The 56,980-nt window shown below is 70.7% G+C and carries 47 protein-coding genes and 3 pseudogenes; 22 read left to right on the forward strand and 28 right to left on the reverse strand.

Annotated elements, in window-relative coordinates:
• Positions 1 to 64: 64 nt before the first annotated feature.
• From EF387_RS49920 to EF387_RS02105, 5 genes and pseudogenes are all read right to left on the reverse strand, one after another.
• Positions 65 to 196: a helix-turn-helix domain-containing protein gene (locus tag EF387_RS49920; RefSeq protein WP_420802512.1), complete on the reverse strand. Its 132-nt coding sequence runs from the start codon at positions 194 to 196 to the stop codon at positions 65 to 67.
• Positions 197 to 451: 255 nt separating this feature from the next.
• Positions 452 to 577 (reverse strand): annotated as a pseudogene (locus tag EF387_RS02090) (mycothiol-dependent nitroreductase Rv2466c family protein); the annotation flags it as partial.
• Between the two features lie 55 nt (positions 578 to 632).
• Positions 633 to 1,223 (reverse strand): TIGR03086 family metal-binding protein, encoded by a 591-nt coding sequence (locus EF387_RS02095; RefSeq protein ID WP_128374740.1) that lies wholly within the window; start codon positions 1,221 to 1,223, stop codon positions 633 to 635.
• A gap of 25 nt (positions 1,224 to 1,248) precedes the next feature.
• A pseudogene (locus EF387_RS02100) lies at positions 1,249 to 1,473 on the reverse strand (ketopantoate reductase family protein); the annotation flags it as partial.
• 59 nt (positions 1,474 to 1,532) lie between these two features.
• On the reverse strand, positions 1,533 to 2,078 hold the full coding sequence (locus EF387_RS02105) for a DUF1697 domain-containing protein (protein WP_128374741.1): 546 nt from the start codon (positions 2,076 to 2,078) through the stop codon (positions 1,533 to 1,535).
• 237 nt (positions 2,079 to 2,315) lie between these two features.
• On the opposite strand from EF387_RS02105, the gene EF387_RS02110 reads away from it, so the two are divergent.
• The gene (locus EF387_RS02110; RefSeq protein WP_128374742.1) at positions 2,316 to 4,586 is read left to right on the forward strand and encodes an MMPL family transporter; all 2,271 of its coding nucleotides are present in this window, start codon (positions 2,316 to 2,318) and stop codon (positions 4,584 to 4,586) included.
• A 74-nt stretch (positions 4,587 to 4,660) separates the two neighbouring features.
• On the opposite strand, the gene mgt is transcribed toward EF387_RS02110, so the two are convergent.
• From mgt to EF387_RS02125, 3 genes are all read right to left on the reverse strand, one after another.
• Positions 4,661 to 5,845 (reverse strand): macrolide-inactivating glycosyltransferase, encoded by a 1,185-nt coding sequence (gene mgt, locus EF387_RS02115; protein WP_128374743.1) that lies wholly within the window; start codon positions 5,843 to 5,845, stop codon positions 4,661 to 4,663.
• 317 nt (positions 5,846 to 6,162) lie between these two features.
• The gene (erm, locus tag EF387_RS02120) at positions 6,163 to 6,939 is read right to left on the reverse strand and encodes an ErmE/ErmH/ErmO/ErmR family 23S rRNA (adenine(2058)-N(6))-methyltransferase (RefSeq protein ID WP_128374744.1); all 777 of its coding nucleotides are present in this window, start codon (positions 6,937 to 6,939) and stop codon (positions 6,163 to 6,165) included.
• 360 nt (positions 6,940 to 7,299) lie between these two features.
• Positions 7,300 to 7,776, reverse strand: coding sequence for a VOC family protein (locus EF387_RS02125; RefSeq protein ID WP_128374745.1), 477 nt, complete (start codon positions 7,774 to 7,776; stop codon positions 7,300 to 7,302).
• A 141-nt stretch (positions 7,777 to 7,917) separates the two neighbouring features.
• Here EF387_RS02125 and EF387_RS02130 point away from each other — a divergent pair, with 141 nt between their 5' ends.
• Entirely contained in the window at positions 7,918 to 8,784 is an 867-nt protein-coding gene (locus tag EF387_RS02130) for a phosphotransferase enzyme family protein (RefSeq protein WP_128374746.1), read from the forward strand.
• A gap of 58 nt (positions 8,785 to 8,842) precedes the next feature.
• On the opposite strand, the gene EF387_RS02135 is transcribed toward EF387_RS02130, so the two are convergent.
• Positions 8,843 to 9,211 carry a bleomycin resistance protein gene (locus EF387_RS02135; RefSeq protein ID WP_128374747.1) on the reverse strand — a complete coding sequence of 123 codons (369 nt, stop codon included), beginning with the start codon at positions 9,209 to 9,211 and terminating at the stop codon, positions 8,843 to 8,845.
• A 261-nt stretch (positions 9,212 to 9,472) separates the two neighbouring features.
• Here EF387_RS02135 and EF387_RS02140 point away from each other — a divergent pair, with 261 nt between their 5' ends.
• Positions 9,473 to 9,799 (forward strand): peptidoglycan-binding domain-containing protein, encoded by a 327-nt coding sequence (locus tag EF387_RS02140; protein WP_162467070.1) that lies wholly within the window; start codon positions 9,473 to 9,475, stop codon positions 9,797 to 9,799.
• A gap of 49 nt (positions 9,800 to 9,848) precedes the next feature.
• Here EF387_RS02140 and EF387_RS02145 read toward each other — a convergent pair whose 3' ends face one another.
• The 6 genes from EF387_RS02145 to EF387_RS02170 all read right to left on the reverse strand — a co-directional run bounded on the left by EF387_RS02145 (position 9,849) and on the right by EF387_RS02170 (position 15,399).
• Positions 9,849 to 10,358: a diadenosine tetraphosphate hydrolase gene (locus tag EF387_RS02145; RefSeq protein WP_128374749.1), complete on the reverse strand. Its 510-nt coding sequence runs from the start codon at positions 10,356 to 10,358 to the stop codon at positions 9,849 to 9,851.
• A gap of 76 nt (positions 10,359 to 10,434) precedes the next feature.
• Positions 10,435 to 11,151 carry an exonuclease domain-containing protein gene (locus EF387_RS02150; RefSeq protein WP_128374750.1) on the reverse strand — a complete coding sequence of 239 codons (717 nt, stop codon included), beginning with the start codon at positions 11,149 to 11,151 and terminating at the stop codon, positions 10,435 to 10,437.
• The gene (locus EF387_RS49925) at positions 11,148 to 11,321 is read right to left on the reverse strand and encodes a hypothetical protein (RefSeq protein ID WP_420802513.1); all 174 of its coding nucleotides are present in this window, start codon (positions 11,319 to 11,321) and stop codon (positions 11,148 to 11,150) included. The genes EF387_RS02150 and EF387_RS49925 overlap by 4 nt, the downstream gene beginning before the upstream one ends.
• A gap of 182 nt (positions 11,322 to 11,503) precedes the next feature.
• Positions 11,504 to 12,742: an SAV2148 family HEPN domain-containing protein gene (locus tag EF387_RS02160; protein WP_128374975.1), complete on the reverse strand. Its 1,239-nt coding sequence runs from the start codon at positions 12,740 to 12,742 to the stop codon at positions 11,504 to 11,506.
• A gap of 102 nt (positions 12,743 to 12,844) precedes the next feature.
• A complete protein-coding gene (locus tag EF387_RS02165) occupies positions 12,845 to 14,173 on the reverse strand; it encodes a copper amine oxidase (RefSeq protein ID WP_128374751.1) in 1,329 nt (442 codons plus the stop codon).
• 407 nt (positions 14,174 to 14,580) lie between these two features.
• Entirely contained in the window at positions 14,581 to 15,399 is an 819-nt protein-coding gene (locus EF387_RS02170; RefSeq protein ID WP_128374752.1) for a Tat pathway signal sequence domain protein, read from the reverse strand.
• A gap of 186 nt (positions 15,400 to 15,585) precedes the next feature.
• Between EF387_RS02170 and glgX the strand changes: the two genes are divergently transcribed.
• From glgX to EF387_RS02185, 3 genes are all read left to right on the forward strand, one after another.
• Positions 15,586 to 17,742 carry a glycogen debranching protein GlgX gene (gene glgX / locus EF387_RS02175; protein WP_128374753.1) on the forward strand — a complete coding sequence of 719 codons (2,157 nt, stop codon included), beginning with the start codon at positions 15,586 to 15,588 and terminating at the stop codon, positions 17,740 to 17,742.
• A gap of 619 nt (positions 17,743 to 18,361) precedes the next feature.
• The gene (gene treY / locus EF387_RS02180) at positions 18,362 to 20,683 is read left to right on the forward strand and encodes a malto-oligosyltrehalose synthase (RefSeq protein WP_128374754.1); all 2,322 of its coding nucleotides are present in this window, start codon (positions 18,362 to 18,364) and stop codon (positions 20,681 to 20,683) included.
• A 218-nt stretch (positions 20,684 to 20,901) separates the two neighbouring features.
• Positions 20,902 to 22,152, forward strand: a complete 1,251-nt coding sequence (locus EF387_RS02185; protein ID WP_128374755.1) for a M14 family zinc carboxypeptidase — start codon at positions 20,902 to 20,904, stop codon at positions 22,150 to 22,152.
• Positions 22,153 to 22,891: 739 nt separating this feature from the next.
• Here EF387_RS02185 and EF387_RS02190 read toward each other — a convergent pair.
• The 3 genes from EF387_RS02190 to EF387_RS02200 form a co-directional block, all read right to left on the reverse strand.
• Positions 22,892 to 23,338, reverse strand: coding sequence for an SSI family serine proteinase inhibitor (locus EF387_RS02190; RefSeq protein WP_128374756.1), 447 nt, complete (start codon positions 23,336 to 23,338; stop codon positions 22,892 to 22,894).
• A gap of 41 nt (positions 23,339 to 23,379) precedes the next feature.
• Entirely contained in the window at positions 23,380 to 24,702 is a 1,323-nt protein-coding gene (locus tag EF387_RS02195; RefSeq protein ID WP_128374757.1) for a M14 family zinc carboxypeptidase, read from the reverse strand.
• A gap of 214 nt (positions 24,703 to 24,916) precedes the next feature.
• Positions 24,917 to 25,474: a DUF1707 and FHA domain-containing protein gene (locus EF387_RS02200; RefSeq protein WP_128374758.1), complete on the reverse strand. Its 558-nt coding sequence runs from the start codon at positions 25,472 to 25,474 to the stop codon at positions 24,917 to 24,919.
• Between the two features lie 226 nt (positions 25,475 to 25,700).
• Between EF387_RS02200 and treZ the strand changes: the two genes are divergently transcribed.
• Positions 25,701 to 27,446: a malto-oligosyltrehalose trehalohydrolase gene (gene treZ, locus EF387_RS02205; RefSeq protein ID WP_128374759.1), complete on the forward strand. Its 1,746-nt coding sequence runs from the start codon at positions 25,701 to 25,703 to the stop codon at positions 27,444 to 27,446.
• 333 nt (positions 27,447 to 27,779) lie between these two features.
• On the opposite strand, the gene EF387_RS02210 is transcribed toward treZ, so the two are convergent.
• The 4 genes from EF387_RS02210 to mdlC all read right to left on the reverse strand — a co-directional run bounded on the left by EF387_RS02210 (position 27,780) and on the right by mdlC (position 34,574).
• Complete coding sequence (locus EF387_RS02210; RefSeq protein WP_128374760.1) at positions 27,780 to 28,697, reverse strand: phosphotransferase family protein; 918 nt, start codon at positions 28,695 to 28,697, stop codon at positions 27,780 to 27,782.
• 46 nt (positions 28,698 to 28,743) lie between these two features.
• Entirely contained in the window at positions 28,744 to 29,871 is a 1,128-nt protein-coding gene (locus tag EF387_RS02215) for an aminopeptidase P family protein (RefSeq protein WP_128374761.1), read from the reverse strand.
• 534 nt (positions 29,872 to 30,405) lie between these two features.
• Positions 30,406 to 32,661 (reverse strand): germacradienol/geosmin synthase Cyc2, encoded by a 2,256-nt coding sequence (gene cyc2 / locus EF387_RS02220; protein WP_238431296.1) that lies wholly within the window; start codon positions 32,659 to 32,661, stop codon positions 30,406 to 30,408.
• 308 nt (positions 32,662 to 32,969) lie between these two features.
• Positions 32,970 to 34,574 (reverse strand): benzoylformate decarboxylase, encoded by a 1,605-nt coding sequence (gene mdlC, locus EF387_RS02225; protein WP_128374762.1) that lies wholly within the window; start codon positions 34,572 to 34,574, stop codon positions 32,970 to 32,972.
• A 401-nt stretch (positions 34,575 to 34,975) separates the two neighbouring features.
• Between mdlC and EF387_RS02230 the strand changes: the two genes are divergently transcribed.
• Genes EF387_RS02230 through EF387_RS02240 form a run of 3 tightly spaced genes read left to right on the forward strand, consistent with a single transcriptional unit; the run spans position 34,976 to position 38,071 of the window.
• Positions 34,976 to 35,746 carry an alpha/beta fold hydrolase gene (locus EF387_RS02230; RefSeq protein ID WP_128374763.1) on the forward strand — a complete coding sequence of 257 codons (771 nt, stop codon included), beginning with the start codon at positions 34,976 to 34,978 and terminating at the stop codon, positions 35,744 to 35,746.
• Positions 35,743 to 37,080, forward strand: coding sequence for a cytochrome P450 (locus tag EF387_RS02235; protein WP_238431297.1), 1,338 nt, complete (start codon positions 35,743 to 35,745; stop codon positions 37,078 to 37,080). Before EF387_RS02230 ends, EF387_RS02235 begins: the two co-directional genes overlap by 4 nt.
• Before the next feature lie 55 nt (positions 37,081 to 37,135).
• Positions 37,136 to 38,071 carry a lytic polysaccharide monooxygenase auxiliary activity family 9 protein gene (locus EF387_RS02240; protein ID WP_128374764.1) on the forward strand — a complete coding sequence of 312 codons (936 nt, stop codon included), beginning with the start codon at positions 37,136 to 37,138 and terminating at the stop codon, positions 38,069 to 38,071.
• A 206-nt stretch (positions 38,072 to 38,277) separates the two neighbouring features.
• On the opposite strand, the gene EF387_RS02245 is transcribed toward EF387_RS02240, so the two are convergent.
• Both EF387_RS02245 and EF387_RS02250 read right to left on the reverse strand, forming a co-directional pair.
• Positions 38,278 to 40,104, reverse strand: coding sequence for a S8 family peptidase (locus tag EF387_RS02245; protein ID WP_128374765.1), 1,827 nt, complete (start codon positions 40,102 to 40,104; stop codon positions 38,278 to 38,280).
• A gap of 362 nt (positions 40,105 to 40,466) precedes the next feature.
• Complete coding sequence (locus EF387_RS02250; RefSeq protein WP_128374766.1) at positions 40,467 to 41,129, reverse strand: Tat pathway signal sequence domain protein; 663 nt, start codon at positions 41,127 to 41,129, stop codon at positions 40,467 to 40,469.
• A 606-nt stretch (positions 41,130 to 41,735) separates the two neighbouring features.
• On the opposite strand from EF387_RS02250, the gene EF387_RS02255 reads away from it, so the two are divergent.
• On the forward strand, positions 41,736 to 42,419 hold the full coding sequence (locus EF387_RS02255; protein WP_128374767.1) for a DUF6230 family protein: 684 nt from the start codon (positions 41,736 to 41,738) through the stop codon (positions 42,417 to 42,419).
• A complete protein-coding gene (locus EF387_RS02260) occupies positions 42,419 to 42,898 on the forward strand; it encodes a DUF6114 domain-containing protein (protein ID WP_238431298.1) in 480 nt (159 codons plus the stop codon). Before EF387_RS02255 ends, EF387_RS02260 begins: the two co-directional genes overlap by 1 nt.
• A 239-nt stretch (positions 42,899 to 43,137) precedes the next feature.
• Here the strand turns inward: EF387_RS02260 and EF387_RS02265 are convergent, their stop codons facing one another.
• Positions 43,138 to 43,521 (reverse strand): hypothetical protein, encoded by a 384-nt coding sequence (locus tag EF387_RS02265; RefSeq protein ID WP_202918131.1) that lies wholly within the window; start codon positions 43,519 to 43,521, stop codon positions 43,138 to 43,140.
• Positions 43,522 to 43,700: 179 nt separating this feature from the next.
• Between EF387_RS02265 and EF387_RS02270 the strand changes: the two genes are divergently transcribed.
• On the forward strand, positions 43,701 to 44,945 hold the full coding sequence (locus tag EF387_RS02270) for a cytochrome P450 family protein (protein WP_128374768.1): 1,245 nt from the start codon (positions 43,701 to 43,703) through the stop codon (positions 44,943 to 44,945).
• Here the strand turns inward: EF387_RS02270 and EF387_RS02275 are convergent.
• Positions 44,902 to 46,025 (reverse strand): annotated as a pseudogene (locus EF387_RS02275) (cytochrome P450 family protein); the annotation flags it as partial. The gene EF387_RS02270 and the pseudogene EF387_RS02275 sit on opposite strands and share 44 nt — an antisense overlap.
• A gap of 24 nt (positions 46,026 to 46,049) precedes the next feature.
• Positions 46,050 to 46,385, reverse strand: a complete 336-nt coding sequence (locus EF387_RS02280) for a roadblock/LC7 domain-containing protein (RefSeq protein ID WP_420802518.1) — start codon at positions 46,383 to 46,385, stop codon at positions 46,050 to 46,052.
• Between the two features lie 420 nt (positions 46,386 to 46,805).
• Between EF387_RS02280 and EF387_RS02290 the strand changes: the two genes are divergently transcribed.
• Complete coding sequence (locus EF387_RS02290; protein WP_274388916.1) at positions 46,806 to 47,381, forward strand: AraC-like ligand-binding domain-containing protein; 576 nt, start codon at positions 46,806 to 46,808, stop codon at positions 47,379 to 47,381.
• Positions 47,382 to 47,404: 23 nt separating this feature from the next.
• Positions 47,405 to 47,557 (forward strand): AraC family transcriptional regulator, encoded by a 153-nt coding sequence (locus tag EF387_RS49350; protein ID WP_274388917.1) that lies wholly within the window; start codon positions 47,405 to 47,407, stop codon positions 47,555 to 47,557.
• A gap of 367 nt (positions 47,558 to 47,924) precedes the next feature.
• On the opposite strand, the gene EF387_RS02295 is transcribed toward EF387_RS49350, so the two are convergent.
• A complete protein-coding gene (locus EF387_RS02295) occupies positions 47,925 to 50,012 on the reverse strand; it encodes a helix-turn-helix domain-containing protein (protein ID WP_238431300.1) in 2,088 nt (695 codons plus the stop codon).
• A 685-nt stretch (positions 50,013 to 50,697) separates the two neighbouring features.
• Between EF387_RS02295 and EF387_RS02300 the strand changes: the two genes are divergently transcribed.
• From EF387_RS02300 to EF387_RS02330, 7 genes are all read left to right on the forward strand, one after another.
• The gene (locus EF387_RS02300) at positions 50,698 to 51,891 is read left to right on the forward strand and encodes an ATP-binding protein (protein ID WP_128374770.1); all 1,194 of its coding nucleotides are present in this window, start codon (positions 50,698 to 50,700) and stop codon (positions 51,889 to 51,891) included.
• A complete protein-coding gene (locus EF387_RS02305) occupies positions 51,888 to 52,289 on the forward strand; it encodes a roadblock/LC7 domain-containing protein (protein WP_128374771.1) in 402 nt (133 codons plus the stop codon). The genes EF387_RS02300 and EF387_RS02305 overlap by 4 nt, the downstream gene beginning before the upstream one ends.
• Positions 52,286 to 52,660, forward strand: coding sequence for a DUF742 domain-containing protein (locus EF387_RS02310; RefSeq protein WP_128374772.1), 375 nt, complete (start codon positions 52,286 to 52,288; stop codon positions 52,658 to 52,660). The genes EF387_RS02305 and EF387_RS02310 overlap by 4 nt, the downstream gene beginning before the upstream one ends.
• Entirely contained in the window at positions 52,635 to 53,225 is a 591-nt protein-coding gene (locus tag EF387_RS02315; protein WP_128374773.1) for a GTP-binding protein, read from the forward strand. The genes EF387_RS02310 and EF387_RS02315 overlap by 26 nt, the downstream gene beginning before the upstream one ends.
• A 58-nt stretch (positions 53,226 to 53,283) precedes the next feature.
• Positions 53,284 to 54,639 carry a cytochrome P450 gene (locus EF387_RS02320; protein WP_238431301.1) on the forward strand — a complete coding sequence of 452 codons (1,356 nt, stop codon included), beginning with the start codon at positions 53,284 to 53,286 and terminating at the stop codon, positions 54,637 to 54,639.
• Positions 54,640 to 54,851: 212 nt separating this feature from the next.
• A complete protein-coding gene (locus EF387_RS02325) occupies positions 54,852 to 56,117 on the forward strand; it encodes a cytochrome P450 (protein WP_238431302.1) in 1,266 nt (421 codons plus the stop codon).
• Positions 56,114 to 56,929: an enoyl-CoA hydratase/isomerase family protein gene (locus EF387_RS02330; RefSeq protein WP_128374774.1), complete on the forward strand. Its 816-nt coding sequence runs from the start codon at positions 56,114 to 56,116 to the stop codon at positions 56,927 to 56,929. Before EF387_RS02325 ends, EF387_RS02330 begins: the two co-directional genes overlap by 4 nt.
• Positions 56,930 to 56,980 lie beyond the last annotated feature (51 nt).

Consider the following 56,980-nt stretch of genomic DNA (forward strand, 5'->3'; position numbering starts at 1 on the left):
CCGTTACCGGCGACGCACGCGGACCTGGGGACTGACCTTGGACACCGGCCAGAGAGCTGCCCTCTCATATCTCTGCGGAGCAGCCCCACTTAAACGGTGCGACTTCGCGTCGCACCCACACGTACCGTGCGTGCGCGCAGTGCAGCAGCATCTGCTGTTCCTGCTCGCCCGTGGGGTACATCCGAAACCGTGCCATGGCGCGAACCTAGACCACACCTTCCCCGACCGCGCACACCATCGACCACCATCACCCGCGCGAGTGACCACGCCCGCCCGGCAGCGGCCACCGCCCCAGGCCCCTCAACCCCGTCACCACCACCTGTCTGTGGCCACCTCTGCATCACGGCGTCGACGCCGAATCGCCCTGACGGCGATTCGGCTTCCCCTGCCCCACTCCGCGGGAGCGGGCATTCACCCCGGCCCTGAACGACCGGGCACCCTGCCCGAAAGCAAGGTGGAAGTCGAGGTCGAGCGGCCGTTCCCGTTCGACTTCCAGGAGCCAGCGTGAGGTGATCCAGGCGAAGGGGCAGGCGGGGTCGAAGTAGAAGTCGACGCGGGTCGGGTTCTGCGATGTCATGCCCCGGACGGTAGTCGGGGAATGGCACAGTGACCTGGTCCACTTCCTCCACCGATCAGTGGGCCAATTTGGGTTTGCGCCCGCTCAGTGCCAGCGCCCGAGTGAACACCCCCGCGTCGTCGGCGACCGGCACCGGATCGGCGAAACCGTCGTACTGCCGATAGAGATCCCCGTGTTTCTCCACGACGTGGAGGATCAGCCGGGCGGCCTCCTCGGAGATCTCGTAGTGCTGACCGGTGGCCACGGCCACGTCCCAGCCGTGGACCGCCATCTCCTTGATGACCATCGAGGCCAGCTCGTCGGCGGGCAGTGTCCCCTGGCCCAGGTCGACCTCGCCCTCCCACACATCGGGTTTCTCCCAGGCGGCGACCGCCCTCCGCAGCTGCTCGGCGTACGCCTCGGCCCAGCCCGGCTCGGCCGTGAAGTCACGCCCCGTCAGTTCCTCCGGGAGCGGCTTGCGCAGTGCCCGGTGCTCCAGGCCGTGCGAGGTGTAGAGCACCCAGTGGTTGACCAGGGTGCGGACGTCCCAGCCCGTGCAGTGGGAGGGCTCGGTGAGCTGCTCCGCGCGGACACCGTGGGCCACCCGTGCGGCCTCGGCCGCGCATTCGACCATGAGGGGGTGCAGGTTCTCGTAGGAAAGGTCCATGCGCAGCACGCTAGTCAGGCGCCGCTCAGTCCTCTTGAACAAACGCGACAGCCGCGACGGAGGCCTCGTCGGCGAGCCGTGTCAGCTGGGCGATCGGCATCGAGCCCGCCTCCCGCCGCTCCCGGGCGTATTGGTTGGCGAGCCGTTGCAGCAGATCGTTCAGGGGCGTGGGCACACCGTGCATCCGGCCCAGCAGCGAGATCTCGCCGTTGAGGTCCCCGCTCCTCGTCGAGGACACTGTGCCATTGCCGTCCAACTCCCCGGCACCTCCCGCGAGTTATTGATAGCCGACCGGCGGCGAGGAACGCGTCAGCCCTCGGTCATCTCCACCAGCTTGACCACGGTGTTCCAGTTCCGTGTGGTGGCGACGAGGCCCTTGAGGAGACGGGGACGGGACAGCGCCTCGGCCAGTTTCGAGCGACCGAGGCCGTCGGGTGCGTAGAGGTAGAGTGCGCGGTCGCCGAGGCGGAACTCCTCGGGGAGGTAGGCGTCCGGGTCGACCTCGGCGAAGCGCTCGGAGCCGACCGGCGCGGAGAAGTACGTGACATGCACCTGCTTGGCCTCGAGTTCGGCGGCCGGGAACGGGCAGGCCTCCATCACGGCCCGGAGGTACGCGTGCTCGCGCACCAGCACATCGCAGGTGAACCCGAACTCTGTCTCGATGGCCCGGGTCAGCTCGGCGGCGAGCGAGTCCTCGTCGCCGTGGTCCGCGGTGAACACGGCCTGGCCGCTCTGCAGGTAGGTGCGCACGTCGCCGTGGCCGAGCCCCTGGATGAGGGTGCGCAGCCCGGCCATGGGGAGCTTTCTGCTGCCACCCACGTTGACCCCGCGCAGCAGCGCCGCATACATCGTCATGCCCCCACGATAAGTCGGTGATCACGGCCTGTCCCCCGAGCCGCATCCCCGAGACCACCACATCCGTGTAAGGGGCCACGGTCCTCCTTGATGCCGATGCCGTCCGGTCCGAAGGGAGGAGGGCTCCGTCGGGCGGTTCACCGGGCAGCACGATGAGCTGCGCTTATCCGGCCCATACCTTCGTTACGAAAGGTGACGGCAGGGGGTCGGCACCGTAGTCGTAGGGGGCAGCCCGTCATGGGGAACGGAGAGACAACGCGGGTCCGGGGCATCGCGGCCCGGGCCGGCGGATGGAGCGCCCGGCATCGGTGGGCCGCCGTCGGCATCTGGATGCTGTTCGTCGTCCTGGCGATGGGGCTCGGTTCGGCGGCGGGACGGGTGGACGTCGACGAGAGCGCCGAGCTCAAGGGCGAGACCCGCACCGCCGCCCGGATCATCAAGGACGCGGGGATCGAGGAGCCCGCCAGTGAGACCGTCCTGATCCAGGCCAAGGGCGACGGCGCCAAGGCCACGGACCCCGAGTTCCGTGCCGCGGTCGACGCGGTGATCAAGGCGGTCGGCGCCACCGGCCGGGTTTCGGACGTGACCTCGCCCTACGACACCGACACGATCTCCAAGGACGGCCGCAGCGCGCTCGTCCAGTTCGACGTGCGCGGTGACTCAAAGACCGCGGGCGAGCGGATCGAGCCCGTGCTGAAGGCCGTCGACGGCGTCCAGAAGGACCACTCGCAGCTGCGGATCGAGGAGATCGGCGGCGCCAGCATGATGAAGACGTTCGACGACGCCTTCGGCAAGGACTTCCAGCGGGCCGAGTACTCGGCGGTGCCGGTGGCCTTCGGCATCCTGCTGATCGCGTTCGGCGCGCTGGTGGCCGCGCTGGTGCCGGTGGCTCTCGCGATCACCGCGATCGTGGCGACGGTGGGTCTGATGGGCCTCGTCAGCCATGTGATGCCCATGGGCGACACCGCCAACTCCGTGATGCTGCTGGTCGGTCTGGCGGTCGGGGTGGACTACTGCCTGTTCTATCTGCGGCGGGAACGCGAGGAGCGGGCGGCCGGACGGGACGCGGGTGCCGCGCTGCGCATCGCCGCCGCGACGAGCGGCCGCGCGATCATCGTCTCCGGTGTCACGGTGTGCGTGGCGATGGCCGGCATGCTCTTCACCGGGCTCGCGACCTTCCAGAGCATGGGTCTGGCCTCGCTGATCGTGGTGGCGGTCGCCATGGTCGGTTCGGTGACGGTACTGCCCGCGCTGCTGTCGCTGCTCGGCGAGCGGGTGGAGAAGGGACGCGTCCCGTTCCTGCACCCGGACAAGCGGCGCAAGAACGGCGGCCGGGGAGGCAACGGGGAGAGCCGGTTCTGGACGGCCGTCCTGCGGGGTGTGCTCGCCAAGCCGGCCCTGTCGGTCGTGGTCGCGGCCGGTGCGCTGCTCGCCGTCGCGGCACCCGCGGTGGGCATGAAGACGGAAAACCTCAGCCTGGACCAGGAGTTCGGGGACTCGCTGCCGATCGTGCAGACGTACAACCGTGTCAACGAGGCCTTCCCCGGCGGCTCCGAGCCGGCCGAGGTGGTCGTGAAGGCCAAGGACATCGGCGCGCCGGAGGTGAAGTCCGCGCTGGCCGACTTCCGGGAGCGGGCGGTGAGTTCGGGCGCCTCGCGGGGCCCGGTCGAGATCAAGGTGCACGACGCCCAGAACCTCGCCTTCGTCTACGTACCGCTGGTCGGCGGCTCCGACCAGGACAAGGCGGGCGCGAGCCTGGAGAAGCTGCGTGACGAGGTGCGTCCGGCGACGCTCGGCAAGGTCGACGGGCTGCAGGCGCCGATCACCGGACAGATCGCGGGCGGGCACGACTTCAACAAGCAGCTGGTGGGCTCGGTGGCCCCGGTCTTCGCCTTCGTCGTGGTCTTCGCCTTCCTGCTGATGCTGCTGTCGTTCCGCTCGCTGACCATCGCGGTCACCTCGATCGTGCTCAACCTGCTCTCGGTGGGCGCGGCCTACGGCATCCTGGTCGCCGTGTTCCAGCACGGCTGGGGCGCGTCGCTGGTCGGCGCGGAGGGTGTCGGCGCGATCGTCACCTGGCTGCCGCTGTTCCTGTTCGTGATCCTCTTCGGCCTCTCGATGGACTACCACGTCTTCGTGGTCTCCCGGATCCGTGAGGCGCGGCTGCGGGGCCTCACCACCAACGAGGCGATCAAGCACGGTGTGGTGACCACGGCGGGGGTCGTCACCAGCGCGGCCGTCATCATGGTCGCCGTGTTCGCGATCTTCGGCACGCTGTCCATGCAGTCCATGAAGCAGATGGGCGTGGGCCTGGCCGCAGCGGTCCTCATCGACGCGACGATCATCCGGGGCGTGCTGCTGCCCGCGGTGATGGCGCTGCTCGGGGAGCGCAACTGGTACCTGCCGAAGTGGCTGAACCGCCTGCCGGACCTGAGCCATGACGAGTCGGCGGAGCCGGTGTCGCCGCCTCGGCCTCCGGCGGTGGAGGGTGAGCGGGTCGGGGTCTGACCTCCGACCGCACCGAGACGAAAGGGCCCGTTGGTTCCGGGGAACCAACGGGCCCTCGCCTTGTGGGGTCACCGCTACCGGCGGCGGACTCCCGCGGGCAGTTCGGCCTCGATGAGGTCGGCCGCGCGCTGTGTGCCGCCTTCGGTCGCCATCTCCGCCTGGATCACGGCGAGGCGGCGGGCCACCTCGGGGTCGGCGGTCAGGGTGAGGACTGCCTCGCGGAGGGTCTCGGCTGTCGCCTCCTCCATCGGCAGATGGCGGGCCACACCGAGGCCCTGCAGCATGTCGGCGTTGCCGAACTGGTCGGCGGCCTGCGGCACCGCGACCATCGGCGTCGCGGTGGCGAGCCCCTCCTGGCTGCCGCCCGCGCCCGCGTGGGTGACGAACGCGTCGGCCTGCCGCAGGATCGCCAACTGCGGTACCCAGGAGTGGATTTCGACGTTCGCGGGGATCTCTCCCAGCTCGGCCGGGTCGACGTGCTTGCCGATCTGGAGCACCAGGTGCCAGCCCGGCAGATCGCCGAACGCCTTGACGCACTCCCGGTAGAAGGATGGCTGCTTGGTGAAGGACGACCCCAGCGAGACCAGTACGACCTTCTCGGCGCCGTCCGGCCGCTGCCAGTCGCCCTGTGCGGCCCGGTCGCCCTGGCAGGCGCCGACGAAGGTGTAGCGGGTCCTGTCGACCCGGTCGGCGTTGGGCTGGAAAGCCTTGGGGATCAGGACCAGGCATCGGTCCGGGCGGCCCATGAAGTCCTCGACGCTCAACTCCATCCCGCTGTCCGCGATCCAGCGCGCGAAGGTCTCGAAGAAGGCCTTCCCGCGCGGGGTCTGCTTGAGCGGCTCGAACATCGGCCGGCCGACCTCCTCCTCGTACCCCTCCCAGGCCACCAGGTTCGGCGAGAGCTGCACGATCGGAACGCCCCAGCGGTGGGCGAGCGTCCGGGCCGGGTAGGCGGTGATGTCGTACAGCACGAGATCCGGCTCGTCGCCCGCGTAGAGCTCGGCAAGCTGCGGCTCGGCCTGGAGCGCGTCGGTGAGGAAGGGCTCGATGTTGTCGATCAACTCGGTCCCCCACGCCGCCGGGTCGTCGTCCGGGGAGGGCAGCGTCGATTTCCAGAGCTTCACCTCGGCGCCGGTCTCGGCGACCTTCTCCGCGAAGGCGGGCGGAATCGCGTAGGTCACGCGGTGCCCGCGGGCGACGAGTTCCCGGATCACTTCGATGCTCGGGTTCACGTGCCCGTGGGCGGCGATGGAGAACATGGCGATTTGACATCCTCCCTCGGTCGAAGGCCGAGGGATTCCAGCCTTTGCGGGCTGAGGTTCACGGGCACTCGAACCCTCACGGGTTGTCACCCCTCCGGCGTGTCCCGCCGCGACCTGAACATTGTCCAGCTCGGCGCCCGCTTGGTTGTCGCCCGGCGCCGCAGCAACTCTATCGCTTGTGTGCGGGGGCGGCGAATCGCCCCTTGGCGGCGATTCGACGCTTCCTGACCGGAAGGACCGGCGGGCGGGGCCCGCGGGATGCGTGGTGGTCATGCCCCCAACCGTAGACAAGACGAGACGTCTCGTGCAATTCATTACCGGGCAAGGACCCGGTGCAGTTCCAGCCACTGATCGGGGCCGGCGGAGCCGACGAGGGCGCACGGGTCCAGCCCGGCGGCACGGAAGGCGGCGTCGACCTTCCGCCGCGGATGGGCCCGGCGCAGCGAGGCGTGCAACGAGCCGCCCACCCCGGAGAAGCCGAGCTCGACGAGGTCCCGCCAGCCGCGGTAGGCCGCCGGTCCGATGAGCGGTGTGCCGCGCCGTTCGAGGCGGATGACACCGGCGTCGACGCGCGGCACGGGCCGGAAGCGGGTCCGGTCGACCCGGCCGAGGAAGCGCCATTCGTACCGCGGCCAGGTGCGGACGGTCAGCAGGGTCCAGCTGCCGTAGTCCCCGGTGCGTTTGCGGGCGTACTCGAGCTGGGTGAGGAAGGTGGCGTCGGTCAGCCCTGGGGCACGCAGACACCAGTCGACGACCGCGGCAGTGCGGGAGAAGGGGACGTTCCCGGCCACCGAGAAGGGTGTGACCGGGGGCCGGGCGGTGAGGAAGTCGCCGTGTACGACGCGCACATGGGGCCGGTCGGCGAACCGGGAGCGCAGGCCCGGCACGAGCCGGGCATCGATCTCGTAAGCCCGTAGTTCCTGACAGCGCGGGGCGAGTCCCTCGGTCAGCGCGCCCTTGCCCGCTCCGACTTCGAGCAGGAGTTCGGCGGTCGGGTGCGGAACGGCGAGCCGGGCGAACCGGGCCGCGGTGGCACGGTCGGCGAGGAAGTTCTGCGAGAGGGCACGCGAAAGGTGCGTGGGGCGGGCCATGGGCCGTGGGTCCTTGTCTTCGGGAGGGCTGTGGGCGGAGCTGAGCCCTGACCGGAGACACAGGAAGAAGCGCCGGCACACTCGGGTGCGCGCGCGGGGAATGCGGGGCTGGTTGACTCCCGGACCGGTCAGGACACCGGGCCGCGACGCAGCCTCATGGCATACGTGCAGGCCCCGGCGTGACCGGAGAAGAAGATCGCTTGAATACCCACGAACGGCACGCTAGGCGCCGCGGCGGGGAGCGGACAACTGAATTTCTCGACGGCGGACCGCCGCGCCGCCGGGCGGACCGGAGACCGCCGGAGCCGAGCCGGCGTCGGATCGCGGGCGGGTCAGCTCGACCGCGCCCCGGCGGCGGGCTCAGCCGCCGCTCTCCATGGCCTGCATGGCCTGCTTGGCCCGCTTCTCCAGCTCATCCGGCGGCACGTCCTCCACATGTGTGGCGACGTTCCACCGGTGGCCGAAGGGGTCCTCGAACTGTCCCGCCCGGTCGCCGTAGAACTCGTCCCGCACCGCCTGGAGTTCCGTGGCTCCCCGGGCGACGGCCTCGGCGAACACCGCGTCGACGTCCTCCACGTACACGTACAGGGTCACGGGCGTGCCACCGACCGTCTTCGGCCCGCGGAACCCCATCTCCGGGAACTCGTCCGCGAGCATGACGACCGAGTTGCCGATCTGCAGCTCGGCGTGACCGATCTTGCCGCCCGGCGCCGCCACCCTCATCCGCTCCGTCGCACCGAGGACGGACACGTAGAAGTCGATTGCGTCCGCGGCGCCGTCGGTGCAGAGGTACGGCGTGACGCGCTGGAAGTCCTCGGGAACAGGCTTGACGCTCACCGTCTTCCGCCTTTCCGGTCATGTGTCGCAGAACAGCCCATACCGAACCAGCGTGGCACGCATCACCGGGCGGCGCAGCCGGACGACGGCTCCTGCGAGACTGGGCCAGGCCGCGTGAACCCGAGCACGGGAGGCGAACGGATGGACGAGGCAGGGGCGCGGGAGGTGCTGGCCGGGGCCGGTGTGCTGCCCGCAGGGGCGGCCGGCGGCGCCGAACTGCTCGCCCTGGGCGAGAACGCCGTCTTCGGCGCCGGTGACCTGGTGGTCAAGGTGGGGCGCGACGCCGAACTCCTGGACCGGGCACGGCGGGAGCTGGAGATCGCCGCATGGCTGGCGGAGGCGGGGGTTCCGGCGGTGCGGGCGGCGGAACCCAAGCCGCTGCTGGTGGACGGGCATCCGGTGACCGTGTGGCACCGGCTTCCCGATCCGGTGCGGCCGGCCGGCGCCGGTGATCTGGCGGAGCTGCTGCGGGTGGTGCACGCCCTGCCGGCTCCCCCGTTCGAGCTGCCGCGCCGGGAGTTGCTCGGCGGTGTGGAGCGCTGGCTACGGCTCGCGGGCGATGCGATCGACCCGGTCGACGCGGCGTATCTGCGGGACCGGCGCAACGGTTTCGCCGCGGCCGCCGCCGGGCTGACCCCGTTGCTGCCGCCCGGGCCGATCCACGGGGACGCGCTCCCGCGCAATGTCCATGTAGGGCCGGACGGCGCCGTCCTGGTGGACCTGGAGACGTTCTCCGCCGACCTGCGTGAGCACGACCTGGTCGTGATGGCCCTCTCCCGCGACCGTTACGGTCTGCCCGCCGAGGAGTACACGGCGTTCACGGACGCGTACGGGTGGGACGTGCGCGAGTGGGAGGGCTGTTCGCTGCTGCGAGGGGCCCGGGAGACCGCGAGCTGCGCATGGGTGGCCCAGCACGCCCCGGGCAACCCCAAGGCCCTCGAGGAGTTCCGCCGCAGGGTGGCGTCACTGCGGGACGGGGACGAGTCGGTGCGCTGGTACCCGTTCTGAACACCCGTGGTCCAGCCGCACCTCGCGGCGGTGCGGTTCGCGGGGCCCGGAGAGGAGTTCAGGCCGCCAGCGGCGATCCCACGCGGTGAGCCGTGCCGTCGGCGTCCACGTAACTGAACTCCCGAAGCCGGTAGAACGTGTCCGCCGGTTCCGTGAAGCGCCCCTCGACGCCGGAAGCCGTCCAGTCGGCATAGACGGCGTCAGCGTCGCTCACGTAGAGGTAGAGGACGGTGCCGGTGCGCAGAGGATCATGCTCGGCCCACTCGCTGAGGTGAACCGATACCGCGTCCCGCTCGACGAAGCCATAACGGTGCGGCCCAGCGAAGGCACGCACCGCGAAACCCAGACGACGGTACCGGTCCAGGGCCGCGTCGAGGTCCCGGACGGGTACAACGGGCGCTATGCCCGTGAAGGCCACTTCTGGCATTCCGTCAGTCTTGCACGCCGGTGACTCCGAACACAGTGACAAGTCAAACATCCATTCGATGGCGCATGCGTGCACCTCGGCACCGGCAGCCCTCACCGAGATGCAGCCCGGGTGGGGGAAGCGCACGATGAGAACAAGGGCACTCCCCTGGAGGTCATCCGGATGCGACGTGTGTTCCCCGCGGCAGCGGGCCTGGCCCTTTCGGTTTCCCTTGTTTCCCTCGCCGGAGCACCGGCATCGCACGCCACTTCCGCCCCCACCGTGGCGACCAGCACGCAGGCCGCACCCGAGGCGAAGCACCCAACGGGCCCTGTGGCCCAGGGACCGGTCGACGTGTGCGACTACACCGACACCCGGCCGACCCTTCGCCTGGGGTCGTCCGGGCCGGCGGTCCAACAAGCCCAGTGCTACCTGAATCAGGCCATGGGCGCCGGCCTGGACGAGGACGGAGACTTCGGCCCGGTCACGCAGTCCGCGACGCAGGACTTCCAGCGATGTGCCGGCATCGTCGTCGACGGGCGCATCGGAGCCCAGACTTGGTCGTTCCTTTCCTTCTGGGCCAACGCGCCAGGTACTCCCTTCTGTTGACGGGCACCCGGCAGCGTCTCACCGCGTCGCACGACCGACTTCGACCGCGTCACTCGCACCGATTGCCGATCGGCGTCCGGTCCGGCCAGGATGCGAGCGAGTCCAGTTCCTCGCCGATCGCCTCACGCAGGGCGTCATGCTGAGGGCCGAGCGCAAATCGCTCGTCATTCCACCGCTCTCGCGGATAGAGCCACACCGGCGAGCCCACGAGTTCGGCAGGTTCCCAGGTGAACCGCGGCCACACATGTGCGTGGAGGAACGGGTCGGTGTTCCCCAGAATCTCCAGATTGACCCGCCGGAAGGCCTGATCCAGCCGCTTGCAAGCGCGCTCGACGGCCTCGCCCAGTCGGTCCATGTCGGACAGGAACGCCAGCCGCTTGCTCCTGGGAAGCTCCGACAGGCGCTGCACAGCGGGGTCATCCACGAGGAGCACCGAGTACCCCGGGAGGAACTGGACATCCCCGATCACCGCGAATCCTGCCTCCAGCCTGCGGAGCACCGTGGGATTCCCGCCTCGCAGCGCGCTGCCGATCCGGTCCTCCCGCCAGTCATCGCTCATGGTCGGCGACTCTACCCGCGCAGGTCGTCGCCGAGATCCGATGAGGCTCGCAGGCGGTCGGGCGGCTGCGCGGCAATCAGCGGCCGCCATAGGGGACCACGGGCCAGGCCGACTCGACCGTCGCCTCGGAGTTCGAGGTGCGGCGCAGGTATCTCTGCAACGACGCCGCCTGCTCGGCAGCCGCACGAACCTGAAGATCATGCAGCTCCGCGGGTGCCAACGTTCCTATGACCGAGTGCTTGATCCCCAGGGACCGCGCCGCTCGTGCCGCGGCCACCGCGTCCGCGACGGCGTTGTGCGCGTCATCGAGCAGCACGCCGTAGTGCTCGCACAGTGCTTTGAGATTCCGCGACCCCTTCCTGTACCGGTCCACGTGCTTGTCGAGGACCAACGGGTCGATGACGGGCGCTGTCTTTCCGCTCAACCGCTTCACCAGCGGCTCTATCCCGTGCCGTCGGCACTCACGGTCAAGCAGGGAAAGGTCGTACCGCGCGTTCATCACCACCAGCGGAGTCCCCGAGTTCAGCGCTTCGGCGACGGCCGAGGTGATCTCCTCGATCGCGGGAGCCGCCGGCACCCCGTGCTCGCGGGCGTGTTCGGTGGAGATGCCGTGGATCGCCGAAGCCTGTTGAGGTATGGCCACTCCTGGATCGAGCAGCCAGGTCCGGGCCTGTGGAGACCGCTCGTCGGCGTCCACGGCAACGACCGCGGCGGTGACGATCCGGTCGTTCTCGATGTCGGTCCCTGTGGTCTCCAGGTCGAAGGCCACCAGCGGCCCACTGATCCAGCTCATCGCAGGGCCCCGTCGGCCAGGATGCCCCGGTACACCTGAGACGCGCCCCAAGTACGGGGAAACAAGGCGGCGTTCTCGGTCACGGCTGCGGTGACGATGTGCGCCTCGCGCGGATCCGTCCCTGTCGTCTCCAGGTCGAAGCCGATCAGCAACTCCCGGTGCCCACCCATGCGGCCCCCTTCTTCATGGTGCGTTCCCCCTGCGATCCCCTGGCGATCCCCCGACGATCCTCGGCGATCCCCCTGCGACACCTGGAGGTCCCCGGCGATCTCGGGATCTTCAGGTGATCCCTACGATCCCATGCACCACTGACAATCGGGTGACCGCCTTCCGCTTCCGGGTGCCGGGGCTGTCAGGACACGGGACGGGAGTCGGCCCAAGCCAGTTCGAACTCCTCGCGGTAGGTCTCGAAGAGACCGCCTTCTCCGCCTCCTCTGATGTCATCGGACTTCACCACCCGGGCCCCGCCCCGCAGCACGAGCACCGGAGCCTCCATGCCCCGGCTACGCCGCAGATACGACTGCACCACCGCGATGCCGTCGGAGCCGTCGCCGTCCACCAGATAGGCGGTGAAGCGCGGTGTCTCGTCGAAGACCTGGATCTCGAAGGCCCCGGGGTCACGCAGCCGGGAGCGCACTCTTCGCATGTGCAGGATGTTCATCTCCACCGCTCGGCTCAACTCGCCTCGCTTCAGACCGAGTTCGCGTTCGCGTCGCTTGACCGCGCTGGAGGCGGGGTTGAGGAAGAGCAGTCGCACCCGGCTGCCCGCCTCGGCCAGGCGCACCAGCCTGCGGCCGGAGAAGTTCTGCACGAGCAGGTTGAGGCCTATGCCGATGGCGTCGAGGCGGCGGGCCCTGCCGAACAGGTCCTCGGCCGGGAACCTCCCCAGCAGCCGCACCCTGTCGGGGTGCACGGCGACGACGTCCCCGTACCGGTCGCCGACGAGTTGCTCCACGGCGTCCACGGGCAACCGCCGCGCGGAGGGCACGTCACTGCCGGCCCCGAGTATCTCCAGGAGCCGGGCGGAGGCCCGTTCGGCCTGGGCGAGCACCGCCTCGGACAGGGCCCGGTTGCGTGAGACGACGTTGCGGGTCACCTCGAGTTCATCCAGGGCGAGTTCGACGTCGCGCCGCTCGTCGAAGTAGGGCTCGAAGCAGGGCCAGTGCTGCACCATCAGCTCGCGCAGCTGGGGCAGCGTGAGGAAGCTGAGCACGTTGTCGTCGGCGGGGTCGAGCAGATAGCCCTTGCGACGGCTGACTTCGCGTACCGCGACGGCCCGCTGCACCCACTCCTGGCCGGCCGGTCCGGCCGCCGCCACGACCCACTCGTCGCCGTGCACGGGTTCGTAGATGGGACGCAGAACGGCGGCCACGACCGCGCGCAGCCGCTGTTCCACCAGGTTCAGCCAGATGTAGGCCCGACCGGCGCGCTGGGCGCGGGTGCGCACCTCGTGCCAGGCCTCGGCGTCCCAGTTCAGTTCCGCCCCGATTTCCATCGGCCGTGCCAGCGAAACCGCTCCAGGGGGGACGTCCGTGGAGCTCCCCTCGTGACCGCCGTCACCAGGGGGCAGCTCCAGCCCACCCGAGCCCACCCGCGCACCGCCTTCCGCTCCCCCGAGCACTCCCCCTGCCAACGATCAAGGAAGGGTACTCCGGGAGCGGGCGGCAGTGCAGCCGAAGGGCGGGGTCTTTTCTCAACCTTCCCCTCCGCCTCCTTGCTCCACGTGGCCGTTCTGGTCGGCCAGTTCGGCGGGAGTGAGCGGATTCATAGCGGTCACGTCACGCGGCGCGACGGAGAAGCCCTGCCAGTGCACCGGCATGGGCTGCTGGTCCTCGTCCCGGGCGATGTGGTGGAAGCCGACGTTGACCCAGGCGACGGGATGGGTGAGCGTCTGTCCGTTGACCCACTTGTCGACGGATTTACCGGCTCGGGTACCGCAGTTGGGGAGGTTGTTGCTGGCGAACTGCTCGCACTCCTTGTACTCGGTGAAGTAGATGTCGTGCTTGGTGTAGCTGCGGCCCGGGTACTTGCTGGTGGCACCGGGCACGAACTCGTACGACCGCGCGTGCCCGTCCTTGTTCTTCCCGGTCCCGCTGACCACCCGCCACCAGCGCATGTTCTTGGCGTCGCCCGCGAGTTCCTTGGTGACGCGGGTGACGGTGGTCTTGTTGCGCGGCGCCATTCCGCCCTGGGCCGGCGGGCTGACGACCGAGTCGTACTGCTCGATCTTGTCCTTCGAGGAGCCGTCGAGGCCGAAGTCGAGCCGCCAGAAGACGTTGTGGCTGTGGCTGGTGGCGTAGTCCTTGGCACCCTTGCCGATGGGCCAGCCGCGGCCGTCGCCCGCGTCGTAGTCACTGGGCGCGAGGCTGCCCGTGGCACCGACGTTCATGTTGACGGTGCCGTCGTCCTGGAAGCGCCACTCGGTGATGTACTCGTACCAGCCGACCTGGTTGACGGCGTAGACGAGCAGGTCCTTGCCCTGGGCCTGGAAGACCTTGTTGCCCGTGTCGGCCTGCATACGGTACGCGTGGCCACGGGACCGCGTGGTGGTGCACAGACCCTTGACGTTCCGGTCCTGCCCCTCTCCGGCGTCGGGCATCCGGACGGTCTTGATGCTGCCGCCAGGGCATTCGCCGGGCGCCATGTTCATCAGGCCCTGGCCGAAGCCGGCGCCCGTGAGGTCGTCGTACTCGATCGAGCCGTCGTCGTACGGGACGTGGATCTGGGCGAGCTTCGCGCTGGTCAGGACGCGTATCGGGGCGGCCTCGCCGGGCGGCTGGTAGGTGACGTTCTCCAGGACGAGCCCAGCCTCGCTCTCGTAGCGCCAGCACATGCGCCAGGTGGTTCCGGAGGAGAGTTTCTGCTCGATGCGGTACTCGGCGCTGCAGCCGGGTCCGGTGGCGGGCGCCGCCTTGGACTGTGCCGTCGCCGGGTGCATCGCGCCCGTAGCGCCGACGGTCAGCGCGGCGAGCGAGAGGCCAAGTGCGGCCTGTCGGGCACGGCCGATTCTGGTCATGGACATGACTAACGGAACTCCTTGCGGAAGGCGGATGTGATCGCGGAAGTGAGAAACGAGTCCAGTGCGGAACCGGGCGGGAGGCCGGATCGGCGGCCCCGGACAGGGCGGGGTGCCGGAACGGACTGGAGGCCGGTAAGGGCTGGGGCCGGACAGGGCCGGTGCCCCGAATGGACGAGGGCGGGATGGACGAGTGCCCCGAACGGCCGGGGGCGGGATGGACGAGTGCCCCGAACGGCCGGGGGCGGGATGGACGAGTGCCGCATCGATGCCCGAGCAGGGCCAGGACGTCAGGAGGCGGCGCCCGGACGGGGCCATGTCCAGGTCGGGCCGACGGTCCGGGAGCGTGGCGCGGAACGAGGGCCGGGCGGGAGCAATCGGTCAGGTCCGGGGTCCCCTCACGCTGCCGGGGCTCAGTGGACCTTGGCCACCTTGCGGGCGCTGAGGTCTATCACCGTGTTGCGGGTGTCGATCCACGGGCCGTTCTTGACCTTGACGAAGAGCCGCACGCAGCGGTGTTTCCCGCATTCGGCGAGCCCGGCGGGGCCCTGTGCGCCCTCGCTCACCCGGAACACCATGCTGTTCAGTACCAACTGGTCGGGAGAGGTCAGCTCCTTGCCCGTGGCGTCCTTGTAGTCGGCCTTGAGGCCCGCGCCCAGCGGGTCGGCCAGCAGCAGACCGGCCGCCTCGAGCGCCTCGGCGTGACTGATCGGAGGCTGGGTGTCACGCTGCGTACCGGTCTTCTCCACCTTTCCGGTGTCGAGATTGACCGTCTTGGTGACGAGGGTGTCGTCCTTGTAGTCGTAGAACGACACGTCCGCACGGCGCGGGGCCTGCGGATCATCCAGTTCGTCCGCCGCCGGCACCGCCAGATTGGCGGTGATCCGCTGCGGACCGCGTTCACCCTCCACGTTCTCGCTGGTCCGCAAGAGCTGCTGGTCGAGGGCGATCCGCTGGGCCCGGGCGATCTCGTCGGACGTGAGCGGATCCCGGCCCTCGCCCTCGCCGCCCTCTGCGGGAGCGTCCTCCACGACCCCCGGCCGGACCGCGCCGGCCCCCTGTTCCGGCGCCTGTCCTGCCTGCCGGGCGGCCGCTCCGCCGCCCCGGCCCGCCGGCTCGTCGGCCCCGGCCGACCCCGGCAGGGTGATTCCGACCATCACGGCGGTACCCGCGACCGCGATGGCCGCACCTGCCACCACCTTGCCCAGATGGCGGTGCACTATTGCGCGCACATTTCCCCCTACTCCTTCTATGCGTCCTATGCGCTCAGAAGTCCCTTGAGCAACAATTGTTCGACATACGGGGTATGCCTGGTCGCACGGTAAGAGGGATGTAAGTCATAGGTGGTTCCATCACTTTCGGGGAGACTCGGGCGGGAGTCCCCCACGGAGCGGGGCGTAACTGGAAGAGTCGTATCCATGCAGGTCTGGCCTGGACAGGCGTATCCGCTCGGCGCCACCTATGACGGCGCCGGGACCAACTTCGCGGTCTTCTCGGAGGCCGCGGACCGAGTAGAGCTGTGTCTGTTGCACGACGACGGCTCGGAGACGGCGATCGAACTACGCGAATCGGACGCTTTCGTGCGACACGCGTACCTGCCCGGGATCATGCCCGGACAGCGCTACGGCTTCCGTGTGCACGGCCCGTACGCCCCCGAGCGCGGGCAGCGCGCCAATTCCGCGAAGCTGCTGCTGGATCCGTACGCGCGTGCCATCAGTGGCTCGATCGACTGGGGCGAGGAGGTGTACGGCTACCATTTCGGCGCCCCCGAGGAACGAAACGACCTCGACTCGGCGCCGCACACGATGACGTCCGTCGTGGTGAACCCCTACTTCGACTGGGGCGACGACCGGCGCCCGCGCACCGAGTACCACCACACGGTGCTGTACGAGGCCCATGTGAAGGGCCTCACGATGCGCCACCCCGCGCTGCCGCCGGAACTGCGCGGAACCTACGCGGGCCTCGCGCACCCGGCGATCATCGAGCACCTGACCGAACTCGGTGTCACCGCCCTCGAGTTGATGCCGGTCCACCAGTTCGTCAACGACCACCGGCTGGTCGACATGGGCCTGAACAACTACTGGGGCTACAACACCATCGGGTTCTTCGCCCCGCACAACGCCTACGCCTCCTGGGGCGACCGGGGGCAGCAGGTCCTGGAGTTCAAGTCGGCGGTACGGGCCCTGCACGAGGCGGGGATCGAGGTCATCCTGGACGTGGTCTACAACCACACGGCCGAGGGCAACCACCTGGGCCCGACGCTGTCCTTCCGGGGCCTCGACAACGCGTCCTACTACCGCCTCACGGAGGACCCCCGCTACTACATGGACACGACCGGCACCGGCAACTCGTTGCTGATGCGCTCCCCGCACGTGCTCCAGCTGATCATGGACTCGCTGCGGTACTGGGTCACCGAGATGCACGTCGACGGATTCCGCTTCGACCTCGCGGCGACGCTGGCGCGGCAGTTCCACGAGGTGGACCGGCTGTCGTCGTTCTTCGACCTGGTGCAGCAGGACCCGGTGGTCTCCCAGGTGAAGCTGATAGCGGAACCGTGGGACGTGGGCGAGGGCGGCTACCAGGTGGGCAACTTCCCGCCGCTGTGGACGGAGTGGAACGGCAAGTACCGCGACACCGTGCGCGACCTGTGGCGCGGCGAGCCGCGGGCACTGGCGGAGTTCGCCTCCCGGCTGACCGGTTCGTCCGACCTCTACCAGTCCGACGGGCGCCGCCCACTGGCCTCGATCAACTTCGTGACCTGCCACGATGGCTTCACGCTGCACGACCTCGTCTCGTACAACGAGAAGCACAACGAGGCCAACGGCGAGGACAACCGCGACGGCGAGAGCCACAACCGGTCCTGGAACTGCGGGGTGGAGGGCGAGACCGACGACCCGTCCGTGCTGGAGCTGCGGAACCGGCAGATGCGCAACTTCATCGCCACGCTGATGCTGTCCCAGGGCGTGCCCATGCTCAGCCACGGTGACGAGTTCGCGCGCACACAGGGCGGCAACAACAACGCCTACTGCCAGGACAGCGAGTTGTCGTGGGTGCCGTGGCACGGGGACGGGGACGGCGGTAGCGACGGCGGTGGAGACGGGGAGGAAGGCGGGGACGGGGGCACGCTGCTGGAGTTCACCCGGGCCATGGTGCGGTTGCGCCGGGAGCACCCCGTGTTCCGGCGGCGGCGGTTCTTCCACGGGCGGCCGGTGGAGGGCACCCACGACGAACTGTCGGACATCGCCTGGTTCACCCCTGGCGGGGAGGAGATGACCCAGGAGGACTGGGACTCCGCGCAGGCCTCCGCGCTCACGGTCTTCCTGAACGGCAACGCCATCTCCGAGCCCGGCCCGCGCGGCGAACGCATCGTCGACGACTCCTTCCTGCTGATGTTCAACGCCTCGCCGGAACCGCTGGAGTTCGTGGTGCCCGTGAACCACGGCCGGCAGTGGCAGGTGGTCGTCGACACCGCGCGGTCGGAGGGCCTGGAGCCCGGGTCCGGACCGAAGGTGAAGGCCGGGGACCGGGTGACGCTGGTGGGGCGGAGCCTTGTGGTGGTGCGGCGGCCGGCTTGATGCGAGCGCCGTGCCGGCAGGCGCGTGCCGAAGGCGGTAGCTGGTGCCTGGTGGTGCGGCGCCCGGCTTGATGCGAGCGCCGTGCCGGCAGGCGCGTGCCGAAGGCGGTAGCTGGTGCCTGGTGGTGCGGCGCCGGCTTGATGCGAGCGCCGTGCCGGCAGGCGCGTGCCGAAGGCGCTGGCTGGTGCGCCTGGCGGCGGTGGCTGGGTCGGGGCCGCGCCGGATTCTCCGTCCTCGGTCTGGCGGGTGCGTGTTCGCCACTGGGGTCTGTGTGACCCGACCGCCAGCCGCTGCGGGCGGAGATTCCGGCACGTCCCCTTGCGCCGGTCGCGGCTGCGGGCCGTGGGGGTGCGCGCTTGCGGAGATACCGGCTACCTCCCCTTGCGCCGGACGCGGCTGCCGACCGGCTACGTCCCCTTGCGCCGGACGCGGCTGCCGACCGGCTACGTCCCCTTGCGCCGGACGCGGCTGCCGACCGGCTACGTCCCCTTGCGCCGATCGCGGCTGCGGGCCGTGGGGTGCGCCCTTGCGGAGATACCGGCTACCTCCCCGACGCCGGTGCGGCTGGGGGTGCGCGATCCGGTAGCGAGAAATCGGCGGGGGCGGGTACGTACGTTGCATGACGCCTGATCCGGTGATCCCCACCGCCACGTACCGCCTCCAGCTCCAACCCGCGTTCCCGTTCGCCGCGGCCGAGGCGGCCGTGCCGTATCTGGCCTCGCTCGGGATCTCCCATCTGCATCTGTCGCCGGTGCTGGAGGCCGTCCCCGGGTCGGCGCACGGCTACGACGTCGTGGACCACGCTCGCGTGCGGGGCGAGTTGGGCGGTGAGGAGGGGCTGCGGGCCCTGGCGGCCACCGCGCGGGCGCACGGGCTGGGGCTGGTGGTCGACATCGTGCCGAACCACATGGCGATGTCACCGCGCCACAACCAGGCCCTGCGGGAGGTGTTGCGGGCGGGGCCGGAGTCACCGTACGCGCGCTGGTTCGACGTGGACTGGGAGGCTCAGGGCGGCAAACTGCTGCTGCCGGTGCTCGGCGGGCCCGTCGGGCAGGAACTCGACCGCTTCGAAGTCGACGCCGAGCACGGCGAACTGCGGTACTACGAACACACGTTCCCGCTCCGCGAGGGCACCGAGAAACTGCCCCTGCCGGAGCTTCTGGACGCGCAGTGGTACCGCCCGGTGTGGTGGCGGCTGGCCCGGACGGAGCTGAACTACCGGCGTTTCTTCAGCATTTCCGAGTTGATCGGGGTCCGGGTGGAGGACCCGGAGGTGTTCGAAGCCACACACCGGAAGGTGCTGGAGCTGCTGGCCGACGGGGTGATCCAGGGGCTGCGTGTCGACCACCCGGACGGGCTCGCCGACCCGGACGCCTACCTCAGGCGCTTGCACGAGGCGACCGGCGGGCGCTGGACGGTGGTGGAGAAGATCCTCGCCGACGGTGAGCCGCTGCCCGCCTCCTGGCCCGTCGCGGGCACCACCGGCTATGACGCGCTGCGGCACGTCGACGGGCTGTTCGTCGACCCGGCCGGGGCCGGTGAACTGCTCGGCCAGTACCGGCGCTTCACCGCCCCGCCGCCGGACCGCGGCGGCCACTGGGAGGCCACCGTGCGGCGGGCCGCCTACAAGGTGATCGGCCATGAGCTGGCCACCGAGCTGGACCGCCTCACGCGCACGGCGAGCCTGCTGTGCGCCGCGGACCTCGCCCTGCGCGACCGCGCCCCCTGGGCACTGCGCACCGCGCTCGTCGAACTGCTCGTGCGGATGGAGGTGTACCGGCCGTACGCCTCCACCGACGCCTCCGCCGTCGTCACCGAGGAGGCCGCCGCCGAGGCCCGGCGGGCGTTCGCGGTGCCCGAGGAGGCGGATGCCGTCGACGTCGTACGGGATCTGGTGCTGGGCCGGGCGGAGGATTCGGCGGAGCACCGAGCGTTCCGGGCCCGGTTCGCACAGACCTCGTCGGCTCTGCGGGCCAAGTCGGTGGAGGACACGGCGTTCTACCGCTACGTGCCGCTGCTGTCGGCGACCGAGGTGGGCGGTGAGCCGGGGCGCCCGGCGGTGTCCCCGGAGGAGTTCCACGGGTACTGCGCACGTGTGCAGCGCGACTGGCCGGTCACCGGGACCGTGCTGTCGACGCATGACACCAAGCGGAGCGCGGACGTGCGGGCCGCGATCTCGGTGCTCTCCCAGTGCCCCCAGCGGTGGGGTGAGGTGATCGGGGAGCCGGGGGCGGACCCCCTGGTGATGTGGGCCGCCCGGCAGACCGAGTTCGGACTCGGCCACTTCGACGAGGAGCGCATCCGCGGCTTCCTCCTGAAACACGTGCGGGAGTCGGGGCTGCGCACCAGTTGGACGGAGCAGGACGGCGGGTACGAGGCCTCGGTGACGGCGTCCGTGGTCGAGGAGCCACGCGTGGCCGGGCTGCGGGGCGAGTTGGAGCCCCATGTGCGGGCGAACGTGCTGGGAGCGGCGCTGGTCCAGCTGACGATGCCCGGGGTGCCCGATCTGTACCAGGGCACCGAGGACGAGTACCGGGCGCTGGTGGACCCGGACAACCGGCGTCCGTTCGCCCCGCCGGAAGACCCCGCTGAGGCTTCCGCGGAGAGGTCCGCGAAGGCCGCGCTCACCACCGCGGCGCTGCGGCTGCGCAGGGAGCGCCCCGGCCTCTTCGGCGACCGGGCGACGTACACGCCCCTCACGGCCGAGGGACCGGCCGCCGCGCACTGTGTGGCCTTCGCGCGCTCCGAGGAGGTGGTCACGGCCGTCACCCGGCTGTCGCTGCGGCTCGCGGAGGCGGGCGGCTGGCGCGACACGGGCCTGCCGCTGCCGCCCGGCCGGTGGTCCGATCTGCTGTCTCCCGGGCGGGAGTTCGAGGAGCGTGTGCGCCTGGCGGAGCTTTTCGGGTCGCTGCCGGTGGCCCTGCTCGTCAGGGAAGGCTGAGGCCCTGTAAGCCGGTACCGGGGAACAAGCGGATGCGGTGGGCGGGAAGTTGCCGACACTCGCCGGGCGTTGACCGCGACGACGAGGAGCGGGCCGCACCCGAGTGCGTGGGCCGGCGTCCGCGGTGAGCGTGCGCCGGGCGCCCCGTTTCACGCTCCTTGACAGTTGCTGCGGTCCGTGGACTACTGCGAGTGCGACACCGGGCGGACGAGACGGGGGTGAGTCAGCTGCCGGAGCTGCGCTACCCGAGTGTGTCCGACGTCCTGTCCTCCGCCCGGGCGCTCGCCGCCCGCCGGCCCGGACTGTGCACGCTGAGGGAGGTCGGTCTCTCACGCGGGGGCAGGCCCCTGCATCTGCTCTCCGTGGGGCACGCCCCACGGTCCGTCCTGGTGGTCGCGGGCGCCCACGCCAATGAGCCGGCCGGCGGCTCAACGCTGCTGTCCCTCGCCCAACGGACCGTGCACGAGAAGGAGTTGCGGTCCGGCACGGCCTGGCACTTCCTGCTGTGCGCCGACCCGGACGGCGCGAGCCTGCATGTGACGCCGACGCCGCGCAGCCTGCTCGACTACCACCTGGGGTTCTACCGCCCGGCGGGCCCGGAGCAGCCGGAGTGGTCGCCGTCGGTGCTGCCGCCGGACCGGCTGCCGCCCGAGACACGGGTGCTCACCCGGGTCATCGACGAGGTGCGCCCCTACCTCCAGGTCTCCCTGCACGGCACCGATCTGGGCGGCAGCTGGGTGCAGCTCACCAAGGACGTCCCCGGGCTCGCCGAGCCGTTCGCCAAGTCCGCGGCGGAGCTGCACATTCCCGTGGAGACCGGGGCCTCGGACGCCGTCGGCTGGCCGGCCGCCGGGGCCGGTGTGTATGTGATGCCGGCGCCCGGCACGGACGCGGTGTTCCCGAGCCTGCCGGACGACGCCAGGCACAGCACCTGGTACCACGCGCACCGTCACGGTGGGCTCACGGCCGTGGTGGAGGTGCCGATGTGGGCCAGCGACCTGGTGGACGACCCGGCGCCGCATCCGGCCCCGGCCGCGGCGATGCGGCGGCTGGCGCGGCGGCTGCGCCGGGACACGGAACAGGTGGAGAACGTCCTCGCGGACGCGCTGCCGCGTACAGAAGGCCCCGAGGGGCCGTTCCTGCGGGCCGCGAAGTGGGCGCTCGCCCTGGTGCCGGGGCTGGCCGCGGACTGGTCCCGCCCACCGCCGCCGGGCGCCACGATGGCGTACATCGGGAGTGTGGACGCCTTCGGCCGACGTATCCCGCTACGGGCCGCGTCGATGCTGCTGCGGGCCCTCAGGGACACCGACGACCGCGCGGCCCTGCGGCTGGAACACCTGGTCACGGTGTGGACCGAATCCTTCGCGGAGCGCTTCCGCGCCCGCTGGGTGCCCTTGGAGAACCAGGTGGAGCACCAGTCCCGGACGGTGCTGGCGGCGGCCCGCCACGCACACCCCGACCACCGCTGAGAGCCGACGCCGTCCAACCGCCTCGGCGTGGGCGGGCCGCCGTAAAATCGCCGCGGCGTGGGCGAGCACAGGCCGTCGTCCCGCGCGGGCCCCGGCCCGGGAACGGTCCAGGGCCCGGACACAGGGCAGCCCGCGCCGGTCCCCGGAACGCACCCCGCCCCCGCCTCGGGCAGGCCGGGACGGGGGCGGGGGTGCGGGGGGGGGCGAGCCGGTACCGGAGCCGCCCGCGCCCATGTGCCCGTCCCGGTCACTCCGAGGCCGTCCCGCTCCCTTGGGAGGGAGCGGCCGATACGCGGCGGACCCGAGCGGCCGGAACAGCCCCTGAACGGTCCAGACCCGAAAGGGCGGAGGCGGCGGGCGGCAGAGGCGGCCTGAGCGTCCGGGACGGCCGGGACAGGCCCGGACGGCCGGGACAGGCCCGGAGGTTCGGGACGGGCCTGGAACCGGCGCGGCCCGGAGAGGCGGGAGGGGCCCGGAGCCGGCGCGGCCCGGAGAGGCAGGACGGGCCCGGAGCCGGCGCGGCCCGGAGAAGCGGGACGGGCCCGGAGCCGGCGCGGCCCGGAGAAGCGGGACGGGCCCGGAGCCGGCGCGGCCCGGAGAGGCAGGACGGGCCCGGAGCCGGCGCGGCCCGGAGAAGCGGGACGAGCCCGGAGCCGGCGCGGCCCGGAGAAGCGGGACGGGCCCGGAGCCGGCGCGGGCACGGAGAGGCGGGGAGGGGCCGAGGCGGGTGCCGAGGGCGTCACCGCCTCAGTGTGAACACCGACCCCGTCTGCGCCTCCAGCTCGCACCGGCTGCCGAAGCGCTTCTCGTAGCCGACGGTCCGGCCGTTCCACAGCCCGCGTGCCGACGCGGTCACCGGCGCGTAGATCATCGGGCACATGACCTTGCGGTGCGGGATCCGGTTGATGTCGCCGCGCGCGCGGCGCAGTTGCGCACAGGCCTCGACGGCGCGCTTGTGCCGCTGGGGCCGGTCGCACATGAGCAGCGTGCCGCGCGGGAACCGGGGGCGGGACTCGCCCTGGGCGACCGTCACGTAGAGCCAGTTACCGGGGGCGGCGGGCGCGGCGGCGACGTGCACCGGGGAGGCGGTCGCCGGAGCGGCGGGGGCGGCGGGCGCGGGGGCGGCGCCGGTCGCCAGCAGGGCGACGGCGGCGGCCAGCAGCGCGGTTCTGATCGTCTTCGTCATGTCCGGTGCATCGGCACGCCGGCTGCGCGAGCCGACCGGACTCACTCGAACGGGACTTCGGCCGCCGCTCGGCGTGCGGCAATCGGGTGCACGCCGTCGTCGGCGGGTGACCGCCGCGCCGCCAGGTCGAAGGCGGCGAGCACCACCCGGGTCTGGTACTCGACCTGTCGTGCGACCGGGATCCAGCGCGCCCCGCAGCCGTGCGTGAAGTCCGTGCACCACACGTCGATGAGGCGTTCCAGGGTGCCGAGCGCCCCGGTCGGGTCGCATCCGGCAGCGGTGACGGCCTGGTGCAGCAGCCCCGCCGTACGTAGTGCCAGCCGCCGTCCGGAGATGCGCAGCGAGGTCAGCCGCGCGGTGGTGAGCGGGGGCAGCGGGCGCCGGCCGAGCCGGGCGGCGTCGGGGTCCCAGTCGTCCGCGATCCCGGGGCACACCAGCAGGTAGTCGTCGACGGGGGCGAGCAGCCGGGCCGTGTCGGGGGCGGTGCCCAGATGGCGGCGGGTGCTCCGGAGCAGGTCCACCAGCACCCTGGTGTCGCGTCGCAGGGTGCCGCTGATGTCGCGCAGTACGAGGGCCGCGTCGGACGGAAGGGTGTCCGAGGCGACATCGGCGACGCCCCACATGGGCGCCTCGACGACCGCGGTGACGGTGCCGTACCGGTGCGGGTGGTACCAGGTCGACTCGACCGCCGCCTCCGTGATGGCGGCGGCCCGGTCGGCGGGCCGGGGCGGTGGGATGCGGTAGACCGAGGGGCCGAGTTCTGGCCAGTACAGGGCGTCGTACGGGGCGAGTTCGAGGAAGATGCCGAGCCGGGCCGCGGTGTGCGCGAGGCGCTGCGCGAGACCGGGCAGGTCGCGGGTCAGCTCGACGAAGCCGCCGCCCACGTCGACGCCGTGCAGCGAGCACTGGAAGAAGGGCCGCAGTTCGTCCTGGACATCGAGCAGGGCCCGGGTCTCGGGCAACACGGCGCCGTCCGCCCCGTCGGGCAGCCACTCGGGCTGCTCCAGGAAGCCCGGGCGGAAGAAGTTCCGGAAGTAGTGGCCGAGGGTGTACGGGCCCACCAGCCAGCCCTCGTTGCGGCGGGCGCCGTCGGGGTCGAGGCACAACAGCACGTTCCATGTGACGTCGGCGCCCTCGGACAGCCGGGGGTCGGCGAGGACCCGGTCGGCCAGGCGCAACGCGGTGGCGCCGCCGACGGGTTCGTTGGCGTGCGGGCCGGCGACGACCAGGGCCTGGCGGGTGCCGTGCCCCACGCTCAGCAGCCACAACGGGTCGCCGGCCCGGGACGTGCCGACACGGCGCAGCCGGGCGTCGCGCGGCCGGCCGGCGACGAGCGATGCTGCGCGCGCGCTGAGTTCGTCCACGCACGGATAGCGGAGGAGTGACGGCAGGGTCCACCTCCACTGCGCGTTGCCGCCGTTCTCACCCGGTGCTGGTTCTCACCGGGCGCACGTTCTCACCCCATACACGTACTCACCGGGCGCCCGCTTCTCACCTGGTGTACATGATGTACGCACAGTCAGTCACGACACCGAGGGTTACGTCAACACCACTGCGCGCACGGAAGCCGAGGCTCCGCTACCGATCGGTTCCGGCCAGTCGGAAGGACATGCGGCCGAAGCTCACCTGGTCTCCGTCGCGGACCACGGCCGCGCCGATCACGCGCCGCCCGTTCACGGAGGTGCCGTTGGTGGAGCCGAGGTCGCGCAGCACCCACATGCCGCCCTGGTTGCTGAGTTCGGCGTGCACGCGGGAGACCGTCTCGTGGCTGAGCCGGAGCCCGTTGGCGGGGTCGCGGCCGATGCGCAGCGGGTGGGGGTTGCCGGGGTGGGGCAGCAGCAGTTTCGGCAGCTTCTCGACCTGCCAGGCCCGGCGGAGCCGTTCGGTGAAACCGGAGACCTTGCCGACGGTGCCGAACACCACTCGGGACAGTCGGCCCTCGGTGCGCAGGTCGGCGACGAGGATGGCGAGTTCCTCGGATCGACGGGCGGAGAACACCAGTTCCATGCGACGCAGGAACGTGTCGTGCGACAGCCTGCCCTGGGCGACGCCGTCCTTGAGTGCCTTCAGCGCGCGGTCGCGCTCGGCGTCGGACAGCCGCGCCGGATAGGTGTTGAACTCAAAGGACCCCGTCACAAAGTGATTGTCCGACAGGTTCGCCGTGGGTGTCCAGAAACGAGGAAAGTCGAACACGCGACCGCAGCCGTCGTGACCTGGCAGGACGGCCCGCCGACGGTGGGGGAACTCATGCCGTAGACGGCTGGGATCGAGAGTGTTTCCGAGCGGATTGATCTCGTTTGCAGCACCATGGTCAGCACGTCAAGCCTGACAGACGAGGCCGAACAGACGAGGGGGACCGTCCGTGCAGTTCGAGGTGTGGGCACCACAGGCCGACCGGGTGACGCTCCAGTGCGCGGGGGCCGCCCGCACCATGGAGCGCGATCCGGAGCGGCCGGGCTGGTGGAGGGTCGAGGCGGAGGCGGAGGACGGCACCCGGTACGGGTTCTCGGTGGACGACGGCCCCGTACTGCCCGATCCGCGCTCCCGGCGGCAGCCGGACGGCCCGGACGGGCTCAGCGCGGTCGTCGACCACGAGCGGTACGACTGGCGCGCGCCCTGGCAGGGCCGGCCGCTGCCGGGCGCGGTGCTGTACGAGCTGCACGTGGGCACGTACACCCCCGAGGGCACCCTGGACGCGGCCGCCGACCGGCTCGGACACCTCGCCCAACTGGGCGTCACACACGTCGAGTTGATGCCGCTGTGCCCGTTCCCCGGGGTGCACGGCTGGGGGTATGAGGGGGTGTCCCTGTGGGCCGTGCACGAGCCGTACGGTGGGCCCGAGGCGCTGAAGCGCTTCGTCGACCGGGCGCACGAACTCGGACTCGGCGTCGTCCTCGACGTGGTGCACAACCACCTTGGCCCCTCCGGGAACCACCTCCCCGCCTTCGGCCCCTACTTCACCGAGACCCACCACACGCCCTGGGGTGCGGCCGTGAACCTGGACGCGCCCGGCTCGGACGAGGTGCGCGCGTTCCTCGTCGGCAGCGCACTGGCCTGGCTGCGCGACTACCGCCTCGACGGGCTGCGCCTGGACGCCGTGCACGCGCTGCGGGACACGCGCGCGTACACGTTCCTCGAGGAACTGGCGGCGTCCGTGGACCAGCTCTCCGACGACCTGGGCCGGCCGCTGTTCCTGATCGCCGAGTCGGACCTCGCCGACCCGCGGATCGTCACCCCCCGCAAGGAGGGCGGCATCGGACTGCACGCGCAGTGGAACGACGACTTCCACCACGCGCTGCACACCGCGCTCACCGGCGAGTCGCAGGGCTACTACGCGGACTTCGCCCGGGCGCCGATGGCGGCCCTGACGAAGACGCTGACCTGCGGCTACTTCCACGACGGCACCTACTCCAGCTTCCGCGGACGACACCACGGACGCCCACTGGACCGCACCCGGATCTCCGGACACCGGCTGCTCGGCTACTCCCAGACCCACGACCAGATCGGCAACCGCGCCCAGGGCGACCGGCTGTCCGCCTCCCTCTCCCCCGGGCTGCTGGCCTGCGCGGCCACCCTGACGCTCACCGGGCCGTTCACGCCGATGCTGTTCATGGGCGAGGAGTGGGCCGCGTCCACGCCCTGGCAGTTCTTCACCGACCACACCGACCCGGAGCTGGCCGAGGCAGTACGGCGGGGCCGACGGCGGGAGTTCGCGGCGCACGGCTGGGCGGAGGAGGACGTTCCCGACCCGCAGGATCCGGCGACCCGGGACCGCTCCGTCCTGAACTGGTCCGAGCCGGCCGAAGGTGTCCACGCGGGCCTGCTGGCCTGGTACCGCGAACTGATCGCCGTGCGGCGCGCCGAGCCGGACCTGTCCATGCCCGATCTGGCGGCGGTCCGGGTGGCGTACGACGAGGAGGCCCGCTGGCTGGCGCTGCGCCGCGGTGACGTCCGGGTAGCGGTGAACCTCGCCAAGGAGCCGGCGGCGATTCCGCTCGGCACGGGGCGGTTGCGGGTGCTCGCCGCCTGGGAGCCGGTGGCGGCTCCCGGAGCGGACGGGCTGCTGAACTTGCCCGGGGAGTCCTGTGTGGTGCTGACGCAGGCGTAGGCCGGTGGCGGGGGCGGGGCGAGGTGGCCGGTGGTCCCGTCCCCCTCCCGGTCGCGGTCCCCGGGGCGCTGCCCGGAACCCGCTCCTCAAACGCCGGAGGGGCTGGATGGTGTCAGCCCGTCCGGCGTTTGAGGACGAGGCCGTTCAGGCCGACAGCGGGGTTCAGGGGCGGCAGCCCCGGTTACGGGACGGGTAGGGGCGGAGGGGGCGATAAAACCCTCCCCTGCCACCCGCCACCGGCCACTTCCCTCGTGGGGACGGGACCGGAGGCCACGAGGCAGCGGGTGGGGGCGGGGCTTGCGAAAAGACCACAACGCCCGCCCCGCCTTCGGCTCAGGGACCCTCGTCCCGCAGCTCCGTCACCCGTTCCAGCAGGATCGCCTCCCAGGCGCGGCCGAGCTGTTCCTGGAGGAGGGGGAGCGAGCCGCCGTCGCCCCGGAGGCACGCGGCCAGGCGGAGCAGAGCGTCGCATCGCGCCAGCCAGAGCCCCCGCAGGCAGGGCCGCGCCCCGTATCCGGCCAGGGTCGCGGCACGCACCGCCGCGGGCGCGCCCACGGAGACCGCGAGCCCGGCGATGTCCTCGGCGGGATCGCCGACGACGGCGCTCGACCAGTCGAGGACACCCCGCACCCGCCCGTCCGGACTCACCAGCAGGTGCTCGCCCCGAAGACCGTGATGGACCAGTACCGCACCGCCCGGCTGCGCGGCGAGCTGCCGGGCGGCGGGAGCGGTGAACTGGGCGAGCCGCGCGGCGTCGAACTCGTCGCTCTCCTCGAGCGGTTCCGCGGCCCGCAGGGCGGCGGTCCGCAGCGACTCCAGGTTGCGCGGCGCGGCCCGCGGCACCCCCAGCAGCTCGGCCTGCCGCAGGGTCACCTCGCGCAGCCCGGTCAGCAGGCCCGCCAGATCGGCCTCGCCGACCGCGGAGACGTCCTGCTCCTCGGCGCACACCCCGGGCAGCCGGGTGTCGAGCGTGTAGACGAGCCCCGGCGCCCACTCGCCGCTGGCGATGCTCACCGGGACGGCGAGCCCGACGTGCGGACGCACCAGATCGCGCAGTCGCAGCTCGCGCCGCCGGCGTACGGAGGCCTCCCGGTCGGGGGCGAGCCGCAGCACATGGCGGGTGCCGATCCACCAGGAGGAGTGCTCGCCGCACTCCGTGACGGGCCGCACGTCCGGTCCGCTCTCCGGGAGGAGCGAGCGGATCAGCCGCCGTACGGTCTCGGCCGTCGGGGGTGTCGCTGCCTGGGTCATGGTCGCGCCGTTGTCGTTCGGGGGCGGTTCGGGTCGGTTTCCGGGTTCAGTGCACGATCGCCAGCTCCCTCGGGGTGTCGTTGAGACTGCGCATGCCCTCCTCCGTCACGGTCACGATGTCCTCGATGCGGACGCCGAACCTGCCGGGCAGGTAGATGCCGGGTTCCACGGAGAAGCACATGCCGGGCACCAGCGTTCGGTCCTCGCCGTCGACCATGTACGGCGGCTCGTGCGTGGTGACCCCGATGCCGTGGCCCGTGCGGTGGATGAAGTACTCGCCGTACCCGGCGTCGGTGATGTACTCGCGGGCCACCCGGTCGACGTCCTGGCAGGCGATGCCGGGCCGGACGGCCGCGCAGGCGGCCTGCTGTGCGGCGCGTACGACGTCGTGGACGCGTTGCTCCTCGGCGGTGGGTTCGCCGACGTGCACCGTGCGGGAGGTGTCGGAGCCGTAGCCGTACTTCAGACCGCCGAAGTCGAGGACGACCATGTCGCCCTGCTCGATGACGCGGTCGCCCGCCTCGTGGTGCGGGTTGGCACCGTTGGGTCCGGACCCGACGACGGTGAAGTCGACCTGGGAGTGACCGAAGTGTCGCAGCAGCTCCGCGAGGTCGGCGGCGATGTCGGTCTCCCGGCGGCCGGCGAAGGGCACCTTCCGGATCTCCTCGTACGCCGCGTCCGCCGCCGCGCCCGCCGCCGCCAGGCGTTCCAGCTCGGCGGCGTCCTTGACGGCGCGCAGCATGGGGAGGGACTCGGTGAGGGAGGTGTACCGGATGCCGGGGAGCCGCTTCGTCAGTCCCAGCAGGTGCATGGCCCAGGCGTTGTCGCTGATGCCGTAGCGGCCTCCCGCGCCGAGCAGCGGGGCGGCCGTCTCATAGGGGTCGTTGCCGTCGCTCCAGTCGCGCAGGGTCAGGACGGGCGCCGCCGCGGCCTCGGCAGCGTCCGGGGCCTCCAGGGCGGGCACCACCAGCACGGGGTCGGGGTCCTCGCCGGCCCGGAGCACGAGCAGGGTGAGCCGCTCGGTCGGGACGGGCCGGTAGCCGGTCAGCCACACCAGATCGGGTCCCGGCGCGATCAGTAGGCCGTCGAGCCCGGCGTCCGCGGCTGCCTCCGCGGCGCGCCGCATACGCGTCGCGTGGTCGTCGGCGGTGAAGGGCGCGGGCGAGCCGGTCATCCATGCCTCCGTACGTCCTCGGGTTCCACCGGGTTTCCCCAGGCGGCTACGGGCAGCATCCTGCCCTTCCACGGGGGCGGACGCGAGCCGATTGCGGGCCTGAGTACGACCGACACCCAGGGAGGGAGTGGCCTCACGGTGCGTCCAGCAGCCGCCGGGCCGGCACACAGCCGCCGCTAATCCGGAGCGCCACGGCATACACCAGTTCGATGCGGTACACCGGGCGGGGCATGACCAGGAGAACGGCCACCGCCCGGGTCACGCCCGCGGCGGCCGTTCGGGCAGCAGGGTGAGGCGGGGCGGCGACGGGCAGGGCCACCATGGCATCCGGACCGGGCGGTCGCCGCCAGGACGACCCGTGACCGGCTCGTCCTGGACGCCCGCTGGATCCCCGCACGGGACGCGGCATACGGCGGCGGCTTCGACGCCGTATGGGTGGTGCCGGGCAGCCGGCCCGTACACCTTTGGGGGCTGGTGCCGCCGTTCGTCTGGGTCCTGGCGCGGGCCGCGGTCACGCGCGCGGCGTGATCGTCCTCAGGACGGTGCCCCGGCCCGCCGAGCGAACGGCAGCTGCACTGTCGTGGGCACGTTCAGTGCCGGGGGCGGGCTCGGCGCCGGGCCCACGTTCAGTGCATGGGGGGCGCTCAGTGCATGGGGGGCGGAGAGCGGTGTTCTCGTGCCGTGTGACAGGTACTCCTCCCGGTAGCGTCGGCACTCGCGGTGCCAGTTCAGGATGCCGGCCAGCCAGTCCTGCAACTCGGCCACATAGCCGTCGAGCACCGACCGTTCCGCCTCGCCGAGCCCGAAGTCGTCGTACAGGACGGGCAGCTCGGCCGCGGCCACGTGCTGGAACTGCCTGAGGCGGCCCTTCATCAGGTCGTGGACGATGGCGACGGCGGTCGGGTAGTCACAGTTGAAGAAGTTCTGCACCACAAGCACGGCGTTGTGCACCTCACCCTCGTACTCGATCTCCTTCTGGTACGAGAACAGGTCGTTGAGCAGGCAGGCGTAGTCGAAGGCCGAGTTCACCAGGGACTGCATCGGCGTACTGGCGTAGACCTCGGGCGGGACCCGGTTGCCGTGGGAGATGCGCGACAGGCTCGCGGTGAGGTCGGAGCCGAAGGTGGCGCGGCGCATCTCGATGTAGTCGACCGGATCGGGGATGTGGTTCTGTGCCTGGTTGGCCAGTTCCCACAGCCAGCTGTCGAGCATGGTCTCGATGGCGTCGCGCAGCATCGCCCGCGCCTCGGCGTCCATGAGGCGTGTGGTGCGCTCCCACAGATCGGTGAGCCCGCGTTCCATGCCGGTGACCGGGGCCGGCGGCGGTTCGGCGGTGTCCAGCGGCATCATCAGCTTCAGCCGCTCGGTGCAGGCACGGGCACCGATCAGGTCGCGGGTGCGGCCGTACATCAGAGGGTAGGCGTCGTCGCCGTAGGTGCCCCAGGCCAGCCAGGCGGAGCTGAGGTCGAGTTCGTCGGGGGTGGCGTCCGGGTCGAGTCCGGCCGAGCACAGCGGGAGGTCGTGGCGGCGCAGCGCGTCCTCGTCCCAGACGCCCTCGCCGAGAATCCCCATGCGGTGCGCCCACCCGACGAGGTTCTCTCGCGCGGTGCCGAGGTGCGTGCTGAGGCTGACCGCGTAGGGCAGTTCCAGGTCCGGCACCAGCGAAGGTCCTACGCGTTGGAACGGGACGTGGGTGTAGGAACGCAGCCGCTGTGCGCCCGCCGCGGTGAGCAGGCCCTTGACGTCGGCCGCCGCGGTGCCGAGCCCGATCGGCCCGCCGAGTGGTGAACTCCCCTCCAGTGCACCCTCGTTCATATAGCGGCTGGAGCGCAGATGCCATTCGTGGCCGCCCGACTGCCAGTCCTGCAGGCCCTTGACGTACGCGCCGACGGCCGCGCACTCCGGGGCGCCGAGCCCCTTCTCCAGGAGCAGTGCGGGGAGTTCCGTGAAGGCGGTCGACTCGAACTGCTGAAGTCGTGAGGTGATCAGGTCGTTGACGGCGTCTGCGGCCTCCTGGGTAGTACAGCCCAGGAACGTCTCCAACACCAGCACGCCGTTGCTGAGTTCGCCCTCGTCCTCGATCTCGCGCTGGTAGGAGAAGAGGTCGTTGCGCAGATGCACCCCGTCGGAGAAGGCGTCGGTGAGGACCCGCAACGCGCGGCAGTCGGCGACCGGTTCGGGGATCTCGGCGGTGGCGTACTCGATGAGTCCGGCCGACCAGGGGGCGCCGCCGACCTTGCGGCGCATCTCGATGTACTCGACGGGGTTGGCGATCCGCCCCTCATTGATGTTGGACAGCTCCCACAGGGACTCGTTGAGGAGGTGCTCCGTGGACCGGGCGAAGCGGGCGCGCCAGGCCGGCGACATCGCGGGCACCGTACGCGTCCACAGATCGGCCAGGCCGGCCTCGACGGGGTTTCGCGGCTCGGGCATCGGGGCCGCGACGTCCATCGGCATGAAGAGCGGCAGCCGGTCCAGATGGGCTTTGCCGCCCTCGCGGTCCTGGGTGCGTTTGTACATCTCCAGGAAGTGGTCGTCGAAGAAGAACACCCACACGTACCAGTCGGTGATGAGGGAGAGCGCGGGTCCGTCGCAGTCGGGGTGGGTGTACGCGCAGAGCAGTCCGTAGTCGTGTGCGTCGAGGTCGGCCTGCTCCCAGATGCCGGAGCCCTCCAGCATGCCCATCTCGCGTGCCCACGCGGTCGAGTGGGCACGCGCCTCGTCCAGGTGTGGGTTCAGGCGCGCGGGATGCGGCATGTAGAAGTGCGGGAGTTGGAACGGCTGCGTCATGGCCGGGTACTGCCCAGGGCCTCTTGGCGGCATCCACGGGTCCGGGCCTGATCACACCATCGCGTGAACAGCCCACTGTGCCTGCCGCGGACCACCCGATGGTGTGGCAGGACGTGCGGATCGGCTGACGGGGGCGGGTCAGCCAGTGCCCCGTCCGGGAGGACCGGGGCAGAGTCACTCCGTGCGAGGGGTCACCCGGGTCGGCCGGCCACCCGGATGGGAGGGCCACCCGGGTCGGGGGGCCACCCGGGTCAGGAGGGCGACGCCAGGAGGGCGCCCCAGGTCGGGGGATCACCCAGGTCAGTGGATCACCCGGTGCGAGGGACATACAGGGCGTCCTCGGTGCCGGTGACGCGCAGGTGCAGCAGGTACGGTCCGTCGTCGTCGCCGCGCTCCAGGGCCTGGTCCAGGGCGGTGGGCAGTTCCTCCGGCCGTTCGGCGCGGTCGCCCGGACAGCCGAGGGACCGCGCGAGCGCGGCGAAGTCGATGCCGCCGAGGTCGGTGCCGGGCACGGAGGCGATCCCGATCCGCCGGCCGAGGGCGCTGACGGCCGCGTAGCCGCCGTTGTCGAGCAGGACGTAGGTGACAGGCACCCGGTGCTGGGCGGCGGTCCACAGGGCCTGCACGGAGTAGAGCGCCGATCCGTCGCCGATGACGCACACCACCCGGCGCCGGTCGGCCAGCGCACGGCCGACGGCGAGCGGTAGGCCCCAGCCGAGGGCGCCGCTGCCGGTGGTGAGGAAGCCTCCGGCACCGTCGACCCGCACGCGCGCGTGGAGCGCGTCGCGGTGGCTGGGTGCCTCCTCGACGAGGACCCGGTCGTGCGGCAACCGGTCCCTCAGCAGGTCGAGGACGTGTTCCCCGGTGAGGTCGGGCGCGGCGGGCACGGGGTCGGGCACACGGCGGGGCGGGGGCGGTTCGCGGCCGGAGTCGGCAACCAGGGCGACGAGCCCGCCGACGGCCGGCTTCAGCGTGGTGACGATGCTGGTGCCGGTGGGCAGCCAGGCCGCCTGTCCGGGGTCGCAGTCGAGGTGGAACAGCTCGGTGCCCGGGTTCAGCGGCGGGTGGTCGGTGTGCACGTGGTAGGTGAAAAGCGGTGCGCCCAGCGCGACGACCACGTCGTAGGGCTCCAGCGCGGCCGCCAGCAGGTCCGCCACCGGAGGCAGGAAGCCCTGGAAGAGCGGGTGCGACTCGGGGAATCCGGAGCCTCCCGACATGGGACTGATCCATACGGCGGCCCTGGTTCGCTCGGCCAGCTCGCGCACTTCGGGGAGGGCGTCCTCGTCGTCGACTCCGGGGCCGACCACCAGGGCGGGCCGTTCGGCGGCGTCCAGGCGTGCGGCGAGGGCACCCAGCGCGGCGGGGTCCGCGGTGAACGCGCCGTGCACGGCGCGCGGTTCGACGGGGTCGGCGGGCTGGTCCCAGTCGTCCTCGGGGATCGAGACGAAGACCGGGCCGCGCGGGTGTGCCATGGCGATGCGGTGTGCCTCGGCGAGGACCGCCGGGACGTCGGCCGCTCGTTCCGGCTGGCGGCTGAACTTCACGTACGGGCGCGGGAACTCGGCGGGTTCGTCGGCGCCCAGGAAGGGGCGCAGCCGGAGCAGCGCGCGGGACTGTTGTCCCGCGACGACGACGAGGGGCACCCGGTCGCGGAACGCGTTGAACACGGCCCCGAGGGCGTGGCCGACCCCGCCGGCGGAGTGCAGGATCACCAGTGCGGCGCGGCGCGTGCCGACCGCGTGGCCGGCGGCCATGGCCACGGCGGTGGACTCCTGCAGTCCGAGGACATAGCGGAAGTCGTCGGGCCAGTCACGGAACATGCGCAGTTCCGTGGATCCCGGATTGCCGAACACCGTGGTCATGCCGGTGTCCCGGCACAGCCGGACGACGGCGTCCCGAACGGTACCGGTCATCGGTCGCCTCCCCACGCCCCGGCCCCGCCCGGGCCACCCCCGTCTGCACGCCCGTGCGCATGACACCCGCCTGCACGCCCCGGCACACGACACCCGCCTGCATGCCCGGGTGCACGGCGCCCGCCTGCGAACCCGGGCATACGGCACCCGCCTTCGCGCCCCGTCATTCGGCGCCTCCTCCCGGTCCGGTCGTACGGCTCATCACGGCGCCTCCTCGGCGGTCGGTCCCATCCGCTGGTCCGCTTTCGGCGTCCGGATGCCGAGCCTTTACCCCGCGGCCCCGGGCGACACAACCGCATCCCCGGACCGTGGCCGGATCACGGTGCCGCCGGGCGGTGGGAGTCGGGCGGTGGGCGTGGCACTCTTGCCCCGTAAGCCGGTTAAGGCCACCGTGGTGCGACATGACCCCTTTCGTACTGCCTCATGAACTGCACGGCGACGGGCCGCACAAGGTGCTCGCCGTGCACGGCTGGTTCGCGGACCGGTCGGCGTACGCGCCGGTGCTCGCCGACCTGGACCGCGCGTCGTTCCAGTACGCCCTGGTCGACCTGCGCGGCTACGGCGCGGCGGAGGACACCGCAGGCGACTTCACCACCGCCGAGGCGGCGGCGGACCTCGTCGAGCTGGCGGACCGGCTCGGCTGGGAGCGCTTCTCGGTGGTCGGGCACTCGATGGGCGCCGCCGTGGGGCAGCGGCTGCTGACGACGGGTCGGGTGCGCAGACTGGCCGGAATCTCCCCCGTGCCCGCCTCCGGTTTCCCCATGCCCTCTCAGCAGTGGGAGCTGTTCGCCGAGGCGGAGCACCGGCCGGAGAACCGGCGCGCCGTCATCGACCTCACTTCGGGCGGCCGGCGCCCCGCGGCCTGGCTGGACCGGATGGTCGCCCGGTCGCTCGCGGTCACCGCTCCGAAGGCGTTCCGCGCCTGGCTCGACTCCTGGGCGGGCGAGGACTTCCACGCGGAGGTGGCGGGCTCCCGGGTGCCCGCACTCGCCGTGACCGGCGCCCTGGACCCCGCCGTTACGGCCGAGTTGCTGCGCGGGACCTGGCTGCGCTGGTACCCGCAGGGCCACCTGGTGGAGCTGTCCGCGGCGGGTCACTACTCGATGGACGAGACTCCGCTCGAGCTGATCCGGGTCGTCGAGGACTTCCTGCGGGAGGACGACGCGGCGTGAGCTCCGCCGAGCCGCATGTGCGCGGGACCGGGGCCGGTGGGGCGGGGGCCGGTGCCCCGGTCCCGGACGTCTTCGACCCGCGCGGGTATGCGCGGGGCGTGCCGTACGAGGCGTACCGCGTCCTGCGCGACCACCACCCCGTGGCCTGGCAGGACGAACCCGAGGTGCTCGGCTGGCCGGCGGGTCCGGGCTTCTGGGCGGTCACCCGGCACGCCGACGTCGTACGCGTCCTCAAGGACCCGGCGACGTACTCCTCGCACCTCGGCGCGACCCAGATCCGCGATCCCGACCCCGGTGACCTGCCGTTCATCCGGCGCATGATGCTCAACCAGGACCCGCCGGACCACGGCCGGCTGCGCCGTCTCGTCAGCCGGGCCTTCACCCCGCGCCGCACCCGGCGTTTCGAGGCGGTCGTACGGGAGCGGGCCCGGGGCCTGCTGCGCCGGGCCCTGGAGAGCAGGGTGGACGGCATCTGCGACGTGGTCGCCACCGTCACCGACGACTACGCGCTGCTCAACCTCGCCGATCTGCTGGGCGTACCGGAGAGCGACCGCGGGCTGCTGCTGCACTGGACGCAGCGCGTCATCGGCTACCAGGACCCGGACGAGGCGGGCCCGCGGGTGAGCGATGCCGCGGGCAGGCCGGTCGATCCGCGTTCGCCGGCGATGCTGGCGGACATGTTCGCGTACGCGCGCAACCTGGCCGGGCACAAGCGGCGGCAGCCCGGAGACGACATCATGACCACGCTCGCGACCGACCCCGAACTGTCCGGCGGTGAACTGGAGATGTTCTTCTTCCTGCTCACGGTCGCGGGCAACGACACCGTCCGCAGCGCGGCGCCGGGCGGTCTGCTGGCCCTCGCGGAGCGCCCCGGGACATATCTGAGGCTGCGCTCCGGTGACGCTCAGCTCCCCTTGGCGGTCGAGGAGTTGCTGCGCTGGCACCCACCCGTGCTCAGCTTCCGCCGTACGGCGGTCCGCGACACACGGCTGGCGGGCCGTGACATCGCCGCCGGGGAGAAGGTGGTGGTGTTCCACGCCGCCGCCAACCGGGACGAACGAGCCTTCCCCGACCCGGACCGCCTGGACCCCGACCGCACCCCCAATCCCCATGTCTCCTTCGGCGACGGCCCGCACGTCTGTCTGGGCGCGCATTTCGCACGGCTGCAACTGCGCGTGCTGTACGAGGAGACGCTGCGCGCCCTGCCCGGACCGCCGCGGCCGGCCGGTCCTCCGCGCCGTCTCGTCTCCAACTTCATCAACGGGCTGAAGTCGCTGCCGCTGCGTCTGGGAGTGAGCAGCGCGACACCTGGCGGGCTGAACGCTCGCCCGTGAATCTCCGTACTGGACGGGACAACCGGCCCGTACCACCTCACGGAGATCGCACCCGATGACCGCTCACCGCACCGTCACCGCGGCCGCTCTGGTCGGAGCGGCCTCCGTCATGTTCCTGGCCGCGCCCGCCCAGGCGCACGGGGCACCGACGGATCCGATCAGCCGGGTGTTCGCCTGTTCCGAGGACGGCGGGGCGGACGCCCGCTCGGCGGCCTGCCAGGCGGCCGTGGCCGCCAACGGGGGTGCGATCGGGGCGTGGGACAACCTGCGGGTCGCCGGTGTGAACGGCCAGGACCGGCAGACCATCCCCGACGGGAAGCTGTGCAGCGGAGGGATCGACGTCTACAAGGGGCTGGACGTGGCGCGCGCCGACTGGCCCTCGACCGAGCTGAAGCCGGGGTCGGAGCTGACGCTGACCTACGCGTCGACCATTCCGCACAGCGGCACGTTCAAGGTGTTCCTCACCAAGGAGGGCTACGACCCCACCAAGCCGCTGAACTGGTCGGACCTGCCGGAGAAGCCGTTCGCGACGGCCACCGACCCGAAGCTCGTGGACGGCGTGTACCGCTTCAAGGTGAAGCTGCCCGCGGACCGGACGGGCCGTCAGATGCTCTACACCATCTGGCAGAACACCAGCACGGTGGACACCTACTACTCCTGCTCCGACGTCGTCTTCCCGACCGCCGACAAGGGAGAGCGGGCGGACGACGGCGGGTCCTCGAACGAGGGTGGTTCGGCGGACGCGGGCGGGAGCGGCGCCACGACCGGTGCCTCCGCCCCTACGGAGTCCGGGAACGCCGGGGCCGCGGACGCCGGTTCCGCGGGCGCACCCACCCCCAACCCCACCGGTGCCCAGACAGTGACCAGCAGCCCCGTGGCCACCGCCGACGGTGATGACACCGTCGGCATGGCACTTCCCCTGTTCGCGGGTGGGCTCGTCGCCTTTCTGGTCACCGCCGGTGTCGCCGTCGGCCTTCGTCGCCGTCGCTGACACCGGGATCCGGAAAGGGGCCGGCCGGTGCTCCCCCACACCGGCCGGCCCGACCCGGTCCTGATCCACCGCTCAGAACCTCAGAGCTCGCAACGCGGACCGCAGGCCTGGAATCTCAGGCCTGCGGTCTCATGCCCGGGATCTCATGCCTGGGATCTCAGTCCTGCGATCTCAGGCCTGGAATGTCAGGCCTGCGGCCTCCGCCCTCAGAAGGTGAGCTTCCAGCTGTTCACGGTGCCCGTGTCCTGGGCGGCGACGTCCTGGACACGGAGCTTCCAGGTGCCGTTCGCCGTCTCGCTCGACGCGTTGACGGAGTAGGTGGTCTTGACGTTGTCGGCCGAGTCGGAGGTGCTGGAGGACTTCAGCCGGTAGGTCGAACCGTCCGGGGCCACCAGGTCGAGGACCAGGTCACCGCGGTAGGTGTGGGTGATGTCGACGGTGACCTGCAGGGCGGAGGGCGCGTTGCCGCTGATGCCGCTGACCGTGATCGGCGACTCGACGGCGGAGCCCGCGTCCGGGATGGAGACCGCGGCGGTGGAGGAGAAGGTGGTGCCCGAGGGGGTACCGCCGCCGCCACCGCTGACGGCCGCGACCGTCTTGGTGGCGTCCGCGAGGCCCGCGCCGCAGCCACCCGAGCAGGTGCCGGGCAGGGCACGGGCGTTGGTCTTGATGGCCGACTCGATCTGGGCCGGGGTGAGCGAGGTGTTCGCCGACTTCAGCAGCGCGGCCAGGCCCGCGATGTGCGGGGTGGCCATGCTGGTGCCCTGGTAGTACTCGTAGTTCTCGGTCGACGGGGTCTTCGCGCCGGAGTTCAGCGTCGACAGGATGCCGTTCGCGGTGCCGGTGCTGGTCTGTCCGCCGGGGGCCGCGATGTCGACGATCGAGCCGTAGTTGGAGTACGAGGCGCGGGAGCCGGAGCGGTTGGTGGCCGCGACGGTGATGACGTTCGAGCAGCTCGCCGGGGAGTAGTTGGCGGCGTTGGCGTTGCTGTTGCCGGCCGCGACGACCACCGTGGTGCCGCGGTTCACGGCCGCGTTGATGGCGCTCTGGGTGGCGGAGGTGCACGAACCCGAGCCGCCGAGGCTCATGTTGATGACCTTGGCGACGTTGGAGTTGGCGGGAACGCCGGAGACGGTGCCGCCGGAGGCCCAGGTGATGGCGTCGATGATGTCGGAGTCGTAGCCGCCGCACTTGCCCAGCACACGCACGGGGGAGATCTTCGCGCCGTGGGCGATACCGGCGATGCCCTTGCTGTTGTTGGTGACCGCGGCGATGGTGCCGGCCACGTGCGTGCCGTGCCAGGAGGAGTCGCTGGCGGGGATGCCGGCGCCGCACTCGTTGGCGTTGTACCAGTCGCCCGGGTCGGCCGGGTTGCTGTCGCGGCCGTTGCCGTCGACGGAGACCGCAGTGTCTGAGATGAAGTCGTAGCCGCCGACGATGTTGGCGGCGAGGTCGGAGTGGGTGACGTAACCGGTGTCGATGACGGCGACCGTCACCCCGCTGCCCGTCGACGTGGACCAGGCGCCCGGCACGTTCATGCCCGCGGTGGCCTCGAACAGGTCCCACTGCTTGCTGTACTCGGTGTCGTTGGGGTCGGCCTGCGGGGTGTTGAGGCGGTCCGGTACGACGTAGGAGACCTGGGGGTCGGCCTGGTACTCGGCGATGACGTCGGAGACGTCCTTGGCGCTGAGGTCCTCGCCGAGGTCGACGAGCGCGGCGCCGGTCCCGAGACGGCGCTGGAAGTCGAGTTCCTCGCCCGCCTCCTTGCCCTTGGCCTCGGCGTCGGCGGAGGCGGCGGAGTTGGACTTGGCCTCGGGGGCGGAGGACTTGTAGCCGACGATGAGGCGCTCGGCGGTCTCGCCGGGGGCGGCTTCGACCTGCGACGCGGCGGCCTGTGCCGCAGGGGCCCGGTCCGCGGACTCCGTCGCGGAGGCGGGTCCCACCAGCGCGACACCCGACAGAACGGCCGCGGAGACCGCGGCCAGGGATATGAGCTTCCGTCTGGAAGCGGGGGACACACGGGCAGTTCGCATGAGCTTGCCTTTCGTGGCCGACTCCACGCGGGAGCACGGTGATTCGCTTCGTCGTCGAAGCGGCGGGGGGTCACTCGAAGTAGAGGCGCGGCGGCCGGCCATGCGCGAGCTGCCCTTGAAGGGGTTACCTGTGGGTCAGCTGTGGTTGAAAACCATAAGCAAGGCCCAGGTCATAGGGATACAGGGAAAACCCTCGATTACCGCGAAGCGAGGGGTGCGGGCGCGCGCGGGGGCACAGCCCGCCGCATACAGAACGCGGGCCGGACGGGAGGGGAGCTCCCGTCCGGCCCGCGGGCTTCAGAGAACGGGCCGGGCGCCGCGTGCCCGGCGGCCCGGCCCGTCGTCGTACGCCGGCCGGTGCGTCAGTTGACGAAGACCAGCGGGCTGCCTTCCTGGCTGATGTCCCGCACGGGCGCGTACTTCGCGGTGAAGTAGCCGTTGGCGAAGCACAGCGAAGAGCCCGACGACTTGGTGAACTGCTGGGCGGTGAAGGTGATGCTGTTGTCGTCGTTGCTCGCCGTACCGGTCAGGCTCGGCGCCTGGTAGACACAGTTGATGCTGCCCAGCAGGGTGCGCAGCACGACCGTGGTCTGGATGGTCGAGCCCGCGGCCGGGGTGACGGTCACGGTCCCGTCCGAGCTGACGGTGGTGGTGTAGGGCAGGTTGTTGACGGTGATGCTGGTGACGCCCCTGACGCCGAGGACGTTGCTGGTGCAGGCGCCGGCGTCGAAGGTCTGCTCGGAGACCGACTCGGTGGCCGTGCCGGGCGCGGTCGGGTTGTCGGTGGCGGTGGCGGTGAACGTCGACGAGCTGCAGGAGATGCCGCTGGTTCCGGTCGCGCTGGAGTAGAGCGTGGCGGCCGTTCCCTCAGCCAGCCCGGCCTGAAGGACGTCGCCTGCCGCGACGGGGGTGCCGCCCAGGCTGCCGGTGGTCAGCACCGGGGTGTCGGCGGCGGTGGCGGGCGAGGTGGCGAGGGAGAGCGCCGCGACGGCACCGGCGAGGGCGAGAACGGGTCGAGTACGCATGCGGGTATGCCTCTTTCTTGACAAAGCGGGGGTGAGGGTGAGGGTTTCGGCCGCTGCCGGTCCGTCACGCCTTCTCCGTACGCGGCGGATCGGCAGCGGCCGGTCGGGCACGGTCCCAGGGGCAAGGTGACCGCACTCGGATAGCGGCGACGAGTCGCCGGGAAAGGCGGCAGCGAATACGGCGCCTGACGGGCTGTCAGGTCGCAGTGAGCGCCGCGTGGAACGGGTGTTACCCGGGAAGGTCGTGCGACGGGTCCGGCGCCACGGACTCGTGAGTAACCTGGCCTGAGTTGTAGACCTGAGCACTGTTCAACGTCAAGGCACCGTGCGGAAGTTGGTCGTGCGGGACGATGTCCGGAGGGTGTACCGGGAGAATTCGCCGGCCCGGGTCGGGCACGGCCTTCACAAAAACAACATCCTTTTCGCACAAGTTACTTGACCGTCAAATGTAACCGGGGGTAACTTCCTGGTCGGCCGCTGCGACGTGCCGAGAAAGCCCTTGCGCCCGCCGGGAGACTCAAGGATGTGTGCCTCGCAGCACTGTCCGCGCCAGGACACCGCGCCACTCAAGCCCTACCTGCATTGATCTATGCCATGGGAGCAACGATGGCCTCGTCCCCGGACGTCAATTCGTCCACCGGTTCCACCCCCGAGAGCCCCGAAAGCGGTTCCGCCTCCGAAAGACGCGGGCGGGTCCGCCTGCGCCGCGCCGCGGTGATGGCGGTGCCTGCCACCGCGCTGGCCGCGGGAATGATGATCCTCACCGCCGAGGGCGCCCTCGGTGTGCAGTTCGCCATCTCGGGCATGCCCTTCACGGTCACCGCCTCCGAACTCAATGGCACGGGCTTCGAGCAGTTCGGCGGCCTGGACGAGATGGCTCCGAACAGCCCGAACGCCGGCGACACCGGCGGGCAGGTACTCGTCGTCACCTCCGTCATCAAGGAAGCGACGCTCAGCAAGCTGTGCCAGAGCGTCGACCTGGGCGGCGTCAACCTGCTGATCCGTGCGGGCGAAGGCTCCGACAAGGTGCAGGCCAGCGATCTGACGACCGACTCGACCGAGCTGACGGGCGACGCGGCCTTCACCAACATCGAGATCGGCAACGACGCCAGCACCCTCACCAAGGGCGGCGTCAAGGGCCCGCTCGGTGTCTTCAGCCAGCAGGCCGACACCGTGCAGATCAAGAACCTGAAGCAGACCAACTACGCCACCACGGCGGGTGTGTTCAAGCTTCCCGGCCTCAAGCTCAGCTTCAGCAGCAAGAGCTGCGCGAAGCCCGACGTCAGCTGATGTCCGGCTTCAAGCAGTGGCGGTCGGACCGTCCCTTCTGGGGCGGTCTGCTGCTCGCCCTGGGCGGAGCGCAGATCCTGCTCACCATGAAGGCCTCGTTGAAGGTCATCCTGCACGTCGGTATGCAGGGCGTCGCGGGCTATCTGCTGCCCAGCGTGATGCTGCTGCTCGGACTGCTGATCCTCTTCAACCCCAGCCAGCGCCTGTTCTACTCCATCGTCGGCGTCATGGCGTCACTGGCCACCTGGGCCACCTCGAACATGGGTGGCTTCTTCGTCGGGCTGCTGCTGGGGACGGTCGGCAGCGTGCTGACCTTCGGCTGGCTGCCGGACCAGGAGCCGCGCGTCAGCCGCCGCCGGCGACGGCGCGAGCGGGCCGCGTCGGCGACGGCGGCCGGCGACACACCCCCTGGCACGGGCCCGGACGCGGCCCCCGACTCGCCCCTGGGCACCGCCCGGGCCGAGGCACCGGCGACCTAGTGCCGCGGCAGTCAACGTTTGCCCGTCATCAAGGAGCGGCGTCCGGGGCGTCCTCTGGGGGTACCGCCTGCTCGAAGAGCTTGGGGAGTGCCGGCCGGAAGTCCTCGTAGTGGACGTACTTGGGCTTTCGGCCGGTGCGGTGAGCTCGTAGTGGACGTACTTGGGCTTTCGGCCGGTGCGGTGAGAGGGCGTCCCGGGCCTCGCGACGGGGCGAACGTTGCCTGTTGCGGCACTAGTCCTCAGCGAACCGTGAGCGAAGCCCGGAGTGCCGCCTCGAGCCGCTCCGGGCTCGTCCAGTTCCGCTCACGGGTCGGTGGCACCAGCCAGTACAGGCCCGGACCACTGATGCGATGGGTGGGCGGCACCGCCACATGGCAACCCGGTCCCAGAATCTGCGCTCCCGGCAGCTCCCAGGTCCCGGCGGACCTGGGCGGCACGAGCCAGTAGAGGATGCCGCCGTAGCCGTCCGCGATGACGGCCCCCGACTGCTCGCCCAGCCGCTGCAGCACCGCGGTACCCACATCGAGCGGCACCCGTACGGCATCCCACCACCGCCCGGCGGGCAGCGCGCGGACATCCGGGCCGAGAGCACGCATCCACCGCGGAACGCTGCTGACTGTCATGCCGCTCACCGGTCTCTCCTCGGGTGCACCTGACTGTAGGACCGTACGCGTCGGTTCAACTTGCCGGAACACGTAGGGAAGTTGCCGTCGTACGCAGCACGTCCGACGCGCTCTCGTCCGGGCTCATTACCGCGGCGTAGCGTGACCCGGCGTATTGGTGTACGAGTCCGGAGGCTCCGATGACAGACCAGCGTGCCGTAGTGATCGACCCGTCCGGTCGGGACATCCACGGCGAGGCCGCCCGGATACGCGACCGTGGCCCGGTGACACTGGTCGAACTCCCCGACGGTGTGCGGGCCTGGGCGGTCAGCAGTCCACACCTCCTCAAGCGGCTGCTCACCGACTCCCGGGTGTCCAAGGACCCGCGCCGGCACTGGCCCATCTGGATCAACGGCGGGATCTCACCGGAATGGCCGCTGCTCACCTGGGTCGCGGTGCAGAACATGTTCACCGCGTACGGCGCCGATCACAAACGCCTGCGCCGGCTGGTCTCCAGCGCGTTCACCGCCCGGCGCACGGCGGCGCTGCAACCCCGCGTCGAGGAGATCACCAAGCAACTCCTCGACGGGCTCGAGGAGGCCGGGCGGCGCAGCGCGACGGTCGACCTGCGCGAGGAGTTCTGCTATCCGCTGCCCATCCGGGTGATCAGCGAGCTGCTGGGGCTGCCGGAGGAGAAGGGGGACGAACTGCGGGCCATCGTCGACAGTGTCTTCCACACCTCCGCGTCACCGGAGGAGGTCACCGAGACCTATGCGCGGATGTACGCCGTCCTCGGCGAACTCGTCGCCACCAAACGAAAGATGCCGGGGGACGACCTGACCACCGCGCTGATCCACGCCCGCGACGAGGAGGGCGACACCCGGCTCGGCGAACAGGAACTGCTCGACACCCTGATCCTGATGATCAGCGCCGGGCACGAGACCACGGTCAACCTCATCGACAACGCCATCCACGCGTTGCTCACCCATCCGCGACAGCTCGAACACGTGCGGGAGGGGCGGGCGTCCTGGGAGGACGTCGTCGAGGAGACACTGCGGGTGCAGGCGCCGATCGCCAGTCTGCCGCTGCGGTACGCGGTGGAGGATCTCGAGCTCGGTGCGATGGGCGGGCCCGAGGGCATGGTCATCGCCCAGGGGGAGGCGATCCTCGCGGCGTACGCCGCGGCGGGACGCGACCCCGGGAAATACGGGGCGGACGCCGCCGTCTTCGACGTGACCCGCCTCGACAAGGAGCATCTGGCGTTCGGGTACGGGGTGCACTTCTGCCTCGGCGCGCCGCTCGGCCGCCTGGAGGCGACGACCGCGCTGCCCGCCCTGTTCACCCGTTTCCCGTCCCTCCGACTCGCGGCCCCCGAAGGGGAGTTGACCCCGGTGGACTCCTTCATCTCCAACGGGCATCGGAGCCTGCCGGTGCGTCTGGGCTGAGGAGGCTTGGGTCGCCCCCTGCGCCCCTGCTGCCCCTGTCCTCCCCCAGGTCGAGAGCTTGGGGAGGGGCCGGGAGGGGGCGGCGGAGGCTGAACAACCCAGCCCCCGCACCCTCTACTCCCCCCCGCCACCAGGCCAGCAGCCGCCCCAGCCCGCCTTCCACACGCTCCACACCCGGTTTCGGCTCGGGAAGCGGCGGCGGTGCGACCGGCGCGCGACAGGCCGCGACTGCTGCCGCTAGGTGGTCCTCCGCGGGCTCCGGCACCCGAGTCCCAGGAAACGTGACCGGCAGCGCCGCGAGGGCACGGTGGAACGGCCCCGGCCGCCAGACCAACTCCCCCACCGGCACCGCGAGTTCCGCATCTGGAAGGCGGTCGAGGAGCTTCTCCACCGCGACCGCCGCCATCAACCGCGCCGGAGTCTGCGCCGGACAGTTGTGCGGCCCCGCGCTCCACGCCAAGTGGGCACGGTTACCGGCCCGTTGACCGGGCTGAACGGGCTGGTCGGGCGGGTCGGACACCAGCGCCGGATCGTTCTTGGCCGCGGCAAGTGACACCACCACCGGGTCCCCGGCACGCAGCAACGCCCCCCTCGTAGACGACGTCGCGCACGGGATAGTGCACGGCGTAGTTGGCCATCGGCGGATCGGTCCACAGCACCTCGTCCAGCGCGTCCTCCACCGGCAGGCTCCCGCCGGACAGGGTCCCCGCGAACCGGTCGTCCGACAGCAGCAGCCGCAGCGCACCGGCGATCAGGTTCTGCTGCGGCTCCGTCCCCGCCCCCATCAGCACGACCAGGGTGTGGATTCTCCTCGTCGCTGAGCTGCTCCGGATGCGCCATCAGCCAGGAGGTCACGTCCCGCCCCGGCCTGCCGCGCTTGAGCGCCACCAGCTCGCGCAGGGTCGTCGTCAGCAGTTCGTCGGCCTTCTCGGCGTCCACACCGTCGAAGATTCCCGAGATGCCCTCCACCAGCCGCACCCCGTAGTCGGGCGGGCAGCCGAAGAGGTGGTTGAAGACCAGCAGCGGCAGCACCTGCGCGTACTCGGCGAGCAGATCGGCACCGCCCCGCGGCGCGAACCGGCTCGCGGCGGTTCCCGGGCGGTGTCATACCCGGCTGCCGCTGTCCTGGCCGATCGGGCCGTCCTGGCGGATGGGGCTGGTCAGCTCCTTGCCGAGCCGGTCGACGAGCTTGTGCATGCGGTACGAGACAGCCTCCATGTCCACGTGCTGGGTGGTGGAGACCGCGAGATGGGCGCCTTCGCCGGCGGCGACGAGGAAGACGTACCCGTGCGTGAACTCGATCAGCGTCTGCCGCCACGGCGTCTCGGGCCGGTCGCAGAACTCCGCTGTACTGCGACTTATGGACTGCACCCCCGAGAGTGCCGCGGCCAGCCGGTCGGCGTCGTCGCGGCTGATGCCGGCGGAGTGGGCCCGCAGCATGCCGTCGGCCGAGAGCAGGATCGCGTGCAGCGCCTCCGGGACTTTCAGCACTTCATCGAGCCCAACTCGTTGTTCGTGGGCTCGATCATCCTTGGTGGTTCCCTTCTTCGGCCGGTGCGGCCGGTCCGGTCTGTGCGGCCGGTTCGGCCCGTGCGACCCGTCCGGTCTGTGCGGCCGATTCGGCCTGCGCGGCCTGTTCGGTCTCCTGGGCGTGGTCGGCGCGGCCCTGACGGGTGCCGCGCGCGTAGGCGCCGAGGCGCCGGGCGGTCTCCTCGGCCGAGCGGACGTCCTCGACGGAGGGCGGGGCCGCGGCGGAGGGCGGGGCCCCGGCACAGGTACGAACGCCCCGACGTCTTCCGGGGCAGACTGGTCCGGCAGTGCAGTGACACGTACCAGCTGGTCACCTGGCAGTCGGACGAGATGGAGTACGTCCGCACCCCGGGCCTCGTGCGTCAGGTGCCCGATCCCGACTACCGCTTCCTGTTACCGATCTCGGGTGAGCTGGTGCTGCGGCAGGACGGCCAGGAGATCCGGCTGCCGCCGGGCACCGGGAGTCTGCTGACGCTCGGCGCGCCGTTCGAGTTACTGCACGACTCAGCCGTAGAGGGGTTCGTCCTGTCGGTCCCGGCGCAGGAGATCGACGGCCCCCTGAACCGGAAGTCCCCGCTGGCCAAGGGACTTGATCTGACCAGCGGCCTCGGCGCGGTGGTCGACGGCATGCTGCACAGCCTCTACCAGCAGCGCGAGGCCCTCACCACGGCGCACTTCGACGCCGTCACGGACCGCGTCGTCGAGCTGCTGTGCATGCTCGCCACCGGGGACGACCGCCCGGACGCGCCGGGCCACCTGACCGAGGTGGAGGCGGTGGTCCGGCGCTATGTACGCGACCACGCCGACGACCCCTCGCTCACCGGTACGACGATGGCGCGGGCCCTCGGCTGGTCCCTGCGGCAGGTGCAGCTGGCACTCCAGCGCGCACCACCCCGCGGGACCTGATCCGCGAGGAACGTCTGCGGCTGGTGCGCGACCGCCTGCAGTGCGCGGAGTGCCAGCACATGACGATCACGGACCTGGCCTACGCCTCGGGCTTCTCCTCGGCGAGTGCTCTGAGCACGGCGTTCCGGCAGCGGTACGGGGTGACGCCGCGGGAGATGCGCAACGGGTGCCGCTGAAAGGTTGGTGGACAACGCCCTGCTGTACGGAAACGCGAGTGCCGCACCTTCGCTTATGCACCGACGCGGACAAATCGACACTTCGACTGTGCACTTCGGAAACGCGTACCGCGCCAACAGTGCAATGTCGCAATGGTTTCACTCTTCGAACCCCCTCTAGCCTGAGCACGTCGTCCGGAGGGGGAGGGGGCGGACAACGCATCTCCCCAGGACTTCCGTCGAGCGTCTGAAGGGAAACCCCAGTGACACCTGCCCACTGGCCCGCGAGGGCTGACAAGCGAAACGGGATCATTCCCGTCACCGCGGCGAAGTGCGCGCGGAACGCGGCGATCTGGGCGCTGCTCGACCGGCGCACCGCGAGGCCGGGTCAGGAGGGCGCCGTCCGGCTGTCCTCCGTGGCAGCCGGCCGTTCTGCGCGCGGCTGATTCAGCGCCGGCCGCCCGGTGAGCAGGTATGCCGCGATACCGATGTCCGCGATGGTGACAACGTCCGTGTCATGAACGCTGATCGCTGTCGTGGTGGCATCGATGCCCAGCATGGCCGAGGCGTCGGCGGTGTGGTGGCGCACCGTTGCGTCCGACAGTCGCAGGGCCTGTGCCGTTTGCCGCACCGAGAGGTTGTGCTCGAGCCATACCGTCAAGGTGGTGAGCAGGTCGCGGGGATCGGACCGCACTTCCCGGAGCCGCTGTTCGGCCCATTCCCGGACGGTGCCGGGCTCGGCCTGGAGGAGATGCGCGAAGTCGGGAGCGCCTGCCCGCTGTGATGTGTCGGGGGCGTCGGGCAGGTGTGCGGTTTCGGGGGCGTTGGACCAGTGTGCGGTCTCAAGGGCGTCGGGCAAAGGTGCGGTCTCGGGGGCCTTGGACAAGGGCGCGGTCTCGGGGGCCTTGGGCAGGGACAGGATGTCCAGGGCCAGCAGAATCAGGATCCGGTCGTTGATGGTGTTGAGGTCGAGTCGCAGCAGGCTTCCTGCCTTCGCCAGACGCTGGCGGAGTGTGTTGCGGTGAATACCGAGGCCCCGGGCCGCCTCACTGGGCTTGAACGACAATCCGGTGGGGAGCGTCTCGAGGATCGGCCGGTACTCGGGTGCCAGCACAGGAGCGAGGAGCGCTTGTGCCCAGGCGCGGGCGGCGTTCCGGGGCAGCAGTGAGGCGACTTTGGGTTCGGCGCCGACGCTGATGCGCCGCGGGCTGCGGGCCGCGTGACGCACGGCCTGCGCGGCCTCGGCGTATCCGGCACCGCTGGCCACGAGAGCGTAGGGCAGGCTCTCGCCCATCAGCAGCCAGTCGCGGGTACTGATCATCCGGTGGAGGTCGGAGGCGACGCCGGTCTCCTGGTGGCTGGGTGTGATCACTATGATCTGCCGGGCCTTGCCGGGGCAGGGTGAGACCAGGGCCCGCCCGTGGAGGGTGCGTTCGCACCAACGCAGGGTGGGTTCGCGGTCCTGGGGCCCGGTGTCGATGACCCGCACGCGGGTTGTCTCGGTGTCCATCAACTCGGGAGCGATCGTGTTGGCGACGACCTGCCCGGTCACGATGTTTCCCCCGAGGAAGAGCTGGGTGGCAGCCTGACTGACCGACCGCGGTGCCAGCACCGCGGCCTGGTGGTCGCGGCGGGCCTGCTCGCACAGCCCCAGGAGCTTGGCGGCATGGCGGATGAGATTTCCGGCCGCCACGTCGAATGGCCGATGAGAGGCGGCGGCGAGCACCGCTCCGTCCTCCGCGCCATGGATCTGGACCAGGCGGCTGTGCTCGGCTGCGTCACCCTCTGCTGTCTCGTCACCCTCTGCGGCCTCGTGACCTTCTGGCGCCTCGTCACCCTCCGCGGTCTCGTCGCCATCTGCTGCCTCGTCACCCTCTGCGGTCCGGCCCACGAGGGCGCGTGCCAGGTTGGCGAGGCCCTCGGGAGCGGCGGCGAAGACGCCTCGCTCGGCGGAACTCACGACGACGTCGGCGTTCAGGGCGGCCGCCAGCCAGGACACGATGCCGGCCGTCGCGTCGGGATTGGCCAGGCGGGACGGCAGACGGTTGAGAAGCCCGTCCAGTTGCTCGACGTGGCGCTCCGCCGAGGCGGCTCTCCGCTGCTGCAGATGCGCATTGACGCCTGCCCACTCGGTATCCGCGGTCGACATGAGCAGCGGCAGCCGCAGGCTCTCGGCGAGGGTACGAACACTGTCCGGGACGCGGAGCTCGCGCCCGGGTGTCTGCAGAACGAGAGCGGTTGCCCGGCGTTCCTTGAGGTAGCGCAGGATGTCGACGAGAGCGGCTGCCGCCGCGTGGTTGATGTCGCTGTTCAACGTGATAAGAGCGACGGCTTCGGGTACCGGCGGGTGGCCCGGGTTGACTGTGGCCCGCGCCAGGGGAAGAACGGCGACTTCGGTCACCCTGGCGTCGCCGTGGACCCGGGCATGGACGGGATTGACGAAGCGAAGCCGCAGGTCCGGTCTTTCATTGACCAAGTAGCCGAGGGTAGGCATTTCTCCTTCCCTTTCTTGCTCGACCAGGCTCCAGGAATCCGGTCCGTGTGCTGTGGTGCGTCAGTTCTGCCATCCCGGCCCTACCTGCTGCCTGTTCAGGTGCTGAGGCGATCGGTACGGCACATCGCTCATGACGATCCCTGAGGATCCTGGTGCAGGCGAAAGGGCATGTCAACGAAGACCGGTGGGCGCCGATGCGGTGCGACGTCGTCGGTCCTCGCGCAGGGCGAGGACCTCGCGCGGCGGAGCAACGGCCCAGTGTGCAGGGTCAGTTGGGTGCCGCGCCGTGCGTGCGGCGAGGGCGCGGCGATCGGGGTGGACGGGGCTCCGGCATGACCGGCCGCCGCAGCGGGACGATCCGTAATCGCCACTGACACGAACAACCTCGCGGCGCAGGTGAGCAGGAGTCGCAAAGTCTCGGTGAACTTCTCCAAGTCCGCTTTTGCGTAAGGAGTTTGCCACTCTCTGTACTGCTAAGATCGCCCCACTTTTCCAGTAGGCTGCGGCCGCGTCATGCGCGCTCGGGGGGGCAGCCGCTAGGGCCCCATCGCGAAGGAGTGACGGGTGGCCCGCCGGTACGGTCCGCGGCCGCCATCGGCCGACGACCTCGGCCAGGGCCGTCAGACAGGTACCTGCTCCTGTGATGATGCGACTTGAAGAGAGCCTCATGACGTCATTGATCAAGGATCCGCTGCTGTGGATCCTGATAGCTGTCTTTCTCGCCGGACTTGGCGCGATCTTGCGTGCCCGGAAGACCAACATGGCACTCCGCGGCCACAACGCCGTCCTGCAACGCGAGCGGGACACCGCCCTGTCCGAGCAGTATCGGCTGGTCACGGAGAGCGGCCAGCTCACTGCTGGGTACGACGCGGCCCTCCAGCAGGTCCGCAAGGACGCGGAAGAGGAGACCAAGACCGTCCTCAAGTCGGCGATGCGGACCCTGCAGGTCCTGACTGAGGAGCAACAGCGCAGCATCGACCAGCTGCAACAGAAGTACGGCGACGACGAGCACATCCTCGCCGACCTGATGCGTGTGGACCACATCAACAGCCAGGCCAGCCGGCGTGCGCAGGGCATCGCGGTGTTGTGCGGTGGCTGGCTGGGACGGCGTGATGCCATCGTCTCGGTGTTCGACGTGGCCCGCAGTGCTCAGGGCCGGATCCGCCATTTCGACCGGGTGAACATCCGAACGCAGGCGAACGTCTCGGTCGCCAGCAGGGCTGTCGAGCCGGTGACGGTTGTGCTGGCCGAGCTGCTGGCCAATGCCACCAACTACTCGGCGCCCGGCACTCCCGTCGAGATCAACATCCAGCCCGTTCCGACGGGTGTGTGTCTGATCGTCGACGATGCCGGGCTCGGCATGAGCCAGGAGGAGAAGGACCGCGCCGCCGCGCTGCTGGCCCCGACCGGTCCGGTCGACCTGACCAGCCTGGGCAACCCGCCCAAGTTCGGGTTCGCGGTCTCCGGCCTGCTCGCCACCCGGTACGGCTTCAGGGTTTCGGTCGACTCCGTCTCCCCCTACGGCGGCGTACGCGCGGTGATTCTGGTGCCCGACAGCCTCCTGACCACCGAGACCCCCGAGCCCTCCGCCGGCGCCGCAGCGGACGAGAGCACCGTCGAAGGGTCCGCCGGGGCGCAGCCGCTCACCCCACGGCGGATTCCGGCTCCGGTGGCCCCGGTCGGGAGGACGGCGGGCGGCCTGCCCAAACGCCGGCGCATGACCCCGGTATCGGCCATGCCGCACCCCGAGGTGGAGGACCTGGAACACAGCAGCACGACAACCGCGCAACTCGGGGCGTTCCAGCGCGGAATGCTGCGGGCGCGGGAAACAGGAACAACGGAAGGACCCGAAGACCAGTGAATCCCGACCTGTCGTGGGTGCTCAACGACGTGCTGCAGGTACGCGGTGCCCGACACGCGATTCTCGTCTCGGCCGACGGCCTGCTGCTGGCGCAGTCCAGCGAGATCGAACGCGACGACGCGGAGACCAACGCTGCCGCAATGAGCTCGATGCAGTCGCTGAGCCGGGCCGTCGCTCCCTTCGTCGGCGGCGGCAAGGGCATATGGAAGCAGACCCTGCTCGAGTACGACGGCGGCTGGATCTTCCTGATAGCCGCGGGACGAGGCGCCTATCTGGCCGTCTCGGCAGGGTCGGACGTCGACATGGAGGCCATGTCCTTCCGGATGCAGCAGCTGGTGGGCGCCGTGGGAAAGGCGATGAGCACACCACTACGTGAGAAAACCGGAACCGACGTATGACTACGCCTGGTGAGGAAGACCCGGTCACCAGCAATTTCGTCCGTTCCTACGTGATCACGGGCGGCCGGCCCATGCCCTCGGCCGATGGCCTGGCCCTGCACACCCTGGTCACCCTGGCCCCGGACCGGGAAATGCCCAGGCAGGCCAGCCCCGAGGTACGCGCCATCTGGGAGCTGTGCGCCCCCGGCTACCTGGCCGTGGCCGAGGTCGCCGGCCGGCTCGGACTGCCCGTGGGCGTCACCCGGTTACTGCTGAGCGACCTGTTCGAGCAAGGGCACCTGCTGCGCCGCGCGGCGCCACCACCCGCCCAGGCCGTCGACCGAGAAACCATCGAAAAGGTGCTGCATGGACTCGAATCCCACTTCGGCTGAGACGATCTACGTCTCGGATGCGGTGACCACCGCGGTGAAAATCCTGGTCGTGGGGCACTTCGCCGTGGGCAAGACGACGTTCATCGGCTCGCTCTCGGAGATCCCCCCGCTGCGCACCGAGGAGAAGATGACCCAGGCGTCCGCCCAGGTGGACGACCTGCGCGGAGCACCGGACAAGGTGACGACCACAGTCGCCCTGGACTTCGGCCGGCTCACCGTCGGCGACGACGTCGTGCTGTATCTGTTCGGCACGCCGGGGCAGCAGCGCTTCATGCAGGTGTGGGAAGACATGGCCCGCGGCGCACTGGGCGCCCTGATCCTGGTCGACCCCTCCCGGCTGGCCGAGACCTTCCCCGTCATGGACCTCGTCGAGTCCTACGGCCTGGAGTACGCCATCGCCGTCAACAGTTTCGACCCGCTCAACCACTACGAGCAGAGCGAAGTCCGCGAAGCACTCGACCTGCTCCCCCACACCCCCGTCGTGTACTGCGACGCCCGGGACCAGAAGTCGTCCAGCCAAGCACTGATCGCACTCGTCAGACATCTGCTCACCCGCGCGGCCTGAACCGGCACTGCCCCAGGCGCCCCGCGGCACGAGCACACCAGGCACGAAGGAACAACTCATGGACTCAATCCCCGTCGCCGCCCCACACGGCAGCCCAGCACGCTGCCCGATGCACGGGCTGGACTTCGCCGCCGACCCGAACCAGATATACGACCGGTTGCGCGCCCACGGTCCGGCGGCCCCCGTCGAACTCGCCCCCGGAGTGGACGCCACCCTCGTCACCAACCATGAGGCAGCCCTGCGGGTGCTGCAGAACACCACCCTCTTCTCGCGCGACTCCTCGACCTACTGGGCAGCACTGCTGGAAGGCCGCGTCCCCCTCGACACCCCGGTCCTGCCGATGATGGCCGCCCGCCCCGGCAACTGCCTGTTCACCGACGGCGCCGCGCACAAGCGGCTGCGCACCGCGGTCTCCGAGAGCCTCGCCCGGCTCAACATGAGCCGGCTCCGCCGTGACGTCGACCTGATCGGTGACTACCTCATCGACCAGTTCAGCGAACGCGGCACGGCCGACCTCCTCAACGACTACGCCCGCATCCTCGCCCTGCTGCTGTTCAACAAACTCTTCGGCTGCCCCGCCGACATCGGCGACACCCTCGCCACCTCGATGGCCGCCATCTTCGACGGCAAGGACGCGCTGCGCGCCAACGAGGACCTCACCGCCTGCCTGCTGGAACTGATCGCCATCAAGCGACGCCAGCCCGGCGACGACATGACCTCCTGGCTCATCCAGCACCCCGCGGGTCTGACCGACGCGGAGCTCACCGACCAGCTCGTGATGCTGATGGGCGCCGGCGTCGAACCCGAGCGCAACCTGATCGGCAACACCCTGCTCCTGCTGCTGTCCGACCAGGGCGCGAACATGCTGATCGAGGAAGCCCTCGACAACGTGCTGTGGAACCACACGCCCATCGCCAACTACGCCACGCACTACCCGCTGAAGGACATCGACCTCGGTGGCGTCCCCGTCGACGCCCACACTCCGCTGGTCATCAGCTTCGCCGCCGCCAACAGCGACCCCGCGCTCACCTCGGCACGCCAGTCCCTCAGCAAGGGCGCACATCTGGCCTGGGGTGCCGGAGAGCACGCCTGCCCGGCCAAGTCACCGGCTCAGGTGATCGCCGTCACCGCCATCGAGAAGATCCTCAACGCCCTCCCCGACCTCAAGCTCGCGGTCCCCGCGGAGAGTCTGCAGTGGCGGCCGGGCCCCTTCCACCGGGCCCTGGTCACCCTGCCGGTGTACTTCACCCCCACACCCGCGTCCCGAGTCGCCGCGGCACTGAACGCGACCGACTCCCGTAACCCGGCGGCCCTCCCGGCACAGACGCCCGCCCCCGCGATGCCGCGAGCGGAAGGCAAGCCGGCGAAGAAGAAGGGCTTCTGGAGCACCTTCCTCGACACGTTCCGGCTCTGACGGCCCCTGGTCACGATCCGGCTCTGACGACCCTTGGACACGATCCGGCTCTGACGGCCGACGCCGTGCGGAGCACCCGCCGCCGGGTGCTCCGCACGGGGCGACATACCGACCACGGCATGTGACGGGTGCAACACGGGCAGGCGCATAACGAACCGGCCACGAAGGGTAGATTTCGCCGGTAACGGTAACGCCGGCTTAAGGAGCTCCGCGTGACCGCTGTCGGTGACATAGGCGGCAAAACCACTGACCGCAGAGCCGTCATCTCCGTTCTGCGTCGCCTGCGATCCCCCGCAGGGCAGAGCAACCCCTTCCCTCTCTACGAGGAACTGCGCGCCATGGGGGACGTCGTCCCCGCCCCCTGGGGCGGGCACTTCGTCACCAGCTTCGAGCTCTGCAACCAGATCCTGCGCGGCAGGAACTGGCTCGTACCGGACTTCGCCTGGCTTGACCGCCAGACCGACACAGAACGCTGGCGGGCTCCCGCCACCCGGGAAATGTTCAACACGCTGTCCCGGCTCAACGCCCCCGTACACACAATGCGACGCCGCAGCCTCGGCAGGCTCTTCGACCACTCCACCGTCGAAGACATGAGGCCACAGGTCGAAGCACACGTCGGGCACCTCCTCGAGGACCTGGAAACCCAACTGCGCGCGCACGGTTCGGCCGACTTAGTCGCCACCGTCAGCGACCCGCTGCCCATGCACACCATCGGCCGCTGGCTCGACATCCCCGCCGAGGACTACGCACACATCCTCGACTTCACCCACCGCCAGGTGCACGCCCAGGAACTCCTGCCCAGCAAGAGCGAGTTGGCGATATCCGCCAAGTCGACGATCGAGATGAGGCAGTACTTCACAGAGCTGATACGCCGGCGCCGCGCGAGACCCGGCGACGACGTCCTCTCCGACTGGATCCGTCACTGGGACAAGGAAGCGCCGGACGACCGGGCCGGTGCGGACGAGGTTCTGTACTCCCTCACCATGTTCGTCACCATCGCCTCGCTGGAGACCACCGCGACCCTGCTCTCCTCCCTCGTCCGCCTCCTCATCGACGAACCGTCCCGGTGGGACTGGCTGCGCCGCCACCCCGAGCACATCGACAACGCCGTCGAGGAGACCCTGCGCTACGACCCGCCCATCCACCTCAACAGCCGCTTCTCTGCCGAGGACACCGTGCTGTCCGGGGTGCCGATCGCCAAGGACACCACCGTGCACGTCATGTACGGCGTCGCCAACCACGATCCCCGGGTCAACGAGAACCCCCACGTCTTCGACATCCTGCGCGGCGGAGGGGCCCACCTCACCTTCGGCGGCGGTGTGCACTACTGCCTGGGCGCGGCCCTGGCCCGTCTGGAGGCGCACACGCTTCTCAGACATCTGCTGAAACGATTCCCGACGCTGCGGCCCGCTGCCTCCCCGACCTATGCATCCCGGATGGTGTTCCGCTGCATGACCTCTCTGAGAGTGACGACATGAGCGCCTTCCCCACCCCGGACACCCGGACGAAACCCGACCTGAAGGTGTTGCGTACGGACCGCCAGGCCCAGGTCCTGCACATAGAGCTGCACACCCCCGAGGCGGGCAACGCGGTCACCGAGGCCATGCTGGACGAACTGCTCATGGTCCTCGACGACCCGGATCCCACGGTCCGCGTCATCGTGCTGTCAGGTGCCGGATCGGACTTCTGCCTCGGAGGAGACCGCACCGAACTCACCGACTACCTGGCCCAGGATCCAACCGGCGGAGGCATCCGCACGTCAGGCATCAAGGCCCGGCGCGTCTGCGAGGCACTCACCAGCAACCCGGCCGTCACCATCGCCAAGGTCCAGGGCAAAGCCATCGGTGCCGGCCTCGCCCTGGTCCTCGCCTGCGACTTGCGCGTCGGCGCCGAGAACGCGACTTTCCGGCTGCCCGAACTCGCCCTCGGCCTGCCCACCGCCTGGGGCGGCCTCCTCCCCCGCCTGCTCAGCGAAGTCGGCTCCTCCCGCGTACGCGAACTCATCCTCACATGCAGAGCCTTCGACGCATACGAAGCCGTGAACCTCTCCGTCCTGCACAATGTCGTGCCCGAGGATGACCTGGATCAGGCGGTTGCGGCGTGGGCCAGGCCCATCCTGCGGCGCCCCCCGGGCGCACTACGGGTCACCAAGAGCCTGCTCAACTCCTACGCCGCAGCCTCTCGTCTCTCGGACACGTCCGCTCTGGATTCGGAGTTGATGGCCTCCGTGGTGGCTGCCGAGCACTACTCACGAGCCCATCCGCAACGGCGCACGGGGCATCTGTTCTGACGTCATTGACACACCAGGGCGGGGCGCCGGAGGGGAGCACCCGCGGCCCGC

Origin of the sequence: Streptomyces cavernae (assembly GCF_004023625.1) — a bacterium.
GTDB classification, from domain to species: domain Bacteria; phylum Actinomycetota; class Actinomycetes; order Streptomycetales; family Streptomycetaceae; genus Streptomyces; species Streptomyces cavernae.

Coding starts and splice junctions, on each gene's coding strand:
- EF387_RS02165 (WP_128374751.1), bottom strand. CDS start 14,173: ATGTCCATGACCAGAATCGGCCGTGCCCGACAGGCCGCACTTGGCCTC.
- mdlC (WP_128374762.1), bottom strand. CDS start 34,574: ATGACCGGTACCGTTCGGGACGCCGTCGTCCGGCTGTGCCGGGACACC.
- EF387_RS49925 (WP_420802513.1), bottom strand. CDS start 11,321: ATGGGTGGGCACCGGGAGTTGCTGATCGGCTTCGACCTGGAGACGACA.
- cyc2 (WP_238431296.1), bottom strand. CDS start 32,661: ATGACGCAGCCGTTCCAACTCCCGCACTTCTACATGCCGCATCCCGCG.
- EF387_RS02240 (WP_128374764.1), top strand. CDS start 37,136: ATGACCGCTCACCGCACCGTCACCGCGGCCGCTCTGGTCGGAGCGGCC.
- treY (WP_128374754.1), top strand. CDS start 18,362: ATGACGCCTGATCCGGTGATCCCCACCGCCACGTACCGCCTCCAGCTC.
- EF387_RS02105 (WP_128374741.1), bottom strand. CDS start 2,078: ATGACGATGTATGCGGCGCTGCTGCGCGGGGTCAACGTGGGTGGCAGC.
- EF387_RS02230 (WP_128374763.1), top strand. CDS start 34,976: ATGACCCCTTTCGTACTGCCTCATGAACTGCACGGCGACGGGCCGCAC.
- EF387_RS02135 (WP_128374747.1), bottom strand. CDS start 9,211: ATGCCAGAAGTGGCCTTCACGGGCATAGCGCCCGTTGTACCCGTCCGG.
- glgX (WP_128374753.1), top strand. CDS start 15,586: ATGCAGGTCTGGCCTGGACAGGCGTATCCGCTCGGCGCCACCTATGAC.
- EF387_RS02315 (WP_128374773.1), top strand. CDS start 52,635: ATGGACTCGAATCCCACTTCGGCTGAGACGATCTACGTCTCGGATGCG.
- EF387_RS02270 (WP_128374768.1), top strand. CDS start 43,701: ATGACAGACCAGCGTGCCGTAGTGATCGACCCGTCCGGTCGGGACATC.
- EF387_RS02095 (WP_128374740.1), bottom strand. CDS start 1,223: ATGGACCTTTCCTACGAGAACCTGCACCCCCTCATGGTCGAATGCGCG.
- EF387_RS02260 (WP_238431298.1), top strand. CDS start 42,419: ATGTCCGGCTTCAAGCAGTGGCGGTCGGACCGTCCCTTCTGGGGCGGT.
- EF387_RS02190 (WP_128374756.1), bottom strand. CDS start 23,338: ATGACGAAGACGATCAGAACCGCGCTGCTGGCCGCCGCCGTCGCCCTG.
- EF387_RS02130 (WP_128374746.1), top strand. CDS start 7,918: ATGGACGAGGCAGGGGCGCGGGAGGTGCTGGCCGGGGCCGGTGTGCTG.
- mgt (WP_128374743.1), bottom strand. CDS start 5,845: ATGTTCTCCATCGCCGCCCACGGGCACGTGAACCCGAGCATCGAAGTG.
- EF387_RS02330 (WP_128374774.1), top strand. CDS start 56,114: ATGAGCGCCTTCCCCACCCCGGACACCCGGACGAAACCCGACCTGAAG.
- EF387_RS02110 (WP_128374742.1), top strand. CDS start 2,316: ATGGGGAACGGAGAGACAACGCGGGTCCGGGGCATCGCGGCCCGGGCC.
- EF387_RS02245 (WP_128374765.1), bottom strand. CDS start 40,104: ATGCGAACTGCCCGTGTGTCCCCCGCTTCCAGACGGAAGCTCATATCC.
- EF387_RS02310 (WP_128374772.1), top strand. CDS start 52,286: ATGACTACGCCTGGTGAGGAAGACCCGGTCACCAGCAATTTCGTCCGT.
- erm (WP_128374744.1), bottom strand. CDS start 6,939: ATGGCCCGCCCCACGCACCTTTCGCGTGCCCTCTCGCAGAACTTCCTC.
- EF387_RS02255 (WP_128374767.1), top strand. CDS start 41,736: ATGGCCTCGTCCCCGGACGTCAATTCGTCCACCGGTTCCACCCCCGAG.
- EF387_RS02210 (WP_128374760.1), bottom strand. CDS start 28,697: ATGACCCAGGCAGCGACACCCCCGACGGCCGAGACCGTACGGCGGCTG.
- EF387_RS02280 (WP_420802518.1), bottom strand. CDS start 46,385: ATGCTGCGGGCCCACTCCGCCGGCATCAGCCGCGACGACGCCGACCGG.
- EF387_RS02290 (WP_274388916.1), top strand. CDS start 46,806: ATGGAGTACGTCCGCACCCCGGGCCTCGTGCGTCAGGTGCCCGATCCC.
- EF387_RS02320 (WP_238431301.1), top strand. CDS start 53,284: ATGGACTCAATCCCCGTCGCCGCCCCACACGGCAGCCCAGCACGCTGC.
- EF387_RS02150 (WP_128374750.1), bottom strand. CDS start 11,151: ATGAGCTGGATCAGTGGGCCGCTGGTGGCCTTCGACCTGGAGACCACA.
- EF387_RS49920 (WP_420802512.1), bottom strand. CDS start 196: ATGGCACGGTTTCGGATGTACCCCACGGGCGAGCAGGAACAGCAGATG.
- EF387_RS02250 (WP_128374766.1), bottom strand. CDS start 41,129: ATGCGTACTCGACCCGTTCTCGCCCTCGCCGGTGCCGTCGCGGCGCTC.
- EF387_RS02215 (WP_128374761.1), bottom strand. CDS start 29,871: ATGACCGGCTCGCCCGCGCCCTTCACCGCCGACGACCACGCGACGCGT.
- EF387_RS02145 (WP_128374749.1), bottom strand. CDS start 10,358: ATGAGCGATGACTGGCGGGAGGACCGGATCGGCAGCGCGCTGCGAGGC.
- EF387_RS02265 (WP_202918131.1), bottom strand. CDS start 43,521: ATGACAGTCAGCAGCGTTCCGCGGTGGATGCGTGCTCTCGGCCCGGAT.
- EF387_RS02300 (WP_128374770.1), top strand. CDS start 50,698: ATGACGTCATTGATCAAGGATCCGCTGCTGTGGATCCTGATAGCTGTC.